Origin of the sequence: Parabacteroides sp. AF27-14, assembly GCF_003635425.1 — a bacterium.
Classification (GTDB): domain Bacteria; phylum Bacteroidota; class Bacteroidia; order Bacteroidales; family Tannerellaceae; genus Parabacteroides; species Parabacteroides distasonis.
Map to the genome: position 1 here is coordinate 1 of NZ_QTLZ01000005.1, position 57,671 is coordinate 57,671.

The window sequence follows — 57,671 nt, forward strand, 5'->3', positions numbered from 1 at the left end:
TTGTCGGTGATACTGCAATATCCCATCCCGGATATTCTCCCATTTCAAATGCGTGAGATCCACAAACGCTATCCCGCTGAACGCGAACATCAACCGAACGGTCAACTGTACACGCCGCAAGGACGGATCCCCCAACGGGGCGTTAAACATACGCTCCAGCATCTCTCGCGGCAACACCTTCTTCCGCTTGCTTTCAACGCCCGTGAAGACATCTTTGAACAGGTTGGGTACAAAGGGAGCCTCGTTCGCCTCCACGGCCAAGTTATAAATGTGACGAATCCGACGCATATAGGTGGACACCGTATTCAACGAACGGCCCTTGTCCAACAACCATGACTGATAGCACAAAAGCCTGTTCCTATTAATATAGGCATAAGGAATCGCCTCCATACCGCAAAAGCACTTGAACGAGTTCAAGGCATCTTGATAACTCTTCGCCGTGGAATACCGTTTTTTCTCACGCAGACAAGCCATGTAGATGGACAGGCCCATAACAAAATCTTCTTCTTTTTTCATATCTTCTCCTTAATAAAAAAGCCAAAAATACTACCTTTGTACACTATTAATTAAGTAAACCATATTTAGAGTAAAAACATTACCATGAAGAGATTTTGGAGTATTCCACTTATGCTCATGCTATTCGCATGCCAAACTCCCAAAGAGAGTAGAGAGGAATTATCGCTTGCCGGTTGCTGGGAATTACGATTGGATTCAACAGATGTCACCGAGCAAGTTCAATTACCGGGTACCACGGACACCAACCAAAAAGGATACCCTAACAATGATAAGGAGGAGACAACTCATTTGTCTAGGCCCTTCCGCTATCAAGGTAAGGCTTGGTATCAGAAAGAGATCACGATTCCAGAGAATTGGGAAGGCAAGAGCATTTGGTTAATCTTGGAGCGAACAAAACCGACCCAAATATGGGTAGATAGCATATATGTCGGTTCATCCGACCATATTTCCACCCCTCAAGAATACGATCTGTCCACATATCTCCGGGCTGGGAAGCATCACTTGACTATTCTAGTCGATAACGGTTTGAGCGTTCCACCCCAATTATTGGACAATTCACACGCTTATACGGAATCCACGCAGACAAACTGGAACGGTATTATCGGAGACCTGAAATTGGAAGCCCGTCCACAATTCCATATCCGCCGGATACAAGTATATCCACATGCGGATCAAAAAACGGTGGACGTAAAAATAAAGCTTTCAAATCCATTCGAGCAAATGATAGTAGCCGCCGTTCAAATAGAGATGGAGGCTTTCAACACAGGCTTAGAGCACCATATCAAATTCAATAAGAATATCGTAGTTCAACAAGATGAGATCGTATTCCAAATACCAATGGGTGATGACGCCTTGGAATGGAGCGAGTTCTCCCCTACCTTGTATCGCTTGACAGCGAACATCCAAGGAGAGAATATCCAAGATAGCCAAAGTACTACTTTCGGGTTAAGAGATTTCAAAGCAGAAGGAACACAATTCAACATCAACGGATTGACCACCTTCCTTCGTGGAAAACACGATGCTTGCGTATTCCCGCTTACAGGCCATGTACCGATGGATACCGCAGCATGGAGACGCTATTTCCGGATCGCCAAGGAATACGGTATCAATCACTGCCGTTTCCATTCATGGTGTCCTCCTAAAGCTTGTTTCGAGGCGGCCGATATCGAAGGTTTTTACCTCCAACCGGAACTACCTTTCTGGGGAAAGATGGAAAAGGGCGATACCACTTTGATCCATTTCCTCACCAAAGAAGGATTACAAATACAGGAGGCTTATGGGAATCACGCCTCTTTCGTCATGATGGCGATCGGCAACGAGCTTTCCGGGGATCAAGAAGCGATGGTAGACATGATCGCCCGTTTCCGTAGTGAGGACGGACGGCATTTATACGCATCTGGATCGAATGACTATCTAGGCTTCAACGGCCCTGCGGCGGGTGACGATTACTTCACGACCTGTCGAGCCCCCGGCGCTAACGTATTCAGCAACCATACCCGGGGTTCCTTCTCTTTCGCAGACGCGGAGGACGGCGGTTATATCAACCATACCTATCCAAACTCGGTCATGAATTTCGAATCCGCTATCGAACAATGTTCATTGCCTATCATCGGACACGAGACCGGGCAATTCCAATGTTATCCGAATTATGAGGAAATCAAAAAATATACCGGGGCACTAAAACCTTGGAATCTGGAGATATTCCGCAAACGACTGGGTGAGTCCGGTATGGCCGGACAAGCGGATGATTTCTTCAAGGCTTCCGGTAAATGGATGGCGCAACTTTACCGGGCCGAGATGGAAATGGCGTTCCGTACTCCGGGAATGGCCGGCTTCCAATTATTGGATTTACAGGATTATCCGGGACAGGGCACGGCGTTAGTCGGTATCTTAGACGCTTTTATGGATAATAAGGGTTTGATAACCGCCGAGGAATGGAAAGAGTCTTGCGATGATGTCGTATTATTGGCTCTCCTGCCTAAATTCTGTTACTCCGGGAATGAGGCGCTCAAAGGCTCCATCAAGGTAGCGAACTATACACCTACCGCTTTAAAAGGGAAACATCTAACTTGGACCTTGACAAATGGTCAAGATCAAGTAATCGCCCAAAACAACATACCGCTGCAAATCAATCAAGGGATGTTGGCCGAGGTAGGCCCATTAAATATCGCTTTACCTGCCATTCAAGAGGCTGAGACCTATACTTTACGGCTGGCGATCGAGGGCACGGATTATCACAATCATTATCCGTTATGGATTTATCCGGAACATAATAACGTGCAAATCCCTACGGATATCAATGTTATTAAGAAATGGGATAAACAGACCGAGAACTTATTGGCGAACGGGGCGAAAGTATTGTGGTTCCCGGATGCCAAGACTTACAAGAACGTGACGGTAGACGGATTATTCCAGACCGATTACTGGAATTACCGGATGTTTAAGTCCATCTGCGAATGGGTAAAGAAACCGGTCTCTCCGGGTACCCTCGGATTATTAATGAATCCCTCTCATCCGGCTTTCACTCATTTCCCGACGGATTTCCATACAAACTGGCAATGGTTCACGATGATAAAGAATAGCCATCCGTTGATACTGGACCAGCTTCCGGATAATTACAGGCCGATCGTACAAGTGATCGATAACGTGGAGCGTAACCATAAATTAGGGATGATCCAAGAATTCAATGTCGGCCCGGGTAAGTTATTAATCTGTATGACAGACTTGGAAACCCAACAAGAATACCCGGAAGCCCGTCAATTATACCATAGCTTATTAAGTTATATGGATTCCTCCGAGTTCTCGCCTCAGATGACATTAACGCCCGCTCAATTGATCGAGTTATTCACGCATCAAGTCGGAGATTCGAAGATTAAGGAATTAGGGAATATCTCGTATGACGAGTAAGCGAGAATAGATATCCGTATAAGTCCCCACCGTAGAACGGGCGTTGGGAGCGGGCTTCCGCTGGTCTATCACGATAGCGACCGGCAGATTCCCGATCCGGTCTACACGCGGACGGCCATATTTGGGCAGGTATTGCTGCACGAAACTGGGGAACGTCTCATTCAACTCCCGGCGTGAACTGGCGGCGATGGTATCCAATACCAACGAAGACATTCCGGAACCCGAGACCCCGGTGAATATAGTGATTTGCTTCTTCGGAATATCCAGAGAGATATGTTTCAAGTTATTCTCATAAGCTCCCTCGATCTTGATATATTCTTGATTTGACATAACCAATGACTTTAATGAACGAATGACAAATATACGATCTAATCCTGTCTTTTTAATAGATATAAGGCGTATCTTGTAACACAACCTTTTGAGAGAGATTGCCAAGTAGAGGAAAGAGGATAGCTATATATGGCGCTTTTTACTCAAAAAGGCCGCTTTTTATACACGATAGATCATGAAAGCCTACGCAACTAGTCGTGTTAGGCAACGCCAATAGTCACGTTGGGCATCGAAAGCAGTCATGAATAGGGTTATGAACTGTCATGAATAGGCATCATAACCCTATCATTTCCCCATCGTAACCCTATGAGATAGCCCAAACAACCCATAAGATATGAATTACGATGAACTAATTTCGCTAGAATGAAAGGCTGTTTTTTGACATCTATCTATTTAACAAACGATTACTGATTTTTTCTTGCGTATTTAGGAGCGAGCCGTACTTTGTCCCGGAAAAATCGATTCTCCGGGACTTAACTTTACAATTTGTCAATTTGATTATTCTGTCGAAAGACACCATCTTATTAAGGCATTTAATTCGTCGCATGGAAAGGAGCCTTGAATTCCGGACGGAGCGTACAGGTATCTTCCAATGGGAAATCCCGAGGGGCCTCTTGCGTCACTTCCCCGGTGGCTGCCCATTCAGCCCCTCTTAGTAAGGTTACCTGAAAACCCGTACACTCCATCGAGTAAATCATATTCGGGTCATTGCCGCAATGCCCCAACAGATCGACAAAGACACGCCCCTTCCCCCACTTCACCGTCCACATCAACGGTTCATGGCGTCCACGCTCATAAGCGGTAGCCAATATCTCCACATTCCGTACCGGACCACGCAAGCGGGTATAAATCTCGTCCTTAAAATGTTTCCATCTTATAGGCAGACCTTTCAAAATAGGGTGCTCCGGCGCACGATGCTCTAGGATCGTCTCATGCTGCAAGCCATGATAACCCGCATAACCGGGTGTATAATCGTATACATATTTGCCCTCTTTCCAATACAGGTAAGGACCGTCTTTCTCGTTTCGCCCCTCCCAAGCTCCCATGCCGATTATCTCGTTGTACGCTTTCCAACCGGCCATAGGTACCACGGAGGAATGGATAATCACGACCCCACCACCATCCGCTACATAGTTCTCGAAAGCTTTTTGGACAGGCTCGGGCCAGACTTCACCTCCGTAATTAACAACGACCAAGTTATATTTAGCGAAATCGGGCTTAAAGGTATTTATATCTCCTCCGAAATCCGGGGTAAAGACGAAATCCACCTTAAACATTCCACTGTTCTCTAAGATCTGCTTCATGACCTCGCAAGCACCTCGCCAATAATGACTGCCATCTTGCCCGGCGATCATCATCGTTTTTATCACCTTTTTCTGGGCGTAAGAGGTTGAGGCTGATAAGGCGCAACAGATAAGCGCTATAAAATAGATATACTTTCTCATGGTTGTTGGGGGTTAAATTTTTCACTCTCGGGGCTCCATTCGATACGGTCGTAGCAACGGGTGGTTCGCAAATTATATCCTCGCTCATCAACCGTAAACTTCCCATCCTTGAAATAATCGATATATAACTCGGAGATCCCGTCATTATTGCGATCCTCCACCGTAAGCGTATATTTATCTGTCACATAGATCTCATCCGATATATATTGGATCTCTCTCGTATAATTATCCACGATCACGTAATAAAACTTAAACAGGTCGAAAGTAGGGTAATGCCCATTATCCCGCCCGAAAAGCATGACCTCCTCCATAGCGGTGTCATCATCCATATTCGCTAAAACGGATTGTTGAAACCAAAAGCCGTCTTTTTGCGCTTGCGGAGGAATCCGGTCCCAACCCTCTTGATGGGCTGTCACCCGGAATTGGGCATGGGCACCCATACAAACAAAAAGCAGGAGAACCCAATAAATCAATTGTCTTATCATGTCTATCATTTTTAATTATTATTCATATTTATAAGGCACAAATGTAATGATATGTCTCTTATTGATTATATTTGTCTTGTATTAAATTCACCTTTAATCTAAATATATTATGAGCGATCAACCAATAGATTTTACGCAACGTAACATAGCCATCGACATCCTCCGGGCTGTCACGATGTGCGTGATGATCTTCGAAAGCGTACATCAAATTAAAAATTTAAACATTAAAACATATCACTATATGAAAAAGATTATCGGACTATTCTTGCTTATATGGGCTATAGGTTCGGCCCAAGTTTCCGCCCAATCAGAGACAAACCGTTTAGATAGTATCATGCCCGTACGAGGCTTGGCCATCGCCGCTCCATCCGCGCAGAAGTTGGATCTATTCTTGAAGTTCGTCCAAGAGGAACTGGCTCCCAGTCATTTCAACTTGTTGATTCTACGGGTAGACTGGAATTATGCCTATGAGTCCCATCCAGAACTGAGGGATCCGACCCCACTCACACGAGAGGATGTGAAAAAGATCGTAAAGGTTTGCCGGGATAACGGAATACGTATCGCTCCCCAGATCAATCTCTTGGGGCATCAATCATGGGCTGAGACTACCTACGCTTTATTACGTGAGTATCCGGAGTTCGACGAGACGCCACACGTGGATACCAAGAACTATACGGGTTGGCCCAACTCAGACGGGCTTTATTGTAAAAGTTACTGCCCACTTCATCCGGAAGTACATAAAATCGTATTCGCTTTAGTAGACGAGTTGACGGATGTTTTCGAGACTCAATTATTCCATGCAGGGATGGACGAGGTCTTTTATATCGGACATGATAGTTGCGCCCGTTGTGGCGGACATGACAAGGCTGAGTTATATGCCGGTGAGGTCACTAAAATACAAAACCACTTAGCCTCACAAGGCAAACGATTGATGATATGGGGAGACCGCCTGATCGATGGCAAGACTACCGGGATCGGCGCTTGGGAAGCTAGCATGAACAATACCTACCGTGCGATCGACTTGATCCCGAAAGATGTTTTTATCTGCGACTGGCATTATGAGCGTGCCGAGCAAACCGCTGTTTACTTTGCCATGAAAGGCTTCGACGTTGCTACATGCCCTTGGCGTAAACCTCAGATAGCGCTTCAACAGGTAGATGATATGATCCATTTCCGCCAGCATTCAAATCCGGAAATGTCTCGCCATTTCCAAGGAATTATCGAGACAGTCTGGTCCGGTGCAGACAGTTTCCTCGAGGCCTATTATAACCCGACTACCTATAAGCAAGAGGTCTCGGACGCTGTCACGGTCAAGAAACTGATTGAGAAATATAAGGCCTTGGAGAATCGGTGAATGTAATTTAGGTCATAATTCCTGTAATCCATCTACAAAAGTTTCTCTGGATTTCATCGATCTTTGCCGTTGCAATCGAAAAGGGATAAACAAACCAAGAAGTAGAACTTATTAAAATAGCAATTATGACACTAAACGAATTCTTGAAGTACGTAGAAACAGGAAAGCCTCTTAAAGGAGACGAGATCCATCAGTTTATGAACGAGATGAGCGATGAGGCCAGGCGCATGACATTCGAGTTAAACGGCTCATATCACGATCCCGAGGAAATCCGTGAGCTGTTATCCCGCTTGTTTAATAAGCCGGTCGATCCGTCTTTTCGTGTATTCCCCCCGTTCTATACGGATTTTGGGAAGAATATCACGGTAGGCAAGAACGTTTTCATCAACGCTTGCTGTCATTTTCAAGATCATGGCGGGGTGACACTGGACGACGGTTGCCAGATCGGGCATAACGTGGTCTTTGCCACCCTCAACCACGGCTTCGCCCCCGAAGACCGGAGCACTACCTACCCTGCCCCGATCGTTTTGAAAAAGAATGTCTGGGTAGGCTCGAACGCAACGATCCTATCCGGCGTAACCATTGGCGAGAACGCTATAGTCGGAGCCGGCTCGGTAGTTACTAAAGATGTACCGGACAATGCCATCGTGGGAGGTGTTCCCGCCAAGGTCATAAAATACATCCAATAACCCGTAACACCGATTACGACATCTGGGATTTCCGATATTCATTCGGGGTACACCCCACGGTCTTCTTGAATATGCGGCTGAAGTGCTGGGAATATTGGAATCCTAGGTCGTAAGCGATTTGGCTGACGGTCTTGTTTGTCCCTAATATCCATTCTTTCGCTAAGGAAATAATCCGGTCTTGTATATTTTCTTGGGCAGTTTTCCCTGTTTCTTTCTTGATCAGATCACCGAAATAGTTCGGGGACAAACAAATCTTCTCGGCGAAATACCGTACAGTAGGTAGCCCTTCCTGTCTTAACAGATCACTTTGCAGGTATTCATCCAGTAATCGTTCGAACCTCACCAACACATCCTTATTCGTCTCCGCACGGGTCGTAAACTGACGGTCATAAAAACGCAGGCAATAATCGAGCAGCAACTCGATATTCATCGCGATCAGCCGTTTGCTATGCTTGTCGATGGAGTGCTCCAACTCGATCTGGATTTTCCTCAGGCAATCCACGAAGATCCCCTTCTCTTCCTCAGAGAGATGTAACGCCTCGTTTGATTCATAGGAGAAGAAAGAATAACGCTTGATGTCCCGTCCCAAAGCCGTACCACGGATCAAGTCCGGATGGAAAAGCAACCCATGCGCCAAAGGCCGGGTCCCATCCTTAAGCTCAATACCCGTCACCTGCCCGGGAGCGAATCCTATTACGGTTCCTTCTTGATAATCATAATATTGCCTCCCATACCGAATATCCCCGCATTTCGTATCTTTCAGGAAAAGTCCGTATATACCATAATTAACCCGGAAATTAGTAGGCCATGTCTCGGACTTGGATAAATCTACCACGCTCACCAATGGGTGCAACGTCTCCAAGCCAAACATCTTGTTGTATTGATCAACGGTATCGATCTTTATTAGATTCTCCATAAGGCTATCTGTTTTATTGGTCTCAAAGATAAACATTCCCAATATAACAACCTCATGCCATCAGGCAAAATCCATCGAACCGGATGATATCGTACTAAAATATGTATTAAAGGAAAATTTAAAAAGAGGAAGGAGAAATAAAAAGCGGTCTGGACGGGACTCGAACCCGCGACCCCATGCGTGACAGGCATGTATTCTAACCAGCTGAACTACCAGACCAAAATGTTATTCTTTATCGCTATTCCGTTGAATTGCGGTGCAAAGATAGGTGGATTTTTTGAATTAGCAATAGTTTAGGATGAAAAAATTAGAACAAATCGATAAATTTCATACTTTTGTCCCTCATATATAATTAACACTAGCATGAAAAATACTCCTGTAGACTATCAGACAGCCAGACGGATTATCGATGGCTTTGGACTTCCCGATTTTGGGAAAGCGACTATCCGGGAGGTAGTTGCCATATCCACGCAATTGGAACAAGAAACGGGAACCGAGTTCATCCATATGGAAATGGGCGTACCGGGCTTGAAAGCCGCTCAAGTAGGCGTAGACGCTGAGATCGAAGCCCTTCGTAGCGGTATAGCGTCTATCTACCCGAACATCAACGGAACTCCCGAAGTGAAAAAGCAAGCTTCCCGCTTTATCAAGGCGTTTATAAATATAGATATAGACCCGGAGTGTTGCGTACCCGTAACCGGTTCCATGCAGGGCACATACGCCTCTTTCCTTACGGCCGGACAATGTACGCCGGGAAAAGACACCATCTTGTTTATCGACCCCGGATTCCCCGTGCAGAAACAGCAAATAGCCGTTATGGGCTATAAATATGAGTCGTTCGACGTATACGAATACCGTGGCGAGCGATTGCGTGAGGCCTTGGAAACGCATCTTTCCAAAGGCAATATTGCCGCGATGATCTATTCCAACCCGAACAATCCGGCTTGGTTCTGCCTCACCGATGAGGAGTTGAAGATCATCGGCGAGATGGCCAACAAATACGACGTGATCGTCATAGAGGACCTCGCCTATTTTGCCATGGATTTCCGCAAGGACCTCGGATGTCCTTTCGAGCCTCCTTACCAAGCGAGCGTAGCCCGTTATACCGATAATTATATCATGCAGATATCCGGTTCCAAAGCGTTCAGCTATGCCGGACAGCGTATCGGCGTGACAGCGATCTCCAATAAACTTTACCATCGCTCCTATCCGGGATTGACTCAGCGTTATGGAGGCGGTACGTTCGGTACGGTATATATCCACCGTGTCTTATACGCCCTATCTTCCGGAACCAGCCACTCGGCCCAATTCGCCTTAGCCGCCATGTTCAAGGCCGCCGCGGACGGTACGTTCGACTTTGTCTCGCAAGTGAAAGAATACGGACGCCGAGCGGAGAAACTAAAGAAGATTTTTACGGATCATGGTTTCACAATCGTTTATGATCACGATCTGGACCAACCGATAGCCGACGGTTTCTATTTCACGATCGGTTACCCGGGAATGACCGGCGGACAATTGATGGAAGAGCTGGTTTATTACGGAGTAAGCGCCATATCATTAAGTACCACAGGCAGTAACCAACAAGGACTACGGGCTTGTACCTCTTTCATAAAAGATCACCAATATGATTTGCTGGACGAAAGACTGAGATTATTCGAGGAAAATCATCAAGCATAAATTAACAATAAGCCCGGTCGGTTCACGTTTATTAACTTGAATCCCGGGCTTTTCATTTGCTTCTTATTAAAAAACGCCTTATATTGTCGGTGAATTAGTAACAACCTAACATTCACGATCATGGCATCTTATAAAAATATATTTAAAATAACACATAACGATGTCCTTCCTATTCAAGGAAGTATTCTGATTGCCGAGCCTTTTTTACAAGATGCCTATTTCCAACGTTCCGTCGTATTATTAATAGAGCATACGGAACACGGATCGATGGGATTTGTCTTGAATAAAAAAACGGATCTTATCGTAAACTCTTTTTTCAAGGAGTTTGCCGAATTTCCGGAGATACCGATTTATCTGGGGGGGCCGGTCAGCCCCAACCGTTTGTTCTTTATTCATTCCTTAGGGGATAATATCATTCCGGACGCATTAAAGATCAATGATTATTTATATTTCGACGGGGATTTCAACGCATTGAAACGATACATCCTCAACGGGCACCCAATCGATGGGAAAGTGAAGTTTTTCTTGGGATACTCCGGATGGACCGAAGGGCAATTAAACCATGAAATCAAACGGAACTCGTGGGCCGTAAGCCATATCACCACCGATAATATCCTGTCTGCCGATGGGGAGGGCTATTGGAAAGATTCCGTAGAATTATTAGGCAATGATTATAAAACTTGGACAAAATATCCGAAGGACCCGTATTTAAATTAACTGCATTATGCAGACATCGGAATAACCATCCGGTGTCCTGATCCAGTCCTTAAGCGTCCCCGCCTCGACAAATCCCAGACGGGTAAATAATTTCTTGCTAGGCTCGTTCGCCACGGGAATATGCACATAAAGTTGATGAAGCTTCAAAAACGTATAAGCGTATTCCATCAATAGTCTTAACGCTTCCATAGCGAAGCCACGTCCTTGATACCTACGGTCCAGCATAATACCGCAAGCCGCCCGGTTCGGGTGCGGCTCGAAATCGAATAAGTCCACGATCCCCACGCAAGTCCCCGTATCGCATTCCTCGATCATGAAGCGAAGTTGGCGAGACTCATAGATACTCCGGTCGCTACCCGCTATATATTCCTTCAATATATAACGGGAATAGGGAGCCAAGGTATTCCCTACTTCCCATAACTCCGGATCATTCTCCCAACGATACAACAACTCCAGATCCTCTGGTTCCAATGCCCTCAAACGGACTCTATCATTCGACAATAACATATTTACCCAAGGATTACTTAAACAAGCCGACCACTCTTCTTCGTATATATATGGTAAACCGCTTTCTTGTTCACGAGCTTGTCCATAAACAAGAGCATCTGCTCGTAACGGGCATCGGGGAAGCAGAAAGCGTAGTCCGTAAAGCCTTTCATCTGGTTCTTGCGACAGATAGCATCCATCACACGCTCCACGTCCAAATCCCAGAGATTCACGAATTCCAGATCCGGCATAGCTTTCAGGCAAACGGCCTTTACCTCCTCAAAATGATCCTCCCTACACAAGATCAAAAGGCGGCGATGCTTAACCGCTTTAGCCTTCTTGCGTAGAGGGGCTGAAATCGTCGCCCAGCAAGCTTTCAGCAGGACAGCCAACCGGATCAGTATCCGCATCAACCAGCCGGACCCCGGATAATATTTCTTATAGAAAATCAACATGGCGCCGTAAAAAGCCCTTATGTACCTCAAGTCACCATGCTTCGTACTCTCCCCCTTATAATGCAGGATCCGTTCCGGCACGTACAAGTTCTTATAGCCTCCCAACACGATCCGATAAGACAGATCGATATCCTCCCCATACATGAAGAACGACTCATCCAACAAGCCGACCTTATCCAACGCCTCATGGCGAAGCAACATGAACGCACCCGCCAGCACCTCCACCTTATGCGTCTGCTCTTTATCCAGATACGGCAGGCTATAACGTGCGAATGCAGGAGAGTTAGGAAACAGCTTTGAAAGACCGAATATCTTGCAGAACGACACCCAAGGCGAAGGGAAAGCCCGTTTGCTCTCCGGCAAGAATACCCCGTGCCCATTCAGCATCTTCACGCCGATAGCCCCGATCTCCGGATCCTCATCCATCTGGAAGCACAGGCTGCGGAGGCTCTCCTCTCCCACCACGGTATCGGGATTCAGCAATAACACGTATTCACCGGTGCACTGGCGAATCGCCTGATTATTGGCCTTGGCGAAACCGGGATTATCTTTATTCTCAATGAAAACCACCTCCGGGAACTTAGGCCGGAGATATTCGACAGATCCATCCGTCGAGTTATTATCCACCACGAACACCTCGGCGTCCATCCCCGTTACGGCGGCACGGACAGAATAGAGGCATTGCTCCAGAAAATACTTCACGTTATAGTTAACGATGATAACGGACAACTTGGTTTCTTCGTAGGTCATTCCGGATATTAATTATGAGTTATGATTTATGAATTAGAAGAGGTGAGATTGAACTCGGTACGATTGATAATGGATCGTCCTAAGGTGATCTCGTCGGCATACTCGATCTCGTCACCGATAGATACGCCACGTGCGATGACACTGATCCTCACATCGTAACCGGATAGCTTCCGGTAAATAAAAAAGTTAGTCGTATCGCCTTCCATGGTAGTGCTCAACGCTAAGATGATCTCTTTCACCTCACCTTCGGCCACACGTCGCACCAGACTGTCGATACGCAAGTCTCCCGGTCCGATACCATCCATCGGCGAGATGATCCCGCCCAACACATGGTATACGCCACGGAATTGCCCGGTATTCTCTATCGCCATCACCTCCTTGATATTCTCTACCACGCAAACCAAGGAATGGTCACGGCTGGGGTTGGCGCAAATAGAGCAAACCTCATCATCACATATATTATGGCAGACCTTGCAGTACTTCACGTCTCGACGGAGGGCGACCAAGGCCGCGGCGAAGTTTTCCGTATAGCCGACGTCCCGGCGCAACATATAAAGCGCTAGCCGGAGCGCTGTCTTCCTCCCCACCCCCGGCAAGGAAGCCAATTCATTCACGGCATTTTCCAACAAGGCTGAAGGATATCTTTGATTCATCTACTTTCTGTATTTGACTACAAAAATAGAAAGAATTTACGAATTAACGATAAACCTCAAATTATTTACTCGGCTTCTCCCCCATCCCATTCAAGTCGCACATCTCTTGCTTGATATGTACAACTATAACTGCTCTAGGTATAATTGTTCATGTCCTCAAGTAATAAACATTCTTTTTGCCATATACAAACATACTTACTACTTGATCTATTTCCAAATGATCGCCGTGGGATGTACAGACCACGACGTGATTTGTATATTCCACGACTTGGTCTATACAGATCACGCCGTGGTTTGTAGAATTATACAGCATGCGAACAAGAATTCATACGCTACTGGGCAAGAATTCATATAGATAATTTGGGTACGGTTGCCCTAACTATTCTAAAGAATCCTTGCATGTCTCAGCCAGAAAACATAAATTTGTCACCCAACACCCGTTTGGTGGAGCTATTACGAACTTATAATCTAACATTTTAATATCGTGAAACCAGAAAATGAAGAAAAGGTAACCGGGCTGCCAGAAAACGCCTACCGAGAATTAAAAGAAGGGGAAAGCTACAAGCCTCTTATGTCTCCCAACAAACACTATCCGGAGGTTACGCCTTGGTCCGTCCTTTGGGGATTGGTCATGGCGGTGATATTCAGCGCGGCGGCCGCTTATCTGGGCCTGAAGGTCGGTCAAGTATTCGAGGCCGCCATCCCGATCGCTATCATCGCCGTAGGGTTGTCCAGCGGATTCAAGCGGAAGAACGCCTTGGGAGAGAACGTCATCATCCAGTCTATCGGGGCCAGTAGCGGCGTGATCGTGGCGGGGGCCATTTTCACCTTGCCCGCCCTTTATATCCTGCAAGACAAATATCCGGAGATCACGGTCAATTTCTTCGAGGTTTTCATGAGTTCCTTGTTAGGAGGTATCATCGGGATCTTGCTATTAATCCCGTTCCGTAAATATTTCGTATCCGACATGCACGGTAAGTATCCCTTCCCGGAAGCTACGGCAACCACGCAAGTACTCGTCTCCGGCGAGAAAGGCGGAAGCCAAGCGAAGCCCTTGATATTCGCCGGATTAATCGGTGGTTTGTACGACTTCATCATCGCCACCTTCGGTTGGTGGGGCGAGACGATCAGTACCCGTATCGTCGGAGCCGGTGAGATACTGGCAGAGAAGGCCAAGATCGTATTGAAAGTCAATACGGGCGCTGCCGTGCTAGGTCTGGGTTACATCATCGGATTAAAATACTCCTTGATCATCTGCGCCGGTTCATTCTTGGTATGGTTGGTGATCATCCCCGCCATGTCCGCCATTTTCAGCGCCGACGTACTTACGTTCGGCAATGACGCTATCACGGCGACCGTCGGGAGCATGAGCGCCGAGCAAATCTTCACCACCTATGCCCGCCACATCGGTATCGGAGGTATCGCTACCGCCGGGGTGATCGGCATCATCAACTCTTGGGGAATCATCAAGGGAGCCGTAGGCTTGGCGGCGAACGAGTTGAAAGGAAAAGGAGACGCTGTGGAGAGTAATACTATACGTACGCAAAAGGATTTGTCGATGAAAGTGATAACGATCGGTATCATCGTATCGCTGATCGTCACCTTCCTGTTCTTCCAGTTCGGCGTACTTCATAATTGGTTCCATGCCGCCATCGGCTTATTGTTGGTCGGGGTGATCGCTTTCCTTTTTACGACCGTAGCGGCAAACGCTATCGCTATCGTAGGGACGAACCCGGTATCGGGCATGACGCTCATGACGTTGATCCTCGCCTCCATCATCTTGGTCGCCGTAGGGTTGAAAGGGCCGGCCGGCATGGTATCCGCCCTGATTATCGGAGGCGTGGTTTGTACGGCGCTTTCCATGGCGGGAGGTTTCATTACCGACTTAAAGATCGGCTATTGGCTGGGGAGCACACCCGCCAAGCAAGAGACTTGGAAATTCTTAGGCACACTAGTTTCCGCCGCTACGGTAGGAGGCGTGATCTTGATATTGAACCAGACGTACGGTTTCACGACCGGACAATTGGCCGCTCCGCAAGCGAACGCTATGGCCGCCGTTATCGAGCCGTTGATGAGTGGTTCGGGGGCACCTTGGGCTTTATACGCGATCGGAGCCGTCCTCGCCATCGTATTGAACTTCTGCAAGATACCGGCGTTGGCATTCGCCTTGGGTATGTTTATTCCTTTGGACCTGAATACGCCGCTTTTGATCGGTGGAGCGATCAGTTGGTATGTAGGAAGCCGTAGCAAAGACCAAAGCTTGAACTCAGCCCGCTTGGAGAAAGGTACGTTACTGGCTTCCGGCTTTATCGCCGGCGGTGCCTTGATGGGGGTGGTCAGCGCAGCCTTACGCTTCGGCGGAATCAACTTGATGAACGAGGAATGGGCATCTAGCAATGCCGCCGAGATACTAGCGGTTGTCATGTACCTTGTCATGATCGCTTACCTCACATTTAATTCCCTGAACGCGAAAAAAGAATAGAATAAAGGAATAAGGATATGGAAGCACCTGTAATCAATGTGGGAATCATGACCCACAAAGCGGTCTCATTTGTTTTTAACGAAGAGTATGTACATACGGAAACCGGCACGTTCACCATAGGCGAGCAACGTGCCCTCTGGGTAAACGGCAAGATCGTGTACAATGGGAAGCTTTATCAGGAGCTATTCTTCGAGCCGACCAGCCCGCAATCCTCTTTCGACTTGAAGGCGGTCACGATCGGCGTGGATTTTCACTGGCAACGACAGGAGGATCAACGCTTCAAGGGAGCGTTGAACCTCGTGGCGACTGATAAAGGAATCGTCACGATCAACCAAGTGGACGTGGAGGAATACCTTACCAGCGTAATCTCCTCGGAGATGAGCGCCAACGCTTCCAAAGAGTTGCTGAAAGCCCATGCCGTGATCTCGCGAAGCTGGCTCTTGGCGCAGGTCGAGAAGAATTTCAGCTTGAACGGATCGGTTACGCCCTATAAAAGTTGTTACCGCGACAACGAGACCTTGATCCGCTGGTACGACCGGGAGGACCATGAGTTGTTCGATGTCTGTGCCGACGACCATTGCCAGCGTTACCAAGGTATTACCCGGGCATCGAACCCGATAGTCAGGGAGGTGATCAAAGAGACCCGTGGAGAGGTATTGATGGATAACGATACGATCTGCGACGCCCGCTTCTCGAAATGCTGCGGAGGCGTGACCGAGAAATTCGAGAATTGCTGGGAACCGGTTCCCCACTCCTATCTTACCGCATTGAGGGACGGCGAGACTCCCGCCTATCCCGACCTGACGGACGAGCGGGAAGCGGAACAATGGATACGTACCTCACCCGAAGCCTTCTGTAATACGACGGACAAGGAGATCCTTAGCCAAGTGCTAAACAACTACGATCAAGAGACCACGGATTTCTACCGTTGGAAAGTAGAATACACGCAAGAGGAACTATCGGGGTTGATCCACCGGAAAACGGGTATGGATTTCGGGCCGATCATCGATCTCGTACCGTTGGAAAGAGGTTCGTCCGGACGTATCACGAAACTCAAGATCGTAGGGGTACGCCGTTCGTTCACCATCGGCAAAGAGCTTGAGATACGCCGGACATTGTCCGAGACGCATCTATACAGCTCGGCCTTTGTTGTCGATAAGAAGGATATCCGCCTCGATATCCCCTCCCGCTTCATCTTAACGGGAGCCGGATGGGGACATGGCGTGGGGCTTTGCCAGATCGGAGCCGCCGTGATGGGAGCCAAAGGGTATTCGTACCGGAAAATCCTCACGCATTATTTCCCCGGAGCCTCTATTGAGAAAAGGTATTAAACAAAGGTGTCCAAAATCTGGACACCCTTGTCCAATTATTGGACACTCATAAATAATCATACGCTACTCACCCCTCTGTTTTTCAACCACATAAACACAATGGCACGGTATTTGATTTTATCTTACCGGAAAATAATACAATAACAATATGAAAAACATCGGGATCGCAATTCGCTCCCTTTTTAAGAGAGGGCAACACAATGTAATGAAGATTATCTCCTTGGGTATAGGACTGACCATCGGCTTGGTGCTGATCGCTAAAGTCCACTTCGAGAACACCTACGATAACTTCTATCCGGACGGAGACCGGATCTATCGAGTATATGAGAAATTTTTCATGAACGGGGAAGTGGGCGACCACGGGCAAACGCCCGCCGGAGTAATCCCCCTCTTGAAACAAGAGACACCGGAGATCGAGGCCGCCACACGCTATACGTACTTCCGGGGAAACTCCCCTTTTACGATGTCCGACAACAAGCATCGGCTCAAAGCGACCTTCATCCTAGCGGACAGTTGTCTTTTCGACGTATTGCCCCGCCCCATGCTCATCGGAGACCCTAAGCAAGTTCTCTCCCAACCCATGTACGTGCTCGTATCCGACGAGATCGCCGAACGTATCGGCGGTAACGTGATGGGAAAACGTTTCGAGATTGACGACGCGCCGGGACAAGCCCTCACGATAGGCGGCGTATTCAAGAAACTACCGGACAACACCGAACAGAGTTATGACATTATCGTATCCCTTTCTTCCATCAGCAAGTTCATGTGGGACGGAACCCATATGTTAACCGGAAACGACCGCTACCAAAGTTATGTCAAGGTATCACCGGGTACGACAGAGGCCCAGTTGGAAGCGGGAATGAGACAGATGATCGACAAGCATTTCCCCGTAAACGACCTTAAGAAAGCCGGCGTGGAACTGACCTTCACCTTCCACAAACTACTCAACGTACATATGGAGGACGATATGGCCAAACGTATGGCCTTGATCCTCTCGTTCATCGCCTTCGTATTGATCTTCACCGCCGTAATGAACTATATATTGATCGTGATCTCCTCCATCGTGAACCGCACGAAAGAGATGGCCGTACGCAAATGTTACGGGGCGAGCGGTAAGGATATCCAAGGTATGGCGTTGTCCGAGGTAGGGACCCACGTCACCGTCGCGCTAGCGCTGGTCGTACTTTTGATCCTAGGATTTCAAGGAATTATAAAGGAGCTGATCGGCACGGGAGTCCGATCGTTATTCCTATCCACGGGTATGTGGGCGATATGCCTCACGGTCATAGTCGTACTTATCTCTACGGGCATAGCTACCGGCTGGTTCTTAGGACGCATTCCTGTAGCGGCTGTTTTCCGGAGTATTCGTGAAGCACGCCGCCTTTGGAAACTGGGACTCTTGTTCTTCCAGTTCACGGCAATCAGCTTCCTCGCCTCCTTATTGCTAGTGGTAGGCAAGCAATACGACCATATGGTGAATGATCATCCGGGATACAATCCCGAGAACCTCGCCTATGTGTATATCGGCGCCGTAGACTCCACGGGGCGTGCCAAACTGATCGAGGAAACCCAGAGATTGCCCGAGGTAGACGCCATCACGACTTGCTATAACCTTCCTTTCTGGGGAGCCTCGGGCAATAACGTCTATCTTCCGGGAGACGACCGGGAACTATTCAACATCGCCGACCTCTACGACGTAGGAAACGATTACCTGAACGTATTAGAAATCCCGATCGTAGAAGGACAATACTTCACAGAGAATACCACCTCCTCGCAAGAGATACTGGTGAGCCGCAATTTCATTGAATACATGAAACCTTTCGCCGACTGGAAGGATGGAGCCGTGGGCAAGACGGTACAAATAACCGGACACGATACCAAGTCCGAGTCGATGCCTCTCTTCACGATCCGGGGCGTGTTCGAGGATTTCCGCCTAGGCTCCATAGCGGGAGAAGATCCGCGAGCCAAGATCATGTTCTATACGAAAGGGGCGGCCCAACATATGGTCATTCGGTACCATAGCCTTTCTTCCGAGGCTCTACGCAAGACGCAGGATCTAATGGGGCAACTCATCCCGGATAAAGAACTCAACGTGATCTCCTTCAAGAGCGAGATGCTGGAAGGATACACCTCCTCCCGGAAATTCCGTGACTCCGTCATGATCGGTGGCATCGTCACCTTGCTGATCGTCTTCATCGGATTGATCGGATACACGAACGACGAGGTGAACCGTCGCCGGAAAGAAATGGCGATCCGCAAGATTAACGGAGCCACGGTAAAAGACATACTCCATATTTTCTTGAAAGATATCATCACCATGGCATTGCCGGCCATCTTACTTGGTTGCGGTATCGCTTTCTATATCTCCCAGAAATGGCAAGAGCAATTCTCGGAAAAGATCCAGCTATCCTGGTATCTATTCGTGGGAGGAGGCGTATTGGTACTCACCGTCATACTGGCGGTTTCCGGATATAACGTATTCCGTACCACCCACGACAATCCCGTAAACAACCTCAAGTCCGAATAAATCAAAAGGGCCGCATCTTATCCAGACGGCGGCCCTTTGACTTAATGTTTACCTATTTCCCGGTTATGATGAACAACCGGTTCGCTTTCACTCTCACGAGCTATTACTATGACACAAAGGTAGGCCGAAGGTTTAAAACGATCAAAAAGAATTCGACGAATCGGGCGTTTTCCTCGGTGAATCCCGTTATTTTTCCTACTTTTGTCCCTATTAATACATACAACCATGGGACTGAAAAAACAATTCGTATCGGCGATTTTACTAGGCAGCGCGCTAACCGCTCCCCTATTCGCTCAAGATATCGCCACCCCGTCTAGCTCGATAGACACTTTAGCCATTTTCTCATTCAACGATTTCCATGGGGCTTTCGCCTCCGACGGGATCACGCCGGGAGCCGCCCGGTTGGTACAAATGACACAAAACGAGAAGCAACGCTATCCGCATTCCATCGTTGTCTCAGGCGGAGATAATTTCAGCGGAAGCTATTTCTCCAAGATCACGAAAGGCGAGCCTATCAAAGAGATGTACGAGGCGATGGACGTGGAGATGTCCGCCATCGGTAACCACGAGTTCGACTGGGGGCTTCCTTATCTAGTGGACACCGCCGCTTTGAATATCCCCCATGTGGCCGCCAATATCACCGAAGAGAAGAGATATACTCACCCCGACTGGTTGAGTCCCTACCGTATCGTAGAGCGTAAGTTGAAAGATGGCTCCTCCCTGCGCATAGCCTTCATCGGACTGACCACTACGGACACCTACGTCAAGACCAAGCCGGAGAACCTGAAAGGGCTTCAGTTCACGCATCCGCTGGGAGCGGCCTGCATACAAACCGTCTACCAGTTAAAGAAAGAGGGCCAGATCGATATGATTATCCTCTTGATGCACATCGGCACGGATATGAAAATGCCTTACCGCATCACCGAGGAGAACGCCCAAGGACTGCCGTTCATCGATAAGGTAGACGCCATCATATCCGCCCACTCGCATGAGCTGGTGCTCGATAAGATCAATAACATCCCCATCATCCAAGCCGGCGTAAACGGTACCCATATCGGGAAACTGCTGTTCCAGATACAGGATTTCAACGGACACCGGGATATCTCTTTCATCCAAGGGGATACCGTGCGTGTAGCCTGCGAGGAGAACCCGGAGATGCGAGAGGCCGTGGAGAAGATCATGGATAAATATCGGCTGAACGAGAAACTTGCCACGGCAAAAGAGGCCTTGATCCACGACCGTACCATCAATAAGTTCGACTATACGCCTATCGGGGCGTTGGTCACGGCCGCTTACGCCAAGCGTTTCCAAAAAGAGATGCCCGCTTACAAGGATCAGCCGGTGATCGGCGTAAACCATTACGGAGGTATCCGTGCGGCCCTTCCGAAAGGGGATATCACCCGACTGCGTGCCGGCAACATCCTGCCTTTCGGCTCCGCTATCGTTGCCTATCGTTTCGACGGCAAGCGGTTGAAGAAGCTATTGGAGGATGGACGGAAGAATCCGAACGGTTTCCTTCAATCCTCCGACCTCACGCTTACCCTAAGCGGAAATAAGATCGAGAAAATAGTCTATACAAGAGACGGGCAAAAGACCGAGATCGAGGACAATACCCCTTGCGTGGTGACCCTAGACGCTTTCATCACCGATGGCGGAGACGGGTACGACGCCTCTTTATTCAAGGGCTACGAGATCCCGGAATTCGATAATTTAGGTATCATATCGACCGACGCTTTCATGGACTACCTAAAGGGCTTCAAGAAACCCATCACGGTAGAATCCACGCATATGCCGGTTATTTCAAAGTAAAGCCGTATCTTTGCGCAGAAGAAGACAGAAGTTAGCAATACATGAACAGCTATATGATCCTTTTTATTATCGCTGCCTATTTCGCCGTCTTGCTGCTGATAGCATGGATCACGGGACGTAATAACAGCAACGAGGCATTCTTCCTCGGGAACAGGAAATCACCTTGGTATATCGTTTCTATCGGTATGGTAGGGACATCCTTATCGGGGGTGACGTTCGTATCGGTACCCGGCATGGTGCGGGCGATCGATATGACGTATATGCAGACTGTATTAGGCTTCTTCGTGGGATATATCATTATAGCCAAGGTATTGCTACCGCTATACTATAAGTTGCAACTTACCTCCATCTACTCGTATCTGGATGACCGGATCGGGAGAAGGGGGTACAAGACAGGGGCCTCATTCTTCCTGCTCTCGAAGATCGTAGGGGCGGCCGCACGCTTATATCTGGTGGTCTTGATCTTGCAAACCTACGTGTTCAACGCTTGGAACATCCCATTCGCCGTGACCGCTATCCTCAGTATCCTGCTGGTATGGCTATATACGTTCCGGAGCGGTATCAAGACGATCATCTGGACAGATACGTTGCAGGCTCTTTGTCTCGTGGCAATGTTGATCGTGATCATCTGGCAGGTGAAGGACAAGATGGGACTGGATTTCGGGGGTATGGCGCAGACCTTGGTGGAAAGCCCTCATTTCCGGATCTTCGAGTTCGGCGATTGGCATAGTACGCAGAACTTCTTCAAGCAGTTCTTCAGCGGTATCTTTATCACGATCGTCATGACCGGGCTGGATCAGGACATGATGCAAAAGAACCTCTCCTGCAAGAGCTTGAAAGATGCCCAGAAAAATATGTACACATATGGATTCGCCTTCACGCCGGTCAACTTTTTGTTTCTCGCGCTGGGGGTACTGCTACTGACATTGGCGGCACAGCGGAGCATCCAGTTGCCAACCCTCAACGACGATATCCTCCCGATGTTTTGTACCTCGGGGATCTTGGGCGGGAGTATCTTGATCTTCTTTACGATCGGTATCATAGCGGCGGCTTTCAGTAGCGCCGACTCGGCGTTGACAGCGCTCACCACCTCTTTTTGCGTGGATATCCTCGGCGTGCAGAGAGAGGAAGCGAAAAGGGCGAAACGTACCCGCCTAAAGGTACACGTGATGATATCCGTCTTGTTCGTCTTGATCATCTTGGCGTTCAAGGCCGTAAATAACCGGAGCGTTATCGACGCGATCTACATGATAGCGTCGTACACGTATGGTCCTCTATTGGGGCTGTTTGTTTTCGGGCTTTTCACGAAGCGGAACCCCCGTGACAAATACGTGCCCTATATCTGTATAGCCTCCCCGTTGATTTGCCTCGCCACGGATTTCTTGGTGAAACAATACGCAGGCTATACGTTCGGCTACGAGATGCTTATGGTAAACGGAGGCATCACGTTCGCCGGGCTGTGGCTTTCGGCAATTGAAAATGGAAAATTGAAAATTGAGAATTAGGTCTCGCCATTATTCATTTACTCATTATTCATTAATTTATATTTTATGGAAATTAAAAGCGCAGAATTTGTTATCAGTAACACAGACGTAAGGAAATGCCCCGAGGGTAATAAGCCGGAGTATGCCTTCATCGGACGAAGTAATGTAGGCAAATCCTCCTTGATCAATATGCTTACCAACAAGAAGGGCTTGGCGATGACTTCGCAAACACCGGGTAAGACTTTACTTATCAATCATTTTCTTATCAATAACGAGTGGTATCTGGTAGATCTTCCGGGGTATGGCTTCGCCCAACGAGGCAAGGAGAACCGGGAGCAATTGAAACGTATCATCGAGAACTATATCCTCGATCGCGAGCAACTGACCAACCTATTTGTCCTTTTGGACTGCCGGCACGAGGCGCAAAAGATCGATCTGGAGTTTATGGAATGGCTGGGTGAGAGCGGGGTTCCTTTCTCCATCATCTTCACGAAGATCGACAAGATCAGCAAGGGACGCTTGAAAGAGAACCTAAAAGTCTATACGGATAAATTACTGGAGACTTGGGAAGAGCTTCCTCCGGTCTTCCTCTCTTCCTCGGAGAAGAAAGAGGGACGGGATGAGATTCTGGACTATATCGAGTCTATCAACAATAGCTTGAATAATTGAAAATTAGTTGAGTTGATATGGGATTAGCTTCGGTTCTTCTGGTTTTATCTCCGTTTACGCAGATCAATACGCCTTATCCTTCCACGGCTTACCTAAAAGGTTATTTGGAGGCAAAGGGTGTACGTGTCGGGCAGACCGATCTGGGTATCGAGACAATCTTGACTTTGTTTTCCACGCAGGGTCTCGGGGAGTTATTCGCCGAGATCGAGCGACGGAAAGGTAAATATCCGGCTAAAGTCCGGGGGATGCTGGCTAATAAGCAACGGTATATCGACACGATAACCGCCGTTGTCGCTTTCCTTCAAGGAAAGAACGATCCTCTCGCTTATCGCATCTGTAATCAAGATTACCTTCCAGAAAGCGATCGCAGGAGCCAAAACGAGGAGGAGCTGGAATGGGCGTTCGGTACTTCGGGATTACGGGATAAAGCCCGTTATCTGGCAACCTTGTATCTGGAGGATCTCTGCGACTTGATCCGGGAAACGATCGACCCGGATTTCGGTTTCAGCCGATATGCCGAGCATCTAGGCCGCTGCGCCTCCTCCTTCGACGAGATCGAGGAAGCCCTCCAAAAAACTTTCGGCTTTATCGACCGCCTGACGCAACCGCTATTGGAAAAGCACATCGCCGAGAGCAAGCCCAAGGCGATCGCTTTCAGCGTACCTTTCCCGGGGAATTTATTCAGTACCCTCCGGCTCGCCCAATGGCTACGGCAGGCACATCCCGATATCCCGATCCTTATGGGAGGCGGTTTCGTGAATACGGAACTTCGCTCCATCACGGATACCCGCTTCTTCAAATACATCGATTACCTCTTGCTGGATGATGGAGAGGACCCGCTTTACCAAACGTTGCGCTATCTGGACGGGGCGATCCCCAAAGAGGAACTGGTACGCACCTTCTCCTTGGACGAGAGCGGCAGCCGGGTCGTTTATCAAGACAACCCCGCTTATCCCGCTTGCCGGCAAAACGAGACCGGATTCCCGGATTACGAAGGCTTGCCACTGGACAAATACATCTCTGTCATGGAAATGGCCAACCCGATGCACAAGCTTTGGAGCGACGGCCGCTGGAACAAACTGACCTTGGCACACGGTTGCTACTGGGGGAAATGCGCCTTCTGCGACGGTTCGCTAGATTACATCAAACGGTATGAGCCGAATACGGCCAAGACTTTGGTAGACCGTATGGAGCGCTTGATCGAGCAAACCGGCGAGATCGGCTTCCATTTCGTGGACGAGGCCGCTCCACCCGCCTTGCTACGGGAAATGGCGCAGGAGATTATCCGCCGTGGGATAACCGTCGTGTGGTGGGGAAATATCCGTTTCGAGAAAAGCTATACCGAGGAGCTATGCGACCTTCTTCAACGAAGTGGCTGCATCGCCGTGTCGGGAGGTCTGGAAGTAGCCTCTCCCCGACTCCTCAAACTGATAAATAAAGGGGTGACAGTGGCTCAGGTGGCACGGGTCGCCAACAACTTTACCGGGGCTGGTATCATGGTCCATGCCTATTTGATGTATGGTTTCCCGACCCAAACCGCTCAAGAAACCATAGATTCCTTGGAAACAGTCCGGCAAATGTTTGAGCTAGGGCTGATCCAATCCGGATTTTGGCATCGTTTCGCCATGACAGCACATAGTCCTGTGGGGTTGCACCCCGCCGAGTACAGTTGCCGTGTCACGGAGCCTCCCTTTGGGGGATTCGCCCGTAATGACGTACAGTTCGAGGCGCTTTCCAGCTGCGATCCGGAGCTTTTCAGCGAGGGGCTTCGCGTTTCCCTCTATAATTACATGAATGGAACTGGTTTCGATTTGCCTTTGCATAAATGGTTTGGCGGCATGAAAGTGCCACGCACCACCCTGCCGCCAAATTATATAGAGAGAATAGTGGAGGAATAGCCCCGCGGAGGCTCGCCGAGTATTTAATAACTGATCTTACACCCCACGAAATAACTTCTGGGAATCCCCGGGCCATAGATATACCCGGCATCCCGGTGCGCTCCCTTGTCGAAATCATCTTGATAGGAGTCGAAGATATTCTGGACTCCAGCATTTACCTGTAAAGTCACGGACTTGAAGATCGGGAAGTCATAAGCCAGCTTGAGATTCAAGTCGAAGAAATCACGAGTCTTCTCCTCACGATCTTCCGGGATATAACCCGCCAAGTGCTGCACCAACATACTTCCCGTATATGTACCCGTCAAGGAAGCGGAGAAACGCTTGACCGGCGTGAAGGTAGAAGTGAAATAACCATATACGTCCGGAGAGCGGAACATCTTCTTCTGCGGGGTGATATTCGGGTTCTCGCTCCATTGCTCTGCCTCCTTGTAGCCGCTCCGTTGCAAAGTAGCGCCCGCCTGTATCTGCATCCAAGAATAGGCCATCTTACCCTCCAGATTGATACCCATCACACGGGCACCCTTTCCATTACGGCGTTCCATCAGCAGGTTATTGTCCTCGTCACGGCCGATCTCCTCCAAGATAAACACGTTCCGTAAATCCGTATAGAAACCTTCCACCAAGAAATTCACTTGAACCGGGCCGAAGCGATGATAAAAATCTACGGAAGCACTCACGCTCTGCGAATTCTCCTCCTTCAAGTCCGGGGAGATCTGGATGATCGCCACGTCGCCACCCACGGCGGTGATATGCAAATCCTCGTCGAACGCTTGAGGAGCCCGGAAACCGCTGGAGTACGACATACGCAGGTTGATATCCTTCGTCGGATTGAAACGCACGTTCGCACGAGGGCTAAAGATCACGTGATCCATCATATTATGCTTATCCAAACGGCCACCGATCAAGAAACTCCAACGATCATTCTTCCACTCGTTCTGGGCAAAAGCACTACCGATATGCACGGTCTGGGCGATCGTACGGTTATAACCAAGCATCTCGTCCCGCAAATCATCGTAGCTATATTCAGCACCTCCCGTAAAGGTAGCGGGCATAAAAAGGCATTTGTCCCATTCGTAGGAGTATTGGGCGCCACCGATAAAGGTCATGTCCGTCGTGTTACCATAGGCGTTCGGATCTTTTCCGGCACCGTAATAACTCTGGCGTTTCGTATGCTGGGCGGAGGTATACACATTCAGCCGATGATGGTAGTCGCGAGAGAAAAGATCGAATTTCAGGCCTCCCCCGTTGATCTGGTGGTCGGTCTGCTCGGTGATATCCGTCTCATGAGGCGGAAGATCCAATAAATTACCGCCCCGGCGGAACTCGCTGATGTTATGGTACTCGAAAGTCAGCTTGGAGTAATTGCTGGTCTTCAAGTAAGAACGAAATCCTAGGGTCTTCCCCTCCAGCTTACCAAGCTCTGAGTAGCCGTCGCCATCATGGTCGTAAGAGGCACGGTGGCGGCCCTGCCCGAAGAGGTAGATACCCGCCTTATGATCGTCCGTCACCAACGAGGCGTTCACGGTGGTATTGTTATCCGGGCGGCTTCCCCCGATCATCGTCAACGAATGGGCGATCTGGGCGGAGTTGCGCATCGGCTCCTTCGTGATGATATTGATCGTACCGGCGATAGCGGACGAACCGAACAAGGCCGAGCCTCCTCCGCGCATCACCTCCACCCGCTCGATCATATTCGCCGGGATCTGCTCTAAGCCATATACGCCGGTCAGGGCGCTGAAGATCGGCCGGCTATCCACCAAGATCTGGGTATAAGGGCCCTCCAGACCATTGATACGTACTTGTTGGAAACCGCAATTCTGGCAGTTGTTCTCCACACGCACGCCGGGCTGGAAATTCAAGCCGTCGGCCAAGGAAGTCGCGTGTGTGGTCTCGAACACCTTGGAGTCGAGCACGTTTACCAAGGAAGGAGCCAGACGGCGGGTCGTCTCGTTACGGTTTGCCGATACGACAACACCGTCCAAGGAGACAGCGTCTTCCTCGGCATTGAAATTAATCTCCAATGTCTTCCCTTTCTTAAGGTTCACCGTCTTCTCCTCGGTTTTATATCCAATAGACTTCATGACCAAGGTATATTTCCCCTCAGGAAGATTTTTCATATAATAATGACCGGTCGCGTCGGTAGTCGTACCGATTGTCGTACCGTGGAGATAGACATTGATAAAAGAGAGATGCTCTCCTGTTTTCTTATCGAGGATATGACCTACGATATTAGCGTCGGAAGGATTCAGGGAAACATGATCGTCTCCCTCTGCCCACGCTGACGTAAAGATACAGCACAGGCATAGTATAAGTGTAATAAACTTATTCATTGCTTGATTAATAGTTGTTTGAATATTAATGATTACGAATTGCCGAGGAGACGGGGCATGCCCCGTCTCTACAAACGGATATTGATTTCTGGATATGTAATCAAACAACTGGGGGAGCCCGCAGGTATCGCAGTCCCTCAACGGAAGTGACATGATCCGGATAGACCGGAGACTCGGAAAGATTAGATACTTCTAAAGAATAGAATTGTAAACGTAACGGGTGAATCGCCCCGTCCATCACGTGAATAGACGAGAGCATATGAAACAACTGTATCTCCGCCAGAGAGGCATGATGATGGCAAGTACCGTCCGCCGTCTTCTTGAAAGGGTGCGCATGCACGATGGTCGTACCATGCTCCACATGGACGTGCGTAAAAAGCGAGACGCTGCTATAATACGCGATAAAAAGTACCGGCAGCAACCACTTTATATATTTAACCATCGTTTCCCTCACCCTGTATCATCGTTATTTCGTGGGCAAAGATACTACAATTTTTTTAATTGCTTTGTTTTATGTATTTTCGCGCTTCTAAAGCAAAAAAGAAACTCTTATGAATTGGTTACTTGAGACGCTTGCAGAACCCTCGATGATACAGGCCGTGGCTGTCATTTCTATCGTGGCGGCGGTTGGTGTGTATTTAGGGCGGCTAAAGATATTCGGCATTTCATTAGGCATTACTTTTGTATTCTTCGCCGGTATTATGGCAGGGCATCTGGGCATTACCGTAAATAAGGACATGCTGAACTTCGCCCAGAATTTCGGGCTTATCGTTTTCGTATATACCTTGGGATTGCAGGTAGGTCCCGGTTTCTTCTCTTCCCTAAAAAAAGGCGGGGTGGAAATGAATACGATGGGATTAGGGGTGATCGCTTTAGGACTGATTTTGACGTTGGTGTTTCATTGGATAACAGGAATCTCCGTCCCCGTTATGGTAGGGTTGCTATCCGGTGCCGTAACGAATACCCCGGCCCTAGGTGCCGCCCAGCAAGCGCTCTTACAGATGGATCCGGAAAATACGAGGAACGTAACGGATATGGCTCTGGCCTGTGCCGTAGCTTATCCATTAGGTGTCGTAGGCGTAATTCTCGCTATTATCATCTTGAGGTCCTTATTCGCTAAAAAGACACAGGACACGCATAAGGAGCAAGACACGACAACAAACGTAGCGGAATTTCAGGTATTAAACCCCTCTATTTACAATAAGAGCATCCAGCAAGTCATGAAATTGACAGAGAAACATTTCGTGATCTCCCGCCTCTGGAGGAACGGAAAGGTGACGATCCCTACCTCTGAAACCATCTTAAAGGAAAAAGACCATTTGCTTATCATATCCGTAAAGGCGGATGTCGAATCCATCAAGGTACTTTTCGGAGAACAAGAGACTACGGACTGGAATAAGGAAGATATTGACTGGAACGCTATCGACAGCCAATTGATCTCCCGCCGTATCGTCGTAACCCGCAACCGGGTAAACGGGGTAAAGCTAGGCTCGCTCCGGCTCCGCAACCTATACGGGATCAACATCACCCGGGTGAACCGTGCGGGTATCGATCTGGTGGCCTCCCGTGACCTCCGTCTACAGATCGGGGATAAACTAACGATCGTAGGCGAGGCCAATTCCGTGAATAACGTGGGTAAGATCTTGGGAGACGAGCTGAAACGGCTGGATAACCCCAACCTGCTTGCCATATTCGTAGGACTTACGCTGGGCGTATTAATCGGGGCGATCCCAATTGCCATACCGGGAATGAGTACCCCCATCAAGCTGGGTATCGCCGGAGGACCGATCATCGTTGGAATCTTGATGGGTGCGTTCGGCCCCCGTTTCCACCTAACGACTTATACCACCCAGAGCGCGAACCTGATGATGCGGCAGTTTGGTATAGTGATCTATCTGGCGGGACTGGGAATCGACTCCGGAGCTCATTTCTTCGAGACCGTCTTCCGTGCCGAAGGATTGTTATGGATCGGCCTCGGTTTCCTATTGACGATCGTACCGGTCTTGATCGTCGGGTTCATCGCCTCTCAATTCTTCAAGCTAGATTACGCCCACAACATAGGTATGCTATGCGGAAGCATGGCCAATCCGATGGCCTTGAGTTATGCCAATACGACCGTCGAGGGTGACGAGCCTTCCGTATCTTACGCTACGGTTTACCCGTTATCCATGTTCATCCGGGTGATTTCTGCCCAATTATTGATCATGTTATTCACTTGACTGCTTAAAAAGTCTAACATTCGACCTGTTTTTTGTTTCACTTACCTTATCTTTGCAAGACATTTGAAACAATACTTTGATGAATGAATGAAACTATACTCAATGGGCTACTGAACTTGTTCGCTATATTTGCTTCGTTGGCAAAAATAGAAAGTGACCAAGCGCGTCAGGCCGTCAATTCTTACTTAACCAGTCACTTTGGTATCCGCTCCCATAAAGAATATATGGAGCTATTTGATGAGATACAAAGTGTTTACGATGATCCGGACTTCGATATCGATAGAGAGAGTGTTATTATCAACGTATGCAACCAGCTCAAGCCCAAATTGATTGCGGAAGACCAGCTATTGCTTCTTCTCCGTTTCATGGAGTTCGCCCATGGCAACAATGAAGGATTGAACGAGAACTTAGCCATTTTCCATAAGATCGCTACGATATTTAATATCGACACGGATACCTTCGACAATCTATACGCCTTTGTTGTCGGTAAAAAATCCCCCTCCATACTTACGATCAACGCTGATGATAGCGATAAAGACGTCAACCATATCTACAGAAGGGGGTTGGAGGGCGAGATACGGGTGTTGAGACTGACCCGGTTCGACCGAATGGTCTTTATCTACCAAGGCAGCGGACGGGTATTCATGAACGATATCCCGCTTACTTCCGGTATCTTCTATGGCTGGCAACGTAGCAGCGTAATCAAAAGCCCGCTATTCTTGCCGGTTTATTATAGTGATGTCCTCGATGTATTCAATCAGAATGAGCATAAGGAACGTATTTTATTAACCGGGAGGGATATCGAGTTCAGCTTCAAAAATAGCGAGAACGGTATGCACAATTTCTCTTTCAACCTTGAATCCGGCCAGTTGGTAGCCATCATGGGAGGAAGCGGCGTTGGTAAGTCTACCTTGTTAAGCATCTTAAATGGGAATATTATCCCCGGTGAGGGAAGTGTATGCTTGAACGGACATCCGCTGAGTGATCCGGAATGCAAGCAATTGATCGGTTTCGTGCCTCAGGATGACTTGCTGATCGAGGAGCTGACCGTATTCCAAAATCTATGGTATACCGCCCGCCTTTGTTTCACGAACCTGACCGAAAAGGAGATCGAGGATCGTGTCAATACGATACTGGAGGATTTGGATCTGAGCAAGATCCGGGATTTGGCCGTCGGGTCTCCAATCCGGAAAACGATCAGCGGAGGGCAGCGTAAACGTTTAAATATAGCACTGGAACTTATCCGTGAGCCGGCGATCCTTTATTTGGACGAGCCAACCTCCGGCCTCTCGTCCACCGACTCCGAGAAGGTCATCATGCTGTTAAAGGAACAAACGCACCGGGGACGGCTCGTGGTTGTCAATATCCATCAACCTTCGTCCGAGATCTATAAGTTGTTCGATCGCCTGTGGTTATTAGATACCGGCGGTTACCCGATTTACGACGGTAACCCGATCGAGGCGATCACTTATTTCAAACGGATCGCCAATTACACCGATCAGGATATCAGCGTGTGCGGCACTTGTGGAAATATCAATCCAGAATTAATCCTAACTATTATCGACGCAAAAAAGATAGACGATAGCGGAAACCAGACAAACATCCGGAAGATAACTTCAAAAGAATGGCATGAGTTATATGTAGCTTCCCGCCCGAAGTTCCAAGAGGTTAAGCCTACCCCCCTGCCCCCGAATCATCAGCAGAAGCCCTCGATCTGGAAGCAATTCTGTATCTTCTTGGAAAGAAACATAAAAACCAAGCTGACCAATAAGCAGTATTTGTGCATCGCCTTACTGGAGACTCCTTTATTGGCGGTGATCGTGGCCCTGCTCACCCGCTTCGTACCCGATGACGGGTATTCTTTGCTGGCGAACAAAAATCTGGTATCCTACATTTTCATGGCGGTGATTGTCGCTACTTTCACGGGATTAAGCATCAGCGCCGAAGAGATCATCAAGGACCGGACGCTCCTAAAGCGAGAACGATTCTTGCGATTGAGCCGAGGCAGTTATCTCTCGTCAAAGATGTTCTACCTGCTTTGTATCTCAGCGATCCAAAGTTTGCTATTCATAGTGGTAGGAAATTTATTGATAGGCATCGGAAGCGAGATGTTCCTTACTTGGTGGATCACGCTATGGGCAACCTCATTCCTCGCCAACCTGACAGGTTTGGTACTATCGCAATCCTTAAACTCGATCGTAGCGATCTATATAACGATACCGCTGCTTTTAATCCCGCAGATTTTACTTTGCGGCTTAGTTGTCAAGTTCGACGATTTGAGCAGGAGCGCATCCAGCCGGAACATAGTGCCCCTTATCGGTGAGGTTATCCCCTCACGTTGGGCATTCGAGGCGTTGGTTACGGAACAATTCCGGAACAACAGCTACAACCGCCTATTTTTCACGGTCGAAAAAGAAAAGTTCCTAGCGCAATATTACCGGAATGTCCATGCCGACGAGGTGCGCAGCCTCATAAACAGCCTCAACCTGATCCCGGAGAAACGGGAAGAGAACACCCGGACGATCCACAACGAACTGGCCGTACTATCCCGTGCCGCCCGTATCGCCCCCTATACGTCCAAAGAGAGTTACGAGAGCTATATGGATAAAGTAGAAAAAGCCCTGCATACCCGTAGCGATAATTTCACGGCGTTATTAGAGAAAAAACGGAAAGAGGTCATTCAAGAACACGGCTCCGAATGGTTGAACACCTTGAAAAAGGAACATCATAACTCAGCCATCGAGGAGCTGGTACTCAACTCAACCAGTACCCAATTCTATAAGGAGGCTCACAACCGGATCTATCCCAAAATCGGGCAGATTTATCTGGAACCGGACAATAATTGGGGACGTGCGCCTTTCTATAGTCATGAGAAAAAATTCGCCGGTTATACATTTTCTACTTTTACATTTAATTTATTAATGTTAGGAATCTTTGCTTTATTGGTAATTATATCTATCTTCGCAGAGTTTCCCGGCAAGTATTTAAACAAAGGGAGCGATTAATGACAAAATATATAATCTAAAAATAAAGAATAACATGAAAAAGAGTTTTGTTAGCCTGCTAACCATAGCAGCGATTACATTTGGAATGGTATCTTGCAACAGCAGTAAAAAACAAGACGCCGCTGAGCAAAAAGTAGAGGAAGAAGCAGCTATCGCAGGAGAAGTATCTAAAGGTCTGCTTACTGCCGAGTTGAAAGACGAGGTTACTCGTTTCTTGAAAGATATGCCGGATTCGGAGTTGCCTTACAAAGTATCTACCGGCGAGGTTACGATCTCTGTCGCTAATACTGATTTTATGTTGCCGGTCAGCAAGGTTTCCGAATTGAACACACAAGCCCAGAAAGCACGTGCTTGCGGTATCTACTTCGCAGACTTGAACGTATTGAAGGCTATGAAAAAGCCGACTACAGATATCGAGAACGTATTGGTTAAATTGACTACGGATCTGGACATTCCATTCGCTATCGACATCATGAAAGAGTCCGCTCCCGCTAACGCCAGCAAAGAGGAGTTAAGCAAATTCATGAAAGACCAAGAAAACAAATTGATCGACGCTATGATGGAAAATGATAAGGCTGACGTTGAGCTTGAGTTGTTAGGGGGCATGGCTGTAGAATATGCCATTGTATACGCAAACCCGGGCTTGGTTGTTAAAGGCGACGCTATTTCCGCCGGTTTGAGCGAGAATATGGAAAAACGTATCGGTATCATCCAGCAGATCACAGCCGACTTAGCTAAATATTATCCTGACTTGGAGCAATTAGGAACTACAATCGCTCCGTTAAGCGGAATGGTAGCAACCATAAATACGGCTCGTGAGTCAAAAGCTAAGATTGAGGAAATGCGTGCGAATCTATTGAAGTAATATAAACCTCATATCATAAAAAGTGTATGGTGATAACATCATACACTTTTTTTATATCCCTTCGGATATCACTGCAACAGGCCTTACAATAGTACTGCAACCCTTATGCAATAATGCTGCAGCACCTATGCAGTAACACTGCAACGCCCATGCAGTATCCTATATCTTATGAGTTTTGATAAGTACCCTATCCCCATTTTCCAGAGTAGTAGCGAAAAGATAGATAGTTCCTCCATCCACAATTTTAGTTCGCTTACGTAACTCATCCACCGAGAGGGGGAAATTACGGACTGTGATATTCGCTTGGGGAATCTGCCTCGACAAGGTCTTACATTGTTTATTCGTAAAGGGGATCACTTCGTCTACCACAAAAGAACGTCCCGGAAAACGAGGAACAACCTCATCCGACGCATATAAATGACTGCTGACATGCAATTTATTCAATCCAAAACGAGTGGCGACCGCTTTAAACGCACCCGCCTTCAAGATGGAAGCGTTCGGTTCGTATAAATAACGCTTGACTTCTCCACGGATGGAAGCGACAGCTTTCCGTTCTTCCACCAATGAGAACGCAAACAATTCCGGCTCTTCCTCCGAAGTGAAATTCACGCAACAGATTTGAGGACTCCCGCCTTTCGAGCCTCGCTCCAACACAAACAAAAGCTCCTTACATTCATTTTTCACCGAAAGCACCTGTATGGCTGTCACATCCGGAAGCAAATCCAACGTCATATGAATATCCGCCATCGGAGATAATTTAGCGATCACCTTAGAGGCATGACCAAACAAGACAGGAACCAACTTTGTCAAGTCCGGCTCGCAATCTTGCAGCGCAAAAACCCGCTTATTCCCCTCTCCCCTACGAGCCGGATCGATATAAAACACATCTATTCCATCGATCTTATCTATTAACTCCGTAGAATCGCCATTCAATACCGTTACGTTACCAACGTCTAGCACCTTGAAATTATGGATAGCCGCCTCGCAATAAGCGGGAAAGCGTTCGATATAGGTAACCTGCCGTACTTTCCGGGAGAAGAAATAGCTATCGATCCCCAATCCACCAGTCAAATCACATACATGTGCCTGTGGATATACCAACCTCTGTTTGTACAAGGCAGTCTGTTCCGAGGAACATTGCTCCGCCGCTATCTTCGCCGGAAAAACCAGTCGATCGTTTTGATACCATGAAGGTAGTTTATCCTTGATCTGCCGCCGAGATTTTAATTGATCCACCACGAAAGGGATATCGATCCCCGGATAACGAGAGGCGGAAAGCAACAGACGATTCAAATCATCCGACGCATGTTCCTTGATAAATCGTGAAAGTTCCTCTATTTGTTCCATCCTTTGTCAACCTATACGTTCTTTAGGCAAAGTTAGCGTAAAACGGCTACCTTTACCATATTCTGACTTCAATTGTATCTCACCGCCGAAACGCTGCGCTATCACTTGGCAAATCGCCAGTCCGAGTCCAGTGCCTTGCGCAAACTCATCCAATTTGCAAAAACGATCAAAGACTTGCTTCTGTTTCTCCTCAGGGATGCCGATACCAGTGTCTTCTACATAGATATGAAGGCAGTCGCCTTTCGTACAGAAATAGTATCCAACTTCTATATAGCCCGAAGTCGTGAACTTGATGGCATTATTGATAAAATTAGACAATACTTGTTTCAGCCGATAAGGATCTACCGCCACAACCACCGGGATCTCGGGGACACGCATGCGTAGCTCTACCCCCTCGGGCATCATCAACTGGAAAGTACAATAGATTTCATTGATCAAGACATTCAAATCATGGCGATCGAAAACAAAACTCATCTTTCCAGATTCCATACGGGAAAGATCTAAAATATCATTGATCAGTTTCAATAGTAAGTCGGAGTTCGTATTAATCAATTTCACGAACTGCTCACGCTCTTCCGGCTCCAAGACCTCTTCCGAGTTCATTAAATTCGAGAAACCGACAATCGCGTTCAGCGGCGTACGGATCTCATGGCTCATATTCGCCAAGAAAGCCGACTTCATCCGATCCGACTCCTCGGCTTTTTCCCTCGCAGAGATCAATACCTCCTCCGTATCCTTGATATTTTGGATATTCAAACATAAGCCATTGATTACATACCCATCATTCGCATCCTCTAAGCTTCCGTAACGAAATTCCCACCATTGGTAACCTTTCCCGTTAAAATCGCAACGATATTGAAGGATATGATGAGAGATTGTACCCGTACAAATGAAATCAATCAAGGAGCGCAAACTCTGCCTGTCGTCCGGATGGACCATCTCGTAAAGCTCATCCAAAGGAATTTCCCGGGGAGAAGTATTCACATAGCTAAAGAACTCGTTGTCAAACCGGAAAGTTCCAGACTGTAATTCCCAAGCGAATATATTACCCCCTTCCAACGCTAAAGAAAGATGCTCTTTCTCCTGCTTTAAATTAGCGAGCACCTCTTTCCTTCGTCTAGCTTCCCGCCAATAGAGATAAAACAAATAACCGATCAATGCCAACAATAAGATCACACCCAAGGAAGAGGCGATAAAAACCTCTATCTTATACCGTTCGGAAATAGGCATATTTATGACATGAACATTAGTAGGGACCTCTTCCTTTGAAATACCTAAACGTTGCATCTCTACCCAATCATACAGATACTCTTTGGGACTCTCTACGATCGGAACGGAAGAGACAGGCGTACCGGAAAGAATTTTAGCCGCCAACCTAGCCTGTTCCGCCGCTTGCATGCGGTTCGAGCAAAAATAGCCTCCCAGAACTTCCACGTTTATATTAAAGATTTCCCGCACTGCCGTAAATGAAGGAGTCACGAACATCTTAGACAAGCCTGCGGATGTATAGTCATAACGGATATTGAAAAATACGCAATAAGGATAGGTACCATTAATATTACTCAATAAAAACTCCCCATTGGCTTTACGAAAAGGCATGAAATGGATTATATTTTTCGAAGGACGTATCGCCTTCATTCTCATCTCGGTTCTAAACATCATGGAATCCACCTTAAAGTCCGGATCATTTAATTGGAAAGCCAATTGATTATAATCCAACACATACCGGCTCGTATCGACCGCTTTTATCAACTCCCGGAAAGCCAACTGCCCTAAGGAGGTCTTATCATAATTGATATAAATGCGAGACTTTCCCATTTGCCGATCGATCAAACGAAGGTTCTCCTCATAATCAATCTTATCCCAGCTACCTGTTACATTCGGATATTCTTCCAGCAAATCCCAATTAGGGAAATTGACGCCAGAGAAAACAACCGGAACTTTCTTTACAAAAGGATGGCCGCATTTCATCAACGTATAGGTAGCCTGATCATCATTCACCAATATGATGTCGGGCTTCCAAAGACGGATCGTATCGATAAAGTTATACATCCGTTCCTCTTCCTCCTCAGCCATATAACACTCGCAGTCGAGATAAAACGTACGGATGTCCGCATTCACCCGATTTTTTCCCAGCTCTTTCCGGATATCTGAGTTTAATTCCAGATAGTTCTTATCATCCCACCGAAAAGATTGGATCACAAGCACACGGCTCCGCTTCGCCTCAGGTTTACACCCCAACGCTAATAAAAGCAGAATAAAAACACCCCCGACATTATTTAAGAATCTCATGTCCAAACTTTAAACAGTAAATGTGACAAAAGTACGACTATTTTCATTATTCACATTCATTAGCTGTATCTTTCTTTTCCCTCTTCCGTTCTAAAATGAATAAATATATAGGGATTGTCAAGGAAAAGCCGTATATTTGTCCATTGGTTGAAAACCTTGTAAACTGTATATTAACAAGATTAATTCTATTAGTAAATGGGAAGAGTATTAGTTATTGGTGCAGGGGGCGTAAGTACCGTTGCTGTTAAGAAAATAGCGATGAATGCGGATGTCTTCACGGATATCATGGTAGCTAGCCGTACGAAAAGTAAATGCGACAAGATCGCCGCCGATATCAAGAACGTGAAAGTGCAAACCGCACAGGTAGACGCAGACAACGTGCAAGAGCTTGTTGCCTTGTTTAACGCCTTCAAACCGGATTTGGTGGTAAATCTGGCCTTACCTTATCAAGATTTGCATATCATGGATGCTTGTCTGGAATACGGTGTTAGCTATTTAGATACGGCCAACTACGAACCGCTTGATGAAGCCAAATATCAATACAGCTGGCAATGGGCCTATAAAGATCGTTTCGAGAAAGCCGGTCTTACCGCTATCTTGGGATGTGGTTTCGATCCGGGGGTTACCGGCGTATATACAGCCTATGCGGCAAAGCATCATTTCGACGAGATACACTATCTGGATATCGTAGACTGCAACGCAGGAGATCACCATAAGGCATTCGCTACCAATTTCAATCCGGAAATCAATATCCGTGAGATTACTCAACGTGGCAAATATTTCGAGGATGGGGAATGGAAGGAGACCGATCCGTTAAGCGTACATAAAGCCTTGAATTATCCGAATGTAGGACCGAAAGAATCGTATTTGATGTATCACGAGGAATTGGAAAGTTTGACCAAAAACTTCCCGACCCTCAAACGGGCTCGTTTCTGGATGACTTTCGGACAGGAATACTTGACTCATCTACGTGTCATCCAAAATATCGGTATGGCTCGTATCGACCCGATCCTTTACAACGGGCAGGAAATCGTTCCGATCCAATTCTTAAAAGCCGTACTGCCGAACCCGGGTGATCTGGGAGAGAATTATACTGGCGAGACTTCCATCGGTTGCCGCATCCGTGGTATCAAGGACGGTAAGGAATTAACTTATTACGTATACAACAACTGTAGCCACCATGCCGCTTATCTAGAGACAGGAGCGCAAGGTGTTAGTTATACCACCGGTGTTCCCGCCATGATCGGCGCCAAATTATTTATGCAAGGCATTTGGAAGAAACCGGGCGTATGGAATGTGGAGGAATTCAATCCGGACCCATTCATGAAAGAGCTAAATGAGCAAGGTTTGCCTTGGCATGAATTGTTTAACATTGACTTAGAATTGTAATATGGCAATACAAATAGGCGATAAGGTTCCCGAGTTTTTGGGAACCGATCAAGACGGTAAAGAGGTAAAGATGAGTGACTATAAAGGGAAAAAAGTAGCGCTCTATTTTTATCCGAAAGATAATACGAGCGGTTGCACGGCGGAAGCATGCAGCTTACGTGACGGCTATCAAGCCTTACAAGCGAAAGGCTTCGAGATCATCGGAGTAAGCAAAGATAGCGCCAAATCGCATCAAGGCTTTATACAAAAGCAAAACTTACCTTTCCGTTTAATAGCGGACACAGACACGGCCTTACAAGAACAGTTTGGTGTGTGGGCTGAGAAAAAAATGTACGGACGTTCATACATGGGGACTCTCCGGACCACCTTTATCATTAACGAGGAAGGTATTGTTACCAATATCATCGGGCCGAAAGAGGTGAAGACAAAAGACCATGCAAATCAAATCCTTAATTTATAAGGGACACATATGGCAAAAGAAGAAAATTTGTTCGAAGAAAAAGCGAAAGAAGAAGGTGGTAAACCAGCCGCTAACACGGATAAGCTAAAAGCTTTACGTGCGGCAATGGATAAAATCGAGAAGAACTACGGAAAAGGTTCGATCATGAAACTGGGCGATGAAAGCATCGAGGATATCGAGGTGATACCGACAGGCTCTATCGCTTTAAACGCAGCGCTGGGCGTAGGTGGATATCCGAAAGGACGTATCGTCGAGATCTATGGTCCGGAATCTTCTGGTAAGACAACGATAGCGATCCATGCGATCGCCGAGGCGCAGAAGAAAGGAGGTATCGCCGCATTTATCGATGCGGAGCATGCTTTTGACCGTTTCTATGCCGAGAAGCTAGGCGTTGATGTAGAGAACCTATGGATCTCCCAGCCGGATAACGGTGAGCAGGCCTTGGAAATAGCCGAGCAATTGATCCGTTCATCCGCCGTAGATATCATTGTTATCGACTCCGTAGCCGCATTGACTCCTAAAGCCGAGATTGAGGGCGATATGGGAGACAGCAAGATGGGTCTGCAAGCTCGTCTAATGTCGCAAGCCCTTCGTAAGTTGACGGCCGCGATCAATAAGACGAATACGACCTGTATCTTCATCAACCAATTGCGTGATAAGATCGGTGTAATGTTCGGAAACCCTGAAACGACGACAGGTGGTAACGCATTGAAATTCTATGCTTCTGTCCGTTTGGATATCCGTAGTATTGGAAAGCTGAAAGATGGTGACGAGATCAAGGGAAACCAAGTGCGTGTGAAAGTTATAAAAAACAAGGTGGCTCCTCCATTCCGCAAGGCAGAGTTCGATATCATGTTCGGTCAAGGTATCTCCCGTTCCGGAGAGATCATCGATCTTGGTTCTGAACTGAATATCATCAAGAAGAGCGGTTCATGGTACAGCTACAATGATACCAAATTGGGACAGGGTCGTGATGCGGCAAAACAATGTGTCGAGGACAATCCCGAATTGGCAGACGAATTATCCGAATTAATATTTGAGGCATTAAAAGCCAACAAGTAATTTGCGGGGGCGGGCAAACCCCGCCCCTATACAAAATTGTAATGAGTAATAAAGACAAATATCGTTTACTTTGCAATACTGAAAAAAATATACCGATCTTCTCACATGACTGGTGGTTGGATACGGTTTGCGGAGAAAAAAAATGGGATGTCTTGCTTATAGAACAAAAGGGAAGGATACAGGCAACCCTCCCCCTTTACGTCCCCCATTCCGATATTGTCTCAATGCCTTCTTACACCCAAACGATGGGCCCTTGGTTCGCCGCAAGTTCCTCCGACACGAAATATACGACCGAGTTAGGACGACGTCAAGAACTATGCAAACAATTCACGGAAGAACTAAAACGCTATCCGCACTTCCTGCAAAATTTCAATTATGACATTACGGATTGGCTTCCGTTTTATTGGGCGGGATATAACCAAACGACACGTTATACCTATTTATTAAAAAATATCCGGGATCATCAAGCGGTATGGGAGAATATGAGCCCCAATATCCGGCGAAATATTGCGAAAGCGCAGAATAAATACCATATATCCGTAAAAAAAGGGATTCCTTTGAATGAGTTCCTAGCTGTACAAGCCCAAACATTTGATCGCCAGCATGTACGAATCAAGGAAGACACGAATGTACTGAAAGACTTGATCGCCACTTGCCGGCAAAGAGGACAAGGTGATTTATGGGGAGGTTATGACGAGCAAGGCCATTTACATGCGGCCGCTTTCATCGTATGGCAAGATCGATCGGCTTACTATCTCGCAGGAGGAGGAAATCCGGCCTATAGAGGTTCCGGAGCGCAAAGCTACGTCCTGTGGGAATGTCTTCATTTCGTTTCTCAATTTACGACGGTCTTTGATTTCGAAGGGTCTATGCTACCCGGAGTAGAACGTTTCTTCCGCGAGTTCGGAGCTATCCAAACCCCATTTTTCACAATATCTAGGGGGAAATTGAGTTTATTAGACAGAGCACGCATTAAACTAAGCAAATGGGTATGAAAAATCGCACTTTACATTATATAATACGCTTTCTTGTAGGAGATGATGTCCCTAGCGAACTGGTGGAAACGATCGGGTACACGGCTGATCCCAATAAATTCGACCGATATAACGTCGTTATCATTCCATCCGGCTTCTTTGATGGACAAACATACGGGACTCCCGCTTCCTTACCGGAACTCCCCTTGCAAGAGGTTCAAGGTATCCCCTTGTTATTCGGCTCGCCGAAAGAGGAATGGATAAGAGATACATGGGTGGTTCATGCCGATATCATCGCAAGTACTTATTTTCTCATTTCCAGATACGAGGAGATGGTACGGCGTGGACTTCGGGATGAACATGGAAGATTTCCCGGTAAAGAGTCCTTGCCCTACCGGGCCGGTTTCCTGCATCGTCCGATCGTGGATGAATATCGCATGCTGCTTCATCGTTGGCTGCGCCAATCCCGGTTACGTGTACCCGAGGTAAAAAAGCAAATCCGGAAGATCTACCTCACGCACGACGTAGATTCTCCGACTCTATATCGTTCGTGGAAAGGTTTGATACGGTCTATTAGAGATAGAAGAGGTTTATATAAATCCTTTCAAGGTAAATTCGGTTCCCTTGAGAAAGACCCGTTTTATACCTTCCCTTGGTTTTTCCGCCAGAATAGTATCCTTCAGGACTTGATCGGGAAGGAACAATGTCACCCTATCCTATTTATCCGGAACGGGGGGAAAGCCAAGCACGACAAACCTCATTACGATTTGAGGAATAAAGATATTCGTAAATTGATAAAAAGTGCTTTAGAGCATAATGTAACTATTGGTTTGCATAGTAGCTACCAAGCGGGTACGACTCCCAGCCTTATCCGGAAAGAGAAAACCGGTCTGGAAGATCATATCGGTAAAAATGTTCGGTTCAACCGTCATCATTTCTTGGCAATCCGGGAACCGGAAGATATGGACCAAATAGAGGCTGCTGGGGTTACGGACGATTTCACCATGGGGTACGCCGATGTCTCCGGATTCCGGTTAGGGACTTGCTACCCGGTTCGTTGGATCAATCCGATCACCCGCCGGCTATCTCCTCTCCGACTACATCCGCTTATTATAATGGATTGTACCCTAGAGGAGGAGAAATATATGGGACTGGATTTTGACAGGGCTTTAACCTATTGCCGGAATTTAGTGGAACAAGTAAATAATGTAGGAGGTGAATTGGTTTTACTATGGCATAATGACTCCGTACAAGAAGGGTCCGGAAGTTATTTACGTAAATTATACGCCCAGCTATTAAAAGAATTAGCGAAGCAGTGAAAACAATAAAATCCCTGTATTCAAATAAATCAGAAAGAATGATTACTAATTGTAAAAATATTTTAGTCCTCGCCCCTCATACGGATGATGGGGAACTTGGGTTGGGGGGAACTATCTCACGCCTGATAGAAGATGGTAAAAAAGTGACCTATGTGGCTTTCTCCACCGCACAGCAATCGGTTCCCGAGGGTTTTCCGAAAGATATCTTGAAGACAGAGGTCAAGCAAGCGACCCAGACCTTAGGTATAGAACCGGAAAACCTAATCATATACAATTACGAAGTAAGAAAACTGGGATACGCAAGACAAGAGATATTAGAGGAGTTAATACGCCTGAAAAAAGTATCCGATTTTGACCTAGTCTTCATCCCTAGCTTGCACGACATCCACCAAGATCATACGACGATCGCCCAAGAGGGTCTACGGGCGTTCAAAAACACGAATATATTAGGTTATGAGTTAATCTGGAACAACTTGACATTCAATACACAATGTTTTGTAAGGCTGGAAGAGCGCCATATCGACGCAAAGGTAGAATCATTGAAAGCCTATAAATCGCAAGGAGCGAGAGATTATCTATCCAAGGACTTTATCTATTCATTAGCGAGAGCACGGGGTGTCCAAGCGGGATGTACCTATGCGGAAGCGTTTGAAGTCGTTCGTCTATTCTTATAACACTGATTGAATCCATGAATAAACTCCTTATCATATGTGATATGTTCCCACCCGCTTTCGCCCCCAGAATGGGATATCTATGCAAATATTTGACACGCATGGGATGGGAAGTTACCGTAGTGACAGAATACATAGAAGACAATACATTCGAATTCCTTACAGGGTATGCGGACGTGTATTGCGTCCGCTACTACAAAGCATCAGGAAAGATCTCAAAGCATATCGAATGGATGTGGGTCATGTTTCTAGACATCTTGTTTGGTTATAAAGACATGAGAATAATCAACGCATGTATTCCCTTAATAAAGACCAACCAGTACAAAGGAATATTGTGTAGCACATACCGCACCTTTCCTTTAACCGCCGCCAAGACGTTAGCGATCCATACCAACCTCCCTTTCGTCGTGGATTTACGAGATATTATCGAGCAATACGCCTCCAACGAATATATATCGCATAAATTCCATACATTTTCATGGTTAGACGCATTCATCACAAAGCGATTTCGCAAACGGTTACTTAGAAAGCGAAATAACGCTTTGGAGGTAGCGGATTGTGTCACGACCGTATCGCCTTGGCATGTGGAGGTACTCAAACAATATAATCCCAACGTAAGACTGATTTATAACGGATTCGATCCTGAGTTGTTCTATCCGCAACAAATCAAGACCTCCCGGTTTATCATTACCTATACCGGACGGTTGTTAAGTTTAGCGATCCGAAATCCGGAGTTATTATTTGCGGCCATCGCCCGTCTTACGGAGGACAAGGTCATTATCCCCGAAACTTTTCGAGTTGTATGGTATACCGATCAAGAGTCCCGCTCCATCATCCGCCAAGAGGCCGAACGACATGGGGTGCAATCTTTCATGGATTACCATGAGTATGTACCGGCATCCGATATTCCCCTCATCTTGAACAAAAGCTCGGTGCTGCTTTCCTTGACGAATAAGTTTGACACGTCTGGTCCAAAAGGCTTCATGACAACTAAGTTCTTTGAATCGCTTGCGGTAGAAAAACCCATCTTATGCGTACAGAGTGACGAGGCTTACCTCGCCGAAGCCATCAAGGAGACCCATTCCGGACTGGCCGCAACCCGGGTAGACGAGGTGTACGATTTCTTGAAACATTACTATGAGGAATGGCAGGAAAAAGGATATACGACCTCGCCCGTCAATCGGGATAAGCTATCGAATTATTCCCGGAAAGAGCAAGCTAGCCAATTTGCGCGTATATTTGAGGAGATTTAAGCAGATGGATAAATACCTCAACATAGTATCGTTCAATATACCTTATCCCGCCAATTACGGAGGGGTTATTGATGTGTATTATAAACTGGAAGCCTTGCGTGCTTGCGGCGTGAAACTCATATTACATTGTTTCGAATATGAACGTCCGCATGCACCGGAATTAGAAAGCATTTGCGACAAGGTTTTCTATTATAAACGCCGTACCGGGGTAATCGCTAATTTAACATGGCTCCCTTACAATGTATATAGCCGGAAAGATCATCGCTTGATCGAGAATCTTTTACAAAATGATTACCCGATCTTATTTGAGGGCCTCCACTCCTGTTATTATATGAACGATCCCCGTTTAAGAAACCGGATGAAGATATTCCGGGAGTGCAATATCGAGCACGATTATTATCGCCACTTGGCAAAGTCGGGCAAAGGATTGGTTCGCAATGCCTTTTTCAGGATCGAGGCCATGCGTTTCCAAGCCTATCAAAAAATAGCACGGTGCGCAAATCTGATAATCGCCGTATCCACGACAGACGCAGACTATTTACGAAAACAATTTCCCAATCAAAGGATCGAGTTCGTTCCTTGTTTCCACGAGAATAACCGGATTACGGCCGAACCGGGAAAATCCGATTATATTTTATATCATGGCAAGTTATCCGTTATCGAGAATGAGCGAGCCGTGTTATTTCTCACCAAGCATGTTTTCAGCCAATTAAAACATACCTGCATAATAGCGGGCATGAACCCGACCCGTTTGATACGAGAGGCAGCCGCTCCTTACCCACATATAAAAGTAGAAGCAAATCCCAGTAAGGAACGTATGGACGCATTGATCCACAACGCACAAATTCATATGCTAATCACATTTCAAGATACCGGCCTAAAACTAAAGCTTTTGAACAGCTTATTCGCCGGAAGGCATACGATTGTCAATCATCTCATGCTAGCGGGTAGCGGATTAGATCCTTTATGCCATATCGCCGATACGCCGGATGAGATGATACGGGCTTGCGAACAATTAATAGCCCTACCTATAGATAAAGAGGCGATAGATAAACGAAAACAATTATTGTTCCCTGCTTTTTCTAATGAAGATCAGGGGATACGTTTATACAAGATGATATATGATGAAAGAGAATAGAAGTGATTTATTACATACATTAACCGAACGTTTGAAAGCGATCGACTATAATAAATTACCGATCAGCGATTATAATAAGCGATACATCGGCAACTTAAAGCCGGCGTTAAGCTATTTCATGCATATATACGCAGATTGCCTACAAAGAGGACTTCAAGCGATACAAACCCCTATCTCCGATGTCACGCTAATCGATTATGGAGGAGGAACCGGCTTCCTTAGTATTCTGGCGAAATCCATAGGAATAGGACAAGTTATTTATATTGATCTTAACCCATCTTCCGTGGAGACGATCCAGCTATTGAAACAAATAATAGGAATAGGCCCCGATATCATACTCCATGGAGATTCAGATGTTCTTGCGGACTGGTGCGCAAGGAACAAAGTCTACCCCCAACTTTTAATCGCTACGGACCTGATAGAGCATGTCTATGATTTATCTTTGTTCTTCAAGGATTTAATCCATATAAACGATTCCATGTATCTACTATTCACGACAGCCTCTACACCATTCAACCCGTATGTCCAACAACGGTTACATAAGATGATGGTCGGATGCGAAAGTGGATCTTTGGAATCCTCCAACTATTATACATTACGAGAGCAATTCATAACGAAACTTTGCCCGGATTTCTCCCCAAAAGAAGTAGAGACATGGGCCCGACAGACTAGAGGCTTGACCTATCCCGATATCCAAAAAGCGATCGAGAAAAAGAGTTTACCAAGCCCGGAAGACCCATACAATACTTGCGATCCGGCTACAGGTAATTGGACCGAACGAATCCTTCCCATACAGACTTATGAGGACTTATTGGCACCCTACCAGTTCAAGCTTAAAGTAGAGAAAGGATTTTATAACGCAGACCGAAGCAACCCAGTTCTTTCCTTGATATGCAAAGGTATCAACGCATTGATCCGCAACAGCGGCTCCTTTGGTTTTCTATTGGCACCATTCATCATTCTCTCCTGCGGCAAGGAGCGAGCAGATGCCATCTAGAACATATTCACGGGTCAAGTCCTCAGCTTTCAAGATCTGGTCGTTCCACTGCAATAAATCAATATCTATCGGCACACGCCCACAGGATTTATCTTCCGGCTTACGTCCGATGCAGCATTCTATATCTTTCAAGACATCCTTTATTCGCGCCGGACTCTCCTCGCTATACAAAACAGCCACTCGATTCAAAAATGTAGTTGATAATGGACAATCGATCGGTTCCGTATAAACTGGCTGAGAAAACTGTATAAAAACAAAATGAGCACGCAGCATCTCCGCCGCGCGCTCCATATTTTTCTCTTTATCCCAATTAGAGCCTAAGCACAATAGAACCCGGTTTCGTTTATTCTCCATCTCCGGCTAAAAGCGTTTAGTCATTCTTATGATTATTCAAGAATGTATTGATAAAACCGATCAACTTCACGAAAGAAGCGGAAAATTGTCCGGTATCGCTATTACGGATAGAGATAAATTTCTCCTTACCTTCCGTGGTAAATGAAACCTGATACATGATATCCCCTAAATCCCGGTTCGTCTCCTCCTCAAAGCCATAAGAGTCTTTCATCTTAAAGAAATTACATTTTTGCAGAATCGGTTTTAAAGAAGCAAACTCCTCGTCAGTCAATGTCCCCTCCATAATTTTAGGATCTCGTTTCTTGGCGAAATTATCCATATAATAATTATACTCCTCGATACGGAATGTCTTGTCACTATCAAACAGAACCATTAGTTTGTAGTTATCTACACTTTCCATACTATAACTAAAAGAGAAATCCTTCAATTCTTTTTTACAGCCTGTAAAACAAGCAGACAGAAGAACCAATAAGGTGGCGAACAAAGTAATTCGTAGTTTCATTTGTCTAAAGTTGAAATTTGTGGCACAAACATACATAAAATACTCGAAAAACAACCCATGGAAATAAAAAAATACCTATTAGTTGGTATTGGTGGTACGAAGTTTTCAAGCTACCTTCGCGTAACATTTAATAGGACATGAGATTATCAGAACTTCGCACAGGCGATAAAGGTGTTATAGTAAAGGTAATGGGTCGCGGAGCTTTCCGCAAACGCATTATCGAGATGGGATTTATCAGAGGGAAAGAAGTGATCGTTATACAAAACGCTCCGCTCAAAGACCCTATTCACTATCGTGTAATGGGATATGATGTCTCATTGCGACGCTCGGACGCCGCATTGATCGAAGTCGTTAGCGCGGCGGATTTCGAAAAGGAACAAGCTACCTCGGTACAAGATACGAACAGGAGCGCAGACTCTTTTATCCTGCCTTCCGGCAATGAATTGCAAGCCATCGCATTACATAAAGGAAAAACAATTAACGTAGCCTTGGTTGGTAATCCGAACTGCGGAAAGACCTCTCTTTTCAATTTTGCGTCTGGAGCACATGAGCATGTGGGTAATTATAGCGGCGTGACCGTAGATGCCAAGGAAGGAACCTTCCAACAGAATGGCTATACATTCCGCATCGTAGATTTACCGGGTACTTACTCCCTATCCGCTTACACGCCGGAAGAATTATACGTGCGCAAGCATTTGAATGAAGAGCAACCAGACGTGGTGATCAATGTTATCGACGCATCCAATCTGGAGCGAAACCTATATTTGACCACCCAACTGATCGATATGGACGTTCGCATGGTAATCGCCTTAAACATGTATGATGAGCTGGAACGCCATGGTAATAAATTCGATCATGAGTCCTTAGCGAAAATGATCGGGGCACCGATTATCCCGACCGTAAGTAAAACAGGCTTTGGCATAGAAGATTTGTTCAACCGTGTAATCAAGGTATACGAAGAAGAAGATCCTGTCATCCGTCATATCCATATTAATTACGGAGAGTCTTTAGAGAAAGGGATCAGCAATGTTAGGAAGACCTTGAAAAATAGCGTGGATATACCCAAAAGCTTGTCAAAGCGCTATCTATCTATCAAGCTATTAGAGGGAGACCGGGAGATAGAGACATTTATAAAAACGCTGCCCGGTGCTGAAACGATCTTCCAAGAAAGAGACCGTAATACAGCCCTAATAGAAAAGTTATTGCAAGAGGATTGTGAGACCGCATTCACGAACGCACGCTATGGCTTTATTTCCGGAGCGTTGCGTGAGACTTACGAGCAAAATACGATCAAAGAGGCAACGAATACGCAGATCATCGATCTATTCGTCACGCATAAAGTCTTAGGCTTCCCTATCTTTATCCTATTCATGTGGATCATGTTCGAGGCCACTTTCCGTTTGGGAGGCTATCCGATGGAATGGATAGAGGCATTGGTCGAGGTGATCGGTAATTTCGTGCGCGGCCATATGTCGGAAGGACCTTTGAAGGATCTTCTCGTGGATGGTATCATCGGTGGCGTGGGAGGTGTTATCGTGTTCCTGCCGAATATCTTGATTCTGTATATGTTCATATCGTTCATGGAAGACTCCGGATATATGGCACGTGCGGCTTTTATCATGGATAAGATCATGCATAAGATGGGACTGCATGGAAAGTCGTTCATCCCTTTAGTGATGGGATTCGGTTGTAACGTTCCTGCTATCATGGCCTCCCGTACGATAGAGAGCCGTAATAGCCGGATGATAACGATGTTGGTAAATCCGTTGATGAGCTGTAGCGCCCGCCTGCCGGTTTATGTATTGCTGACCGGGGCGTTTTTCCCGAAGAACGCCAGCTTTGTGTTATTAGCTTTATATGTATCCGGAATCTTGCTGGCAGTTATCATGGCCCGTCTTTTCAAACGCTTCCTGTTTAACGAGGAGGATGTTCCTTTCGTAATGGAACTCCCCCCCTACCGGATGCCTACCGGCAAATCCATCATGATCCATATGTGGGAGAAAGCGAAACAATACTTGCACAAGATGGGAGGTATCATCTTGGTCGCTTCTATCGTCATCTGGTTCCTTGGGTATTTCCCCAGACATTCGGAGAGCGGAGATCAGTTTGATCGCCAGATAGCGGAGATCGAAAATACGGAGTTGGATTCTCAAGAAAAAACAGATACGATAGAGGAGTTAGAACGCTTGAAGGCAATCGACCACCAACAAAATTCGTACATCGGGCGTATCGGCCAGACGATTCAACCGGTCTTGGCTCCCTTAGGATTCGACTGGAAAATGAGTGTAAGCTTACTTACCGGTATGGCGGCGAAAGAAGTTGTTGTCAGCACGTTAAGCGTATTATACACGGGGAATGCCGATGATAACAGCCAAGCCCTGTCGGAGCGTTTGAAGCAAGACCGTAACGCAGAAGATAATTTGGTATTCACACCGCTCATAGCGATTAGCTTAATGCTTTTCGTCTTGATTTATTTTCCGTGCATAGCAACTATATCGGCTATTGTCAACGAGTCTGGCTCATGGAAATGGGGTATATTCGTTATCATTTATACTTGTGTCCTAGCATGGATCGTTTCTTTCATTGTTTATCAAACGGGAAATTTCTTTGTGGGTTTATTCAGCCAAGAACTTTCCTATGTTTTATTTAGTTATATATAGGAGGTAAATTTATAGGTATGTGGCAAGATATAGCAGTTTGCGTTATTGGTATCTCGGTTATCGGATATATCGCATATAAGGTTTATCGAATGCTTACGAAACCGAAATCCAGTGATCCTTGCTGCGGGTGTAGTGGGTGTTCGTTGAAAAAAGAGTTTAGAATGAAGGAATAACAAAATATTTTTTATATTTGCGTTATTCTAATACACCATAGGTTATGAATAACACGGCCTTACAAATATATGCTCTTTTTATCCTGCTGATCTTGTCAGCGGGCTGTAAAGATGATTGGAAAAACCTCAACTTGCGTAGCGGAGAGAATGAACCTTTTTATTGGGAAAACAATAAGCTCGCAGCTCAGAGACTAGCGAAAATCATGTACAATAAAACAGATAGTGGAAGTTATGAACGTTTTAAGATCGTCCATATTTCGGATTCTCATTTATCCTCTTGGTCTCCGAGCAATAATTACGAGTTACCTATAAATCTACGACAATCCATCCAATTCGCCAATCAACAAGAACTGCGGATCAATGCGATAACCGCTACGGGTGATTTTATCTCTATTGATAAGAAAAAGAAGGCGAAAGAATATATGCACTCATTTATTCATTACCTTTATGATGAAAATCATGTCCCCACCTTTATTTGTACAGGAAATCATGATAGTAATTCCGAGGAAGAGATAGGCAGTACCTTCTTTTATAAAAACGAGATCAACGAAATATTATTCGCCAACAGTAATTATTCGAAGAATCGAAATAGTGCCGAGAATTATTACTATTCGGATGTAGCAAACCCTCAAGGAGGTACGATCCGTTTCATCGCCCTCGATATGTTAGACCAACCAGCATCCCAATATAATACTTTATCTTACGCATATTTCTCCCAGAAACAAATAGACTGGCTTATAAACACCGCATTAAAAAATGGCATGACAGACCATCATAGCGTCATTATCTTAACTCATTACCCATTTCAACGCCGTAGTGTAAATAACGATACCTATTTATGTGATGGGGATTATGTCCATTCGTGGAATATGATTCCCGAAATCATTGAAGCCTTTCGTACTCGTTCCTCATTAGAAAAAGTATATCCAAATCAATTCAACCTAGACCCCATCAATGTCAAAGCAGATTTCAGTGACCGCAAAGGAGAATTTGTCTGCTATCTAGGTGGACATATCCACTGCAACGCCTATTTTGACGTGACTGGATTAGAAAACGAAAGCACGGAACTCGTTCCACAAAAAATGATCCTTTGTACCAATCAAGCTCCAAGTGAAAAAGGCGTGGTATACAACAGGGTCATACGTGAAGAGGATAGCCTATCAAGTAACAGTTTTTGTATCTATGCTGTAGATACAAAAGAAAAGAAGATTTACATCACCTATTTCGGTGCCTATAAACCTTCTAATGATTGTAACTATCCGGAGATTCATACAATCTCGTATAATTAAAATTTACCGACCTATACAATGATAGATAAAGCCGGCTTCCTCTAACTCTGTCTTGTCATAAATATTACGTCCGTCTAAAATTAAAGGCGTGGACATCAATTTCTTGATAACAGACCAAGAGGGCATACGAAATTCTTTCCATTCCGTAACAAGCAACAGAGCGTCCGCGTCTATCACGGTCTCATAAATATCTTTGCCATATGAAATCATCCCCACAGGTAAACGTCTTTGAGCCTCGGGCATTGCAACCGGATCATAGGCGGAAACTACACATCCAGCTTCTTTCAACTTTTTGATTAAGACTAGCGAAGGAGCCTCTCGCATATCATCCGTTTCCGGCTTAAATGCCAATCCCCATAAAGCAATTCGCTTACCTTGTATATCTCCTCTAAAATGTTTCATTAATTTACGGAACAATATCGATTTCTGCTCCTCGTTTACGGCTTCCACCGCTTCTAGGATACGCATTTGGTAACCACTGTTGGCTGCGGTCTTCACAAGCGCCTTAACGTCTTTAGGAAAACAAGACCCACCGTATCCACAACCCGCATATAAGAAACGACTACCTATACGGGCATCCGTACCGATTCCTTTACGTACCATATTAACATCCGCCCCAACTATCTCACACAAATTGGCAATATCATTCATAAAACTGATGCGAGTAGCCAACATAGCGTTCGCCGCATATTTTGTCATCTCCGCAGATGGCACATCCATGAAGATTACACGGAAATTATTTAACAAAAAAGGACGATACAATTTCGCCATCAACTTCTGAGCACGATCAGACTCAACCCCAACAACAACCCGGTCTGGACTCATAAAATCCTTGATAGCCGCACCTTCTTTCAAGAATTCAGGATTAGAAGCGATATCAAATTCAATACTCACATCTCGCAAGGCTTGTTCCTCCTTGATCGCTTTCTTGATTTTCTGGGCAGTGCCTACCGGAACCGTACTTTTCGTAACAACCAAGATATATTTATTCATATAGCGTCCTACCGTACGGGCAACCTCAAGCACATACTTCAAGTCTGCGCTACCATCCTCATCGGGAGGTGTACCAACCGCACAAAACAGTACCTCGACCTCATTCAAACATTCTTTTAAATCAGTCATAAAATGAAGACGACCAGCTTGGGAATTGCGTGCCACCATCTCGTCTAGCCCCGGTTCATAGATAGGAACTATGCCTTTCTTTAGATTCTCAATCTTTACCTTATCCACGTCCACACAAAAGACCTCAGTCCCCATTTCCGCAAAACAAGTACCCGTTACCAGCCCGACATAGCCTGTACCTACAATCGCTATTTTCATATATATCTATTACTTATGTTTATAGTGCATTTAAAAAAGATACAAAAGTAAGACTATTTCAAGAATTATACATAACTTTGGAAGCTTTTTCAAAAACAAAAAGCAAAAGAACGATATCCTATACAATGAAACCATAGTTTAATCGTTTCTATTAACAAAAAACATCTTGTGGCAAAATAAAAAATGCACCCTTGCAGCTTTTACTTAAAAAAGTCCATCAAGATAATTAATAAAAAAGATTTTATGCAAGCGATTATATTAGCAGCAGGAATGGGTAAACGTCTAGGTGAACTTACCCGAGAGAATACAAAGTGCATGATTAAAGTACATCAACAAACTTTAATTGAGCGTATGATCAAACAGCTTGGAAACTTACAGCTGGACCGTATTATCCTTGTTATCGGATATAAAGGAGATAAAGTCAAATCACTGATAGGCAATAAAATTGGCAACATACCCATTTTATATATCGAAAATTCTATTTACGATAAAACAAATAACATATACTCTTTATACCTAGCCAAGAAGTACCTTGTTGAGGACGAGACGCTTTTGCTAGAGTCTGATCTAATATTCTCAGACATAATTCTTCAAAAATTAATTGCAGATCCGAACCCCAACCTTGCCGTAGTCGCCAAATACCAAAGTTGGATGGATGGAACAGTCGTGACATTAGATGAGGAAAACAACATCTTAAACTTTATTTCTAAGAAGGCATTCATGTTCAGCCTTAAAGATTCCTATTATAAAACTGTGAATATTTATAAATTTAGTAAGGAATTCTCAATGAACAAATACGTTCCTTTCCTTGAGGCTTATTGCAAAGCCTTAGGTAACAACGAATATTACGAACAAGTCTTGAAAGTAATCTCATTATTAAATAAACCGGATCTTAAAGCATTAAAAATAGACTCGGAAAAATGGTATGAGATCGATGATCAGCAGGACTTAAATAATGCGGAAGCATTATTCGCAGAAGAGAAGCAGGCATTGTCTCTCTATGGTAAACGGTTTGGTGGATATTGGCGTTTTCCTATGCTGCTGGATTTCTGCTATTTAGTAAATCCTTATTTTCCAAATCCTCGCTTAAAAGAGGAGATGAAAGCCAATTTTGATACGCTTTTAACAGAATATCCTTCAGGAATGCAAGTAAATGCCCAATTAGCCGCTCGATACGCAGGGATTTCCGCAGACCAGATCATTGTAGGAAATGGAGCGGCGGAACTTATCAATAGCTATATGCGAATCTTGCCTTCCTGTAAGACTGGGGTTATTTTGCCCACTTTCGAGGAATATCCCAATAGATTAAATCAAGAAGCATTGGAATACTTTATCCCAGACAATCCGGATTTCTCTTATACCGGATCTGATATCATGGCTTATTTCAAGGACAAGCCTATCAAACAGCTTTTAATAATTAACCCGGACAACCCTTCCGGAAATTTATTATCCAAAGCAGAATTGATGTCTTTGTTGGAATGGAGCAAATCAAAAGAGATCAAGTTGGTTGTTGATGAGTCTTTTCTTGATTTCGCCCAATCCGGCAATAGTATCTCTTTATTGGACGAAGACCTTCTGAACTTGAATCCACACTTAATCGTGATTAAAAGTATATCCAAATCATATGGAGTACCGGGATTGCGATTAGGATTCCTAGCGTCCGGAAATAAAGAGTTGATCCGTTTATTGAAAAAAGACATATCAATTTGGAACATAAACTCCTTCGCTGAGTTTTATATGCAAATCTTTATAAAGTATAAAGATGATTACGAAAAAGCTTGTCTCAAATTCTTGAGGGAAAGAGATCGTTTTTTCTCTAACTTGCGACAAGTTTCTTTTTTAAGGGTTATACCTTCGGCCGCCAATTATTTCTTATGCGAGGTCACTGACACATATACGGCAGAGGAACTTTGCAGCTCATTATTGTCGCAAAGTAATATCTTAATAAAGAATTGCTCGCCAAAGGCAGGATTTAATGGCAAGCAATATATTCGGCTCGCTATCCGTGACAGAGATGATAATGACAAGTTAACAGAAGCTTTATTACAATTAGGAAAGTAAGAATATGTATAATTATCGTACTATATGTATCTGCGGAGGCGGAGGTCTGGGACATACTATAGCCGCAAGTCTGAATCATAATGGCTATCAAGTAAATTTGCTGACAGGACATCCTGAGCAATGGTCTAATCATATCCATGTAACAGATTGTAACGGCACCATCATAACTGGAGAAATCGCAAAAATATCAAAGTATCCGGAAGAGGTTATACCCTTTTCTGATATTATATTATTATGTGTGCCCGGTTATCTCATCCAAAAAACTCTGCATGCAATCGCCCCATATGTTAATAACAATATTGAGATCGGTACAGTCATTAGCAGTGGTGGTTTTTTCTGGATGGCTCGTCATGAGCTGGGTAAGGAACATCGATTGTTTGGATTCCAACGGGTACCTTATATCAGCAGAGTGAAAGAATATGGCAAAAGTGCCGAGCTAAAAGGATATAAATCAAAACTCAAGATCGGAGGCAACAAAGATAGTGACTTGGAAGGACTCGCCGCTTTCTTCACAAAAGCGTTAAGCACACCCACTGTTACCTTAGGGCATTATCTAGAAGCAACATTGACAAATAGCAACCCTATTTTGCACCCGTCTCGTATCTATGGTATGCTATCATCTATCCAAGCAGATATATACGAGAAAGAGTTTCTTTTTTATGAGGAATGGGATAATACAAGCTCCGAAGTGCTAATCCAATGCGATCAAGAGTTTCAAAATATATTATCCCGATTAGCCATTCAGCAAGAGGAGATTCCTTCACTACTTCAGTATTACGAGTCAACAGACGCAGTTTCCTTGACAAGAAAGATTCGCTCAATTGAGGCTTTTAAAGGGATAAAAATGACAATGGTAGCTCACGGAAATAAATTCAAGGTAGATTATACAAACCGATATTTTACGGAAGATGTCCCATACGGCTTATTAATCATTAAATCTTTAGGGCTTCTTCTTGAAGAAGAAACTCCCATGATAGACAGAGTTATTCTCTGGATGCAAAAAAAGATGGGAAAATGCTATTTAGCAAACGATAATAAACTAACAGGAAAAGATATCCGAGAATCAGGTATCGTTCAGAATTTTGGTATAAATACGATCGAAGATCTATATAATCTCTAAATACAACGACAAATGAGAATCAAGAGTAAGCTGAAAAGCCCTATGGCTATAAATTTTATCTCCTTGGCATTGCTCCAAGGAGTTAATTATTTATTACCTCTATTATCCTTTCCATTTCTATTTAGAGTATTAGGTGTCGAGAGGTGGGGACTAGTTACTTTCGGTTACTCTCTGATGCAGTATTTCGTGATGTTTACAGATTTTGGTTTTAATCTCTCTGCCACGAAATACATATCCGAACATAGGAATGATTTACAGAAAATCAATTCCTACTTGAATAGTGCCATGATAGGTCGCTTTATCCTATGTGGTATCAGCTTAGCCATACTATTGGCTTTGATTTCTTATTTTGACAAATTCAGCACAGAGTCCATCTTTTACTTGCTGTATTTCGGCATAATCTTAGGAAATGTGATGTTTCCGATGTGGTTTTTTCAAGGGATGGAGAACATGAAATACATTACGGTTTTTAATATAGTAGCGAAATCATTAAGCTTCATTCCCTTCTTTATTTTCATACGAAAACCAGAAGATTATATATATGTACCCATCTTTTATAGCATTGGTTTTGTTCTCGCAGGAATCGTCAGCCTATTCATCGTCTATTTCAAGATGGGGATGAAATGGTACTTCACCTCGATCAGTCAGATAAGCAGTTCCTTAAAAGACAGCTCAGCCTATTTTTTAGCCAGAGCTTCCACTTCCTTATTCACGACAAGCAATTCTTTTCTATTAGGACTTGTTTGTGGGAATACGATGGTCGGATATTATTCGGCAGCCGAGAAACTATATCAAGCTTACAATCAATTATTATCTCCATTCACAGGGGTTTTATTCCCTCATATAGCGAAAAGTCGGGATGTATTGTTCTTCAAGAAGATATTCTATAGGATCACGTTCACCAACCTATTTTGTGTGGCAGCCGCACTCCTATTAGCATCCTATGTGCTGGATATCGTTTATGGGACAGCGGATCCTAATATACTGGAAGTATTCCGTATACTCGTAACCGCTTGCTTTGTAACCATCCCATCCATGTTGTTAGGCTATCCATTCCTTGCGGCCATGGGGCACCCTCTATATACGAACTATACTGTCATGACAACCTCAGTTGTACACATCACAGGATTAGTGGTTCTATACATTTACGGAGCCATTTCTCCCATTACAGTAGCCATGATGGTAGTCATGTCAGAGACGCTTCTTATCCTTTTCCGCATCTGGGGGGTACGCAGATTCCGGCTATTCCAAATATAAAAAGTATCTTAGGCTCATTGGTAAAGTATCTTAG

General features: G+C 45.7%; 44 protein-coding genes, 1 tRNA gene and 1 pseudogene. 30 read left to right on the forward strand and 16 right to left on the reverse strand.

The window, feature by feature from the left end:
- On the reverse strand, nucleotides 1-516 hold a 516-nt coding region (locus DWY79_RS06865; protein WP_147431802.1), incomplete at its 3' end, for a site-specific integrase.
- A gap of 84 nt (nucleotides 517-600) precedes the next feature.
- Between DWY79_RS06865 and DWY79_RS06870 the strand changes: the two genes are divergently transcribed.
- Entirely contained in the window at nucleotides 601-3,423 is a 2,823-nt protein-coding gene (locus tag DWY79_RS06870) for a sugar-binding domain-containing protein (RefSeq protein ID WP_122369073.1), read from the forward strand.
- Here the strand turns inward: DWY79_RS06870 and DWY79_RS06875 are convergent.
- The 3 genes and pseudogenes from DWY79_RS06875 to DWY79_RS06885 all read right to left on the reverse strand — a co-directional run.
- A pseudogene (locus tag DWY79_RS06875) lies at nucleotides 3,412-3,753 on the reverse strand (excinuclease ABC subunit UvrA); the annotation flags it as partial. The gene DWY79_RS06870 and the pseudogene DWY79_RS06875 overlap by 12 nt on opposite strands.
- Before the next feature lie 533 nt (nucleotides 3,754-4,286).
- Entirely contained in the window at nucleotides 4,287-5,198 is a 912-nt protein-coding gene (locus tag DWY79_RS06880; RefSeq protein WP_005868184.1) for a ThuA domain-containing protein, read from the reverse strand.
- Complete coding sequence (locus DWY79_RS06885) at nucleotides 5,195-5,692, reverse strand: hypothetical protein (protein ID WP_008778275.1); 498 nt, start codon at nucleotides 5,690-5,692, stop codon at nucleotides 5,195-5,197. Before DWY79_RS06885 ends, DWY79_RS06880 begins: the two co-directional genes overlap by 4 nt.
- Before the next feature lie 100 nt (nucleotides 5,693-5,792).
- On the opposite strand from DWY79_RS06885, the gene DWY79_RS06890 reads away from it, so the two are divergent.
- Both DWY79_RS06890 and DWY79_RS06895 read left to right on the forward strand, forming a co-directional pair.
- Entirely contained in the window at nucleotides 5,793-7,037 is a 1,245-nt protein-coding gene (locus DWY79_RS06890; protein WP_008778274.1) for a family 20 glycosylhydrolase, read from the forward strand.
- A 125-nt stretch (nucleotides 7,038-7,162) separates the two neighbouring features.
- Nucleotides 7,163-7,726: a sugar O-acetyltransferase gene (locus DWY79_RS06895; protein ID WP_005868180.1), complete on the forward strand. Its 564-nt coding sequence runs from the start codon at nucleotides 7,163-7,165 to the stop codon at nucleotides 7,724-7,726.
- A 13-nt stretch (nucleotides 7,727-7,739) separates the two neighbouring features.
- Here DWY79_RS06895 and DWY79_RS06900 read toward each other — a convergent pair whose 3' ends face one another.
- Complete coding sequence (locus DWY79_RS06900) at nucleotides 7,740-8,642, reverse strand: AraC family transcriptional regulator (RefSeq protein WP_005868179.1); 903 nt, start codon at nucleotides 8,640-8,642, stop codon at nucleotides 7,740-7,742.
- Between the two features lie 145 nt (nucleotides 8,643-8,787).
- Nucleotides 8,788-8,861: transfer RNA gene (locus DWY79_RS06905), tRNA-Asp, on the reverse strand.
- A gap of 144 nt (nucleotides 8,862-9,005) precedes the next feature.
- On the opposite strand from DWY79_RS06905, the gene DWY79_RS06910 reads away from it, so the two are divergent.
- Both DWY79_RS06910 and DWY79_RS06915 read left to right on the forward strand, forming a co-directional pair.
- On the forward strand, nucleotides 9,006-10,319 hold the full coding sequence (locus DWY79_RS06910) for a pyridoxal phosphate-dependent aminotransferase (RefSeq protein ID WP_005868178.1): 1,314 nt from the start codon (nucleotides 9,006-9,008) through the stop codon (nucleotides 10,317-10,319).
- A gap of 120 nt (nucleotides 10,320-10,439) precedes the next feature.
- Complete coding sequence (locus tag DWY79_RS06915) at nucleotides 10,440-11,036, forward strand: YqgE/AlgH family protein (RefSeq protein WP_005856219.1); 597 nt, start codon at nucleotides 10,440-10,442, stop codon at nucleotides 11,034-11,036.
- Here DWY79_RS06915 and DWY79_RS06920 read toward each other — a convergent pair.
- From DWY79_RS06920 to recR, 3 genes are read right to left on the reverse strand one after another with little or no spacing between them, the layout of a single operon-like run.
- The gene (locus tag DWY79_RS06920; protein ID WP_057318820.1) at nucleotides 11,028-11,543 is read right to left on the reverse strand and encodes a GNAT family N-acetyltransferase; all 516 of its coding nucleotides are present in this window, start codon (nucleotides 11,541-11,543) and stop codon (nucleotides 11,028-11,030) included. The genes DWY79_RS06915 and DWY79_RS06920 overlap by 9 nt on opposite strands.
- Nucleotides 11,544-11,560: 17 nt before the next feature.
- Complete coding sequence (locus DWY79_RS06925) at nucleotides 11,561-12,727, reverse strand: glycosyltransferase family 2 protein (RefSeq protein WP_005868176.1); 1,167 nt, start codon at nucleotides 12,725-12,727, stop codon at nucleotides 11,561-11,563.
- Nucleotides 12,728-12,753: 26 nt separating this feature from the next.
- Nucleotides 12,754-13,380, reverse strand: a complete 627-nt coding sequence (gene recR, locus DWY79_RS06930) for a recombination mediator RecR (protein ID WP_005868175.1) — start codon at nucleotides 13,378-13,380, stop codon at nucleotides 12,754-12,756.
- Between the two features lie 484 nt (nucleotides 13,381-13,864).
- Between recR and DWY79_RS06935 the strand changes: the two genes are divergently transcribed.
- From DWY79_RS06935 to DWY79_RS06965, 7 genes are all read left to right on the forward strand, one after another.
- A complete protein-coding gene (locus DWY79_RS06935) occupies nucleotides 13,865-15,862 on the forward strand; it encodes an OPT family oligopeptide transporter (RefSeq protein ID WP_122369074.1) in 1,998 nt (665 codons plus the stop codon).
- Between the two features lie 17 nt (nucleotides 15,863-15,879).
- Nucleotides 15,880-17,193, forward strand: a complete 1,314-nt coding sequence (locus tag DWY79_RS06940) for a SpoIID/LytB domain-containing protein (protein ID WP_122369075.1) — start codon at nucleotides 15,880-15,882, stop codon at nucleotides 17,191-17,193.
- 148 nt (nucleotides 17,194-17,341) lie between these two features.
- Nucleotides 17,342-19,720: an FtsX-like permease family protein gene (locus DWY79_RS06945; protein ID WP_087343885.1), complete on the forward strand. Its 2,379-nt coding sequence runs from the start codon at nucleotides 17,342-17,344 to the stop codon at nucleotides 19,718-19,720.
- A gap of 225 nt (nucleotides 19,721-19,945) precedes the next feature.
- Nucleotides 19,946-21,529 carry a bifunctional UDP-sugar hydrolase/5'-nucleotidase gene (locus DWY79_RS06950; RefSeq protein WP_121961285.1) on the forward strand — a complete coding sequence of 528 codons (1,584 nt, stop codon included), beginning with the start codon at nucleotides 19,946-19,948 and terminating at the stop codon, nucleotides 21,527-21,529.
- A gap of 41 nt (nucleotides 21,530-21,570) precedes the next feature.
- Complete coding sequence (locus DWY79_RS06955; protein ID WP_122369076.1) at nucleotides 21,571-23,034, forward strand: sodium:solute symporter; 1,464 nt, start codon at nucleotides 21,571-21,573, stop codon at nucleotides 23,032-23,034.
- Between the two features lie 45 nt (nucleotides 23,035-23,079).
- Entirely contained in the window at nucleotides 23,080-23,682 is a 603-nt protein-coding gene (yihA, locus tag DWY79_RS06960; protein WP_122369077.1) for a ribosome biogenesis GTP-binding protein YihA/YsxC, read from the forward strand.
- A gap of 17 nt (nucleotides 23,683-23,699) precedes the next feature.
- Entirely contained in the window at nucleotides 23,700-25,580 is a 1,881-nt protein-coding gene (locus DWY79_RS06965) for a radical SAM protein (protein WP_122369078.1), read from the forward strand.
- 23 nt (nucleotides 25,581-25,603) lie between these two features.
- On the opposite strand, the gene DWY79_RS06970 is transcribed toward DWY79_RS06965, so the two are convergent.
- On the reverse strand, nucleotides 25,604-27,910 hold the full coding sequence (locus DWY79_RS06970; protein WP_122369079.1) for a TonB-dependent receptor: 2,307 nt from the start codon (nucleotides 27,908-27,910) through the stop codon (nucleotides 25,604-25,606).
- 100 nt (nucleotides 27,911-28,010) lie between these two features.
- Complete coding sequence (locus DWY79_RS06975) at nucleotides 28,011-28,364, reverse strand: hypothetical protein (protein ID WP_005868159.1); 354 nt, start codon at nucleotides 28,362-28,364, stop codon at nucleotides 28,011-28,013.
- A 97-nt stretch (nucleotides 28,365-28,461) separates the two neighbouring features.
- Here DWY79_RS06975 and DWY79_RS06980 point away from each other — a divergent pair, with 97 nt between their 5' ends.
- From DWY79_RS06980 to DWY79_RS06990, 3 genes are all read left to right on the forward strand, one after another.
- Nucleotides 28,462-30,129 (forward strand): putative transporter, encoded by a 1,668-nt coding sequence (locus DWY79_RS06980; protein ID WP_005868157.1) that lies wholly within the window; start codon nucleotides 28,462-28,464, stop codon nucleotides 30,127-30,129.
- Nucleotides 30,130-30,212: 83 nt separating this feature from the next.
- Nucleotides 30,213-33,134, forward strand: coding sequence for an ATP-binding cassette domain-containing protein (locus DWY79_RS06985; RefSeq protein ID WP_122369080.1), 2,922 nt, complete (start codon nucleotides 30,213-30,215; stop codon nucleotides 33,132-33,134).
- Nucleotides 33,135-33,168: 34 nt separating this feature from the next.
- Nucleotides 33,169-33,999, forward strand: coding sequence for a hypothetical protein (locus DWY79_RS06990; RefSeq protein WP_005868153.1), 831 nt, complete (start codon nucleotides 33,169-33,171; stop codon nucleotides 33,997-33,999).
- A 159-nt stretch (nucleotides 34,000-34,158) separates the two neighbouring features.
- Here the strand turns inward: DWY79_RS06990 and DWY79_RS06995 are convergent, their stop codons facing one another.
- Together DWY79_RS06995 and DWY79_RS07000 are read right to left on the reverse strand one after the other, a co-directional pair.
- Complete coding sequence (locus tag DWY79_RS06995; protein ID WP_122369081.1) at nucleotides 34,159-35,346, reverse strand: class I SAM-dependent methyltransferase; 1,188 nt, start codon at nucleotides 35,344-35,346, stop codon at nucleotides 34,159-34,161.
- Nucleotides 35,347-35,352: 6 nt separating this feature from the next.
- Nucleotides 35,353-37,638 carry a HAMP domain-containing sensor histidine kinase gene (locus DWY79_RS07000; protein WP_122369177.1) on the reverse strand — a complete coding sequence of 762 codons (2,286 nt, stop codon included), beginning with the start codon at nucleotides 37,636-37,638 and terminating at the stop codon, nucleotides 35,353-35,355.
- Nucleotides 37,639-37,833: 195 nt separating this feature from the next.
- On the opposite strand from DWY79_RS07000, the gene DWY79_RS07005 reads away from it, so the two are divergent.
- Genes DWY79_RS07005 through DWY79_RS07045 form a run of 9 tightly spaced genes read left to right on the forward strand, consistent with a single transcriptional unit; the run spans nucleotide 37,834 to nucleotide 46,901 of the window.
- Nucleotides 37,834-39,027, forward strand: a complete 1,194-nt coding sequence (locus DWY79_RS07005) for a saccharopine dehydrogenase family protein (protein WP_005856184.1) — start codon at nucleotides 37,834-37,836, stop codon at nucleotides 39,025-39,027.
- Nucleotide 39,028: 1 nt separating this feature from the next.
- Nucleotides 39,029-39,487 (forward strand): thioredoxin-dependent thiol peroxidase, encoded by a 459-nt coding sequence (gene bcp / locus DWY79_RS07010; protein ID WP_009017848.1) that lies wholly within the window; start codon nucleotides 39,029-39,031, stop codon nucleotides 39,485-39,487.
- Between the two features lie 9 nt (nucleotides 39,488-39,496).
- Nucleotides 39,497-40,549, forward strand: coding sequence for a recombinase RecA (recA, locus tag DWY79_RS07015; protein WP_008771841.1), 1,053 nt, complete (start codon nucleotides 39,497-39,499; stop codon nucleotides 40,547-40,549).
- A gap of 41 nt (nucleotides 40,550-40,590) precedes the next feature.
- The gene (locus DWY79_RS07020; protein ID WP_005868142.1) at nucleotides 40,591-41,544 is read left to right on the forward strand and encodes a GNAT family N-acetyltransferase; all 954 of its coding nucleotides are present in this window, start codon (nucleotides 40,591-40,593) and stop codon (nucleotides 41,542-41,544) included.
- Nucleotides 41,535-42,842 (forward strand): polysaccharide deacetylase family protein, encoded by a 1,308-nt coding sequence (locus tag DWY79_RS07025; protein WP_008771839.1) that lies wholly within the window; start codon nucleotides 41,535-41,537, stop codon nucleotides 42,840-42,842. Before DWY79_RS07020 ends, DWY79_RS07025 begins: the two co-directional genes overlap by 10 nt.
- A 38-nt stretch (nucleotides 42,843-42,880) precedes the next feature.
- Nucleotides 42,881-43,516, forward strand: a complete 636-nt coding sequence (locus DWY79_RS07030; RefSeq protein ID WP_005868139.1) for a PIG-L deacetylase family protein — start codon at nucleotides 42,881-42,883, stop codon at nucleotides 43,514-43,516.
- Nucleotides 43,517-43,530: 14 nt separating this feature from the next.
- Entirely contained in the window at nucleotides 43,531-44,766 is a 1,236-nt protein-coding gene (locus DWY79_RS07035) for a glycosyltransferase (protein ID WP_005868138.1), read from the forward strand.
- 4 nt (nucleotides 44,767-44,770) lie between these two features.
- Nucleotides 44,771-45,904, forward strand: coding sequence for a glycosyltransferase family 1 protein (locus DWY79_RS07040; RefSeq protein ID WP_122369178.1), 1,134 nt, complete (start codon nucleotides 44,771-44,773; stop codon nucleotides 45,902-45,904).
- Nucleotides 45,888-46,901: a class I SAM-dependent methyltransferase gene (locus tag DWY79_RS07045; protein ID WP_122369082.1), complete on the forward strand. Its 1,014-nt coding sequence runs from the start codon at nucleotides 45,888-45,890 to the stop codon at nucleotides 46,899-46,901. Before DWY79_RS07040 ends, DWY79_RS07045 begins: the two co-directional genes overlap by 17 nt.
- Here the strand turns inward: DWY79_RS07045 and DWY79_RS07050 are convergent.
- Both DWY79_RS07050 and DWY79_RS07055 read right to left on the reverse strand, forming a co-directional pair.
- Nucleotides 46,845-47,255: a 2-amino-4-hydroxy-6-hydroxymethyldihydropteridine diphosphokinase gene (locus tag DWY79_RS07050; RefSeq protein WP_005856158.1), complete on the reverse strand. Its 411-nt coding sequence runs from the start codon at nucleotides 47,253-47,255 to the stop codon at nucleotides 46,845-46,847. The genes DWY79_RS07045 and DWY79_RS07050 overlap by 57 nt on opposite strands.
- A gap of 16 nt (nucleotides 47,256-47,271) precedes the next feature.
- Nucleotides 47,272-47,757 (reverse strand): hypothetical protein, encoded by a 486-nt coding sequence (locus DWY79_RS07055; RefSeq protein ID WP_008771835.1) that lies wholly within the window; start codon nucleotides 47,755-47,757, stop codon nucleotides 47,272-47,274.
- A 137-nt stretch (nucleotides 47,758-47,894) separates the two neighbouring features.
- On the opposite strand from DWY79_RS07055, the gene feoB reads away from it, so the two are divergent.
- The 3 genes from feoB to DWY79_RS07070 are packed head-to-tail and all read left to right on the forward strand — an operon-like array spanning nucleotide 47,895 to nucleotide 51,879.
- A complete protein-coding gene (feoB, locus tag DWY79_RS07060) occupies nucleotides 47,895-50,417 on the forward strand; it encodes a ferrous iron transport protein B (RefSeq protein WP_122369083.1) in 2,523 nt (840 codons plus the stop codon).
- Between the two features lie 17 nt (nucleotides 50,418-50,434).
- Nucleotides 50,435-50,590: a FeoB-associated Cys-rich membrane protein gene (locus DWY79_RS23275; protein ID WP_085931154.1), complete on the forward strand. Its 156-nt coding sequence runs from the start codon at nucleotides 50,435-50,437 to the stop codon at nucleotides 50,588-50,590.
- A 44-nt stretch (nucleotides 50,591-50,634) separates the two neighbouring features.
- Nucleotides 50,635-51,879 (forward strand): metallophosphoesterase, encoded by a 1,245-nt coding sequence (locus DWY79_RS07070; protein ID WP_122369084.1) that lies wholly within the window; start codon nucleotides 50,635-50,637, stop codon nucleotides 51,877-51,879.
- 3 nt (nucleotides 51,880-51,882) lie between these two features.
- Here DWY79_RS07070 and DWY79_RS07075 read toward each other — a convergent pair whose 3' ends face one another.
- The gene (locus tag DWY79_RS07075) at nucleotides 51,883-53,199 is read right to left on the reverse strand and encodes a UDP-glucose/GDP-mannose dehydrogenase family protein (RefSeq protein ID WP_008771832.1); all 1,317 of its coding nucleotides are present in this window, start codon (nucleotides 53,197-53,199) and stop codon (nucleotides 51,883-51,885) included.
- 243 nt (nucleotides 53,200-53,442) lie between these two features.
- Here DWY79_RS07075 and DWY79_RS07080 point away from each other — a divergent pair, with 243 nt between their 5' ends.
- From DWY79_RS07080 to DWY79_RS07090, 3 genes are read left to right on the forward strand one after another with little or no spacing between them, the layout of a single operon-like run.
- Nucleotides 53,443-55,260, forward strand: a complete 1,818-nt coding sequence (locus tag DWY79_RS07080; RefSeq protein WP_122369179.1) for an aminotransferase class I/II-fold pyridoxal phosphate-dependent enzyme — start codon at nucleotides 53,443-53,445, stop codon at nucleotides 55,258-55,260.
- 4 nt (nucleotides 55,261-55,264) lie between these two features.
- A complete protein-coding gene (locus DWY79_RS07085; RefSeq protein ID WP_122369085.1) occupies nucleotides 55,265-56,380 on the forward strand; it encodes an NAD/NADP octopine/nopaline dehydrogenase family protein in 1,116 nt (371 codons plus the stop codon).
- Between the two features lie 12 nt (nucleotides 56,381-56,392).
- Nucleotides 56,393-57,637, forward strand: coding sequence for an oligosaccharide flippase family protein (locus tag DWY79_RS07090; RefSeq protein WP_122369086.1), 1,245 nt, complete (start codon nucleotides 56,393-56,395; stop codon nucleotides 57,635-57,637).
- Nucleotides 57,638-57,671: the final 34 nt, after the last annotated feature.

Bases quoted from the DNA above. Each gene is read 5' to 3' on its own strand.
- DWY79_RS06915 (WP_005856219.1), top strand. From the start codon at position 10,440: ATGGCATCTTATAAAAATATATTTAAAATAACACATAACGATGTCCTT.
- DWY79_RS07070 (WP_122369084.1), top strand. From the start codon at position 50,635: ATGAATAACACGGCCTTACAAATATATGCTCTTTTTATCCTGCTGATC.
- DWY79_RS06890 (WP_008778274.1), top strand. From the start codon at position 5,793: ATGAGCGATCAACCAATAGATTTTACGCAACGTAACATAGCCATCGAC.
- DWY79_RS06980 (WP_005868157.1), top strand. From the start codon at position 28,462: ATGAATTGGTTACTTGAGACGCTTGCAGAACCCTCGATGATACAGGCC.
- DWY79_RS06920 (WP_057318820.1), bottom strand. From the start codon at position 11,543: ATGTTATTGTCGAATGATAGAGTCCGTTTGAGGGCATTGGAACCAGAG.
- DWY79_RS06965 (WP_122369078.1), top strand. From the start codon at position 23,700: ATGGGATTAGCTTCGGTTCTTCTGGTTTTATCTCCGTTTACGCAGATC.
- DWY79_RS06885 (WP_008778275.1), bottom strand. From the start codon at position 5,692: ATGATAGACATGATAAGACAATTGATTTATTGGGTTCTCCTGCTTTTT.
- DWY79_RS06970 (WP_122369079.1), bottom strand. From the start codon at position 27,910: ATGAATAAGTTTATTACACTTATACTATGCCTGTGCTGTATCTTTACG.
- DWY79_RS07020 (WP_005868142.1), top strand. From the start codon at position 40,591: ATGAGTAATAAAGACAAATATCGTTTACTTTGCAATACTGAAAAAAAT.
- DWY79_RS06870 (WP_122369073.1), top strand. From the start codon at position 601: ATGAAGAGATTTTGGAGTATTCCACTTATGCTCATGCTATTCGCATGC.
- DWY79_RS07025 (WP_008771839.1), top strand. From the start codon at position 41,535: ATGGGTATGAAAAATCGCACTTTACATTATATAATACGCTTTCTTGTA.
- DWY79_RS07055 (WP_008771835.1), bottom strand. From the start codon at position 47,757: ATGAAACTACGAATTACTTTGTTCGCCACCTTATTGGTTCTTCTGTCT.
- DWY79_RS07005 (WP_005856184.1), top strand. From the start codon at position 37,834: ATGGGAAGAGTATTAGTTATTGGTGCAGGGGGCGTAAGTACCGTTGCT.
- DWY79_RS06950 (WP_121961285.1), top strand. From the start codon at position 19,946: ATGGGACTGAAAAAACAATTCGTATCGGCGATTTTACTAGGCAGCGCG.
- DWY79_RS06910 (WP_005868178.1), top strand. From the start codon at position 9,006: ATGAAAAATACTCCTGTAGACTATCAGACAGCCAGACGGATTATCGAT.
- DWY79_RS06900 (WP_005868179.1), bottom strand. From the start codon at position 8,642: ATGGAGAATCTAATAAAGATCGATACCGTTGATCAATACAACAAGATG.
- DWY79_RS07000 (WP_122369177.1), bottom strand. From the start codon at position 37,638: ATGAGATTCTTAAATAATGTCGGGGGTGTTTTTATTCTGCTTTTATTA.
- feoB (WP_122369083.1), top strand. From the start codon at position 47,895: ATGAGATTATCAGAACTTCGCACAGGCGATAAAGGTGTTATAGTAAAG.
- DWY79_RS06990 (WP_005868153.1), top strand. From the start codon at position 33,169: ATGAAAAAGAGTTTTGTTAGCCTGCTAACCATAGCAGCGATTACATTT.
- DWY79_RS06925 (WP_005868176.1), bottom strand. From the start codon at position 12,727: ATGACCTACGAAGAAACCAAGTTGTCCGTTATCATCGTTAACTATAAC.
- DWY79_RS07085 (WP_122369085.1), top strand. From the start codon at position 55,265: ATGTATAATTATCGTACTATATGTATCTGCGGAGGCGGAGGTCTGGGA.
- DWY79_RS07045 (WP_122369082.1), top strand. From the start codon at position 45,888: ATGATGAAAGAGAATAGAAGTGATTTATTACATACATTAACCGAACGT.
- DWY79_RS06945 (WP_087343885.1), top strand. From the start codon at position 17,342: ATGAAAAACATCGGGATCGCAATTCGCTCCCTTTTTAAGAGAGGGCAA.
- DWY79_RS06940 (WP_122369075.1), top strand. From the start codon at position 15,880: ATGGAAGCACCTGTAATCAATGTGGGAATCATGACCCACAAAGCGGTC.
- DWY79_RS23275 (WP_085931154.1), top strand. From the start codon at position 50,435: ATGTGGCAAGATATAGCAGTTTGCGTTATTGGTATCTCGGTTATCGGA.
- DWY79_RS06880 (WP_005868184.1), bottom strand. From the start codon at position 5,198: ATGAGAAAGTATATCTATTTTATAGCGCTTATCTGTTGCGCCTTATCA.
- DWY79_RS06985 (WP_122369080.1), top strand. From the start codon at position 30,213: ATGAATGAAACTATACTCAATGGGCTACTGAACTTGTTCGCTATATTT.
- DWY79_RS06955 (WP_122369076.1), top strand. From the start codon at position 21,571: ATGAACAGCTATATGATCCTTTTTATTATCGCTGCCTATTTCGCCGTC.
- bcp (WP_009017848.1), top strand. From the start codon at position 39,029: ATGGCAATACAAATAGGCGATAAGGTTCCCGAGTTTTTGGGAACCGAT.
- DWY79_RS07030 (WP_005868139.1), top strand. From the start codon at position 42,881: ATGATTACTAATTGTAAAAATATTTTAGTCCTCGCCCCTCATACGGAT.
- DWY79_RS07080 (WP_122369179.1), top strand. From the start codon at position 53,443: ATGCAAGCGATTATATTAGCAGCAGGAATGGGTAAACGTCTAGGTGAA.
- DWY79_RS07075 (WP_008771832.1), bottom strand. From the start codon at position 53,199: ATGAAAATAGCGATTGTAGGTACAGGCTATGTCGGGCTGGTAACGGGT.
- DWY79_RS07050 (WP_005856158.1), bottom strand. From the start codon at position 47,255: ATGGAGAATAAACGAAACCGGGTTCTATTGTGCTTAGGCTCTAATTGG.
- DWY79_RS06995 (WP_122369081.1), bottom strand. From the start codon at position 35,346: ATGGAACAAATAGAGGAACTTTCACGATTTATCAAGGAACATGCGTCG.
- DWY79_RS07040 (WP_122369178.1), top strand. From the start codon at position 44,771: ATGGATAAATACCTCAACATAGTATCGTTCAATATACCTTATCCCGCC.
- recR (WP_005868175.1), bottom strand. From the start codon at position 13,380: ATGAATCAAAGATATCCTTCAGCCTTGTTGGAAAATGCCGTGAATGAA.
- DWY79_RS07035 (WP_005868138.1), top strand. From the start codon at position 43,531: ATGAATAAACTCCTTATCATATGTGATATGTTCCCACCCGCTTTCGCC.
- recA (WP_008771841.1), top strand. From the start codon at position 39,497: ATGGCAAAAGAAGAAAATTTGTTCGAAGAAAAAGCGAAAGAAGAAGGT.
- DWY79_RS06895 (WP_005868180.1), top strand. From the start codon at position 7,163: ATGACACTAAACGAATTCTTGAAGTACGTAGAAACAGGAAAGCCTCTT.
- DWY79_RS07090 (WP_122369086.1), top strand. From the start codon at position 56,393: ATGAGAATCAAGAGTAAGCTGAAAAGCCCTATGGCTATAAATTTTATC.
- yihA (WP_122369077.1), top strand. From the start codon at position 23,080: ATGGAAATTAAAAGCGCAGAATTTGTTATCAGTAACACAGACGTAAGG.